The sequence below is a fragment of the Thioclava electrotropha genome (assembly GCF_002085925.2).
GTDB lineage: Bacteria > Pseudomonadota > Alphaproteobacteria > Rhodobacterales > Rhodobacteraceae > Thioclava > Thioclava electrotropha.
The window spans coordinates 56908-112486 of the sequence record NZ_CP053562.1 but is presented as its reverse complement, the minus strand read 5'-3'; the positions used below and the strand labels follow the sequence as shown (position 1 = coordinate 112486).

General features: G+C 62.9%; 58 protein-coding genes and 1 tRNA gene (2 of these 59 running past the window's edge). 34 read left to right on the top strand and 25 right to left on the bottom strand.

Annotation, left to right across the window (positions count from 1 at the left end):
- A protein-coding gene (gene secA / locus AKL02_RS00555) for a preprotein translocase subunit SecA (RefSeq protein ID WP_083076540.1) crosses the window boundary here: on the bottom strand, positions 1-712 show its start. It extends 1997 nt beyond the left edge of the window; only the first 712 of its 2709 coding nucleotides appear in the window; it begins with the start codon at positions 710-712; the stop codon falls past the left edge of the window.
- Between the two features lie 181 nt (positions 713-893).
- Here secA and AKL02_RS00550 point away from each other — a divergent pair, with 181 nt between their 5' ends.
- The 4 genes from AKL02_RS00550 (at position 894) to AKL02_RS21200 (ending at position 3881) form a co-directional block, all read left to right on the top strand.
- Positions 894-1808 carry a peptidylprolyl isomerase gene (locus AKL02_RS00550; RefSeq protein ID WP_083076544.1) on the top strand — a complete coding sequence of 305 codons (915 nt, stop codon included), beginning with the start codon at positions 894-896 and terminating at the stop codon, positions 1806-1808.
- 20 nt (positions 1809-1828) lie between these two features.
- Entirely contained in the window at positions 1829-3208 is a 1380-nt protein-coding gene (gene argJ, locus AKL02_RS00545; RefSeq protein ID WP_083076547.1) for a bifunctional glutamate N-acetyltransferase/amino-acid acetyltransferase ArgJ, read from the top strand.
- The gene (locus AKL02_RS00540) at positions 3205-3603 is read left to right on the top strand and encodes a (deoxy)nucleoside triphosphate pyrophosphohydrolase (protein ID WP_083076551.1); all 399 of its coding nucleotides are present in this window, start codon (positions 3205-3207) and stop codon (positions 3601-3603) included. The genes argJ and AKL02_RS00540 overlap by 4 nt, the downstream gene beginning before the upstream one ends.
- A 149-nt stretch (positions 3604-3752) precedes the next feature.
- Positions 3753-3881, top strand: coding sequence for a hypothetical protein (locus AKL02_RS21200; RefSeq protein ID WP_093477229.1), 129 nt, complete (start codon positions 3753-3755; stop codon positions 3879-3881).
- A gap of 80 nt (positions 3882-3961) precedes the next feature.
- Here AKL02_RS21200 and infB read toward each other — a convergent pair whose 3' ends face one another.
- The 6 genes from infB to pip all read right to left on the bottom strand — a co-directional run bounded on the left by infB (position 3962) and on the right by pip (position 10944).
- Positions 3962-6478, bottom strand: a complete 2517-nt coding sequence (gene infB, locus AKL02_RS00535) for a translation initiation factor IF-2 (protein ID WP_078570702.1) — start codon at positions 6476-6478, stop codon at positions 3962-3964.
- A complete protein-coding gene (locus AKL02_RS00530) occupies positions 6475-7104 on the bottom strand; it encodes an RNA-binding protein (RefSeq protein ID WP_078522236.1) in 630 nt (209 codons plus the stop codon). Before AKL02_RS00530 ends, infB begins: the two co-directional genes overlap by 4 nt.
- A 29-nt stretch (positions 7105-7133) precedes the next feature.
- Entirely contained in the window at positions 7134-8753 is a 1620-nt protein-coding gene (nusA, locus tag AKL02_RS00525; protein ID WP_078522235.1) for a transcription termination factor NusA, read from the bottom strand.
- A 1-nt stretch (position 8754) separates the two neighbouring features.
- A complete protein-coding gene (rimP, locus tag AKL02_RS00520; protein ID WP_078541597.1) occupies positions 8755-9336 on the bottom strand; it encodes a ribosome maturation factor RimP in 582 nt (193 codons plus the stop codon).
- A gap of 139 nt (positions 9337-9475) precedes the next feature.
- Complete coding sequence (gene tspO / locus AKL02_RS00515; RefSeq protein WP_083076554.1) at positions 9476-9943, bottom strand: tryptophan-rich sensory protein TspO; 468 nt, start codon at positions 9941-9943, stop codon at positions 9476-9478.
- A 29-nt stretch (positions 9944-9972) separates the two neighbouring features.
- Positions 9973-10944, bottom strand: a complete 972-nt coding sequence (pip, locus tag AKL02_RS00510; RefSeq protein WP_083076557.1) for a prolyl aminopeptidase — start codon at positions 10942-10944, stop codon at positions 9973-9975.
- A 67-nt stretch (positions 10945-11011) separates the two neighbouring features.
- Here pip and ubiG point away from each other — a divergent pair, with 67 nt between their 5' ends.
- Positions 11012-11755, top strand: coding sequence for a bifunctional 2-polyprenyl-6-hydroxyphenol methylase/3-demethylubiquinol 3-O-methyltransferase UbiG (ubiG, locus tag AKL02_RS00505; RefSeq protein ID WP_083076560.1), 744 nt, complete (start codon positions 11012-11014; stop codon positions 11753-11755).
- Between the two features lie 177 nt (positions 11756-11932).
- On the opposite strand, the gene mog is transcribed toward ubiG, so the two are convergent.
- The 3 genes from mog to AKL02_RS00490 all read right to left on the bottom strand — a co-directional run bounded on the left by mog (position 11933) and on the right by AKL02_RS00490 (position 14904).
- Positions 11933-12469, bottom strand: coding sequence for a molybdopterin adenylyltransferase (mog, locus tag AKL02_RS00500; protein WP_083076564.1), 537 nt, complete (start codon positions 12467-12469; stop codon positions 11933-11935).
- Positions 12466-13695, bottom strand: a complete 1230-nt coding sequence (locus tag AKL02_RS00495; RefSeq protein ID WP_078541592.1) for an argininosuccinate synthase — start codon at positions 13693-13695, stop codon at positions 12466-12468. The genes mog and AKL02_RS00495 overlap by 4 nt, the downstream gene beginning before the upstream one ends.
- 105 nt (positions 13696-13800) lie before the next feature.
- Positions 13801-14904 carry a hypothetical protein gene (locus AKL02_RS00490; protein WP_108722334.1) on the bottom strand — a complete coding sequence of 368 codons (1104 nt, stop codon included), beginning with the start codon at positions 14902-14904 and terminating at the stop codon, positions 13801-13803.
- A 224-nt stretch (positions 14905-15128) separates the two neighbouring features.
- Here AKL02_RS00490 and AKL02_RS00485 point away from each other — a divergent pair, with 224 nt between their 5' ends.
- A complete protein-coding gene (locus AKL02_RS00485; RefSeq protein WP_083076570.1) occupies positions 15129-15932 on the top strand; it encodes a hypothetical protein in 804 nt (267 codons plus the stop codon).
- Between the two features lie 38 nt (positions 15933-15970).
- A complete protein-coding gene (gene ilvA / locus AKL02_RS00480) occupies positions 15971-17218 on the top strand; it encodes a threonine ammonia-lyase IlvA (protein ID WP_083076573.1) in 1248 nt (415 codons plus the stop codon).
- Positions 17219-17429: 211 nt separating this feature from the next.
- Here the strand turns inward: ilvA and AKL02_RS00475 are convergent, their stop codons facing one another.
- Complete coding sequence (locus tag AKL02_RS00475; RefSeq protein WP_078570693.1) at positions 17430-17759, bottom strand: Hpt domain-containing protein; 330 nt, start codon at positions 17757-17759, stop codon at positions 17430-17432.
- A gap of 150 nt (positions 17760-17909) precedes the next feature.
- Here AKL02_RS00475 and AKL02_RS00470 point away from each other — a divergent pair, with 150 nt between their 5' ends.
- A complete protein-coding gene (locus tag AKL02_RS00470) occupies positions 17910-19220 on the top strand; it encodes a PP2C family protein-serine/threonine phosphatase (RefSeq protein ID WP_083076781.1) in 1311 nt (436 codons plus the stop codon).
- Between the two features lie 55 nt (positions 19221-19275).
- Here the strand turns inward: AKL02_RS00470 and AKL02_RS00465 are convergent, their stop codons facing one another.
- A complete protein-coding gene (locus AKL02_RS00465; protein WP_078550942.1) occupies positions 19276-19716 on the bottom strand; it encodes an NUDIX domain-containing protein in 441 nt (146 codons plus the stop codon).
- Positions 19717-19813: 97 nt separating this feature from the next.
- Between AKL02_RS00465 and hslO the strand changes: the two genes are divergently transcribed.
- The 6 genes from hslO to AKL02_RS00435 all read left to right on the top strand — a co-directional run bounded on the left by hslO (position 19814) and on the right by AKL02_RS00435 (position 26257).
- The gene (gene hslO, locus AKL02_RS00460; protein ID WP_083076577.1) at positions 19814-20842 is read left to right on the top strand and encodes an Hsp33 family molecular chaperone HslO; all 1029 of its coding nucleotides are present in this window, start codon (positions 19814-19816) and stop codon (positions 20840-20842) included.
- Positions 20835-21428 carry a CoA pyrophosphatase gene (locus tag AKL02_RS00455; RefSeq protein WP_078541584.1) on the top strand — a complete coding sequence of 198 codons (594 nt, stop codon included), beginning with the start codon at positions 20835-20837 and terminating at the stop codon, positions 21426-21428. The genes hslO and AKL02_RS00455 overlap by 8 nt, the downstream gene beginning before the upstream one ends.
- Entirely contained in the window at positions 21425-22564 is a 1140-nt protein-coding gene (locus tag AKL02_RS00450) for a CCA tRNA nucleotidyltransferase (protein WP_083076581.1), read from the top strand. The genes AKL02_RS00455 and AKL02_RS00450 overlap by 4 nt, the downstream gene beginning before the upstream one ends.
- A gap of 43 nt (positions 22565-22607) precedes the next feature.
- Positions 22608-24434, top strand: coding sequence for an ABC transporter ATP-binding protein (locus AKL02_RS00445; RefSeq protein ID WP_083076585.1), 1827 nt, complete (start codon positions 22608-22610; stop codon positions 24432-24434).
- 39 nt (positions 24435-24473) lie between these two features.
- A complete protein-coding gene (locus AKL02_RS00440) occupies positions 24474-25694 on the top strand; it encodes a class I SAM-dependent RNA methyltransferase (protein ID WP_083076588.1) in 1221 nt (406 codons plus the stop codon).
- A gap of 62 nt (positions 25695-25756) precedes the next feature.
- Positions 25757-26257, top strand: coding sequence for a L,D-transpeptidase family protein (locus tag AKL02_RS00435; RefSeq protein ID WP_078541580.1), 501 nt, complete (start codon positions 25757-25759; stop codon positions 26255-26257).
- 70 nt (positions 26258-26327) lie between these two features.
- On the opposite strand, the gene dalA is transcribed toward AKL02_RS00435, so the two are convergent.
- A complete protein-coding gene (dalA, locus tag AKL02_RS00430; protein WP_078522216.1) occupies positions 26328-26843 on the bottom strand; it encodes a divisome-associated lipoprotein DalA in 516 nt (171 codons plus the stop codon).
- Between the two features lie 168 nt (positions 26844-27011).
- Here dalA and AKL02_RS00425 point away from each other — a divergent pair, with 168 nt between their 5' ends.
- Positions 27012-27617, top strand: coding sequence for a L,D-transpeptidase (locus tag AKL02_RS00425; protein ID WP_078522215.1), 606 nt, complete (start codon positions 27012-27014; stop codon positions 27615-27617).
- Between the two features lie 76 nt (positions 27618-27693).
- Here AKL02_RS00425 and AKL02_RS00420 read toward each other — a convergent pair whose 3' ends face one another.
- Complete coding sequence (locus AKL02_RS00420; RefSeq protein ID WP_078522214.1) at positions 27694-28026, bottom strand: hypothetical protein; 333 nt, start codon at positions 28024-28026, stop codon at positions 27694-27696.
- A gap of 147 nt (positions 28027-28173) precedes the next feature.
- Positions 28174-29229, bottom strand: coding sequence for a ferrochelatase (gene hemH, locus AKL02_RS00415; protein ID WP_083076591.1), 1056 nt, complete (start codon positions 29227-29229; stop codon positions 28174-28176).
- 206 nt (positions 29230-29435) lie between these two features.
- On the opposite strand from hemH, the gene otsB reads away from it, so the two are divergent.
- Both otsB and AKL02_RS00405 read left to right on the top strand, forming a co-directional pair.
- On the top strand, positions 29436-30089 hold the full coding sequence (gene otsB / locus AKL02_RS00410) for a trehalose-phosphatase (RefSeq protein WP_165756943.1): 654 nt from the start codon (positions 29436-29438) through the stop codon (positions 30087-30089).
- Between the two features lie 14 nt (positions 30090-30103).
- Entirely contained in the window at positions 30104-31450 is a 1347-nt protein-coding gene (locus AKL02_RS00405) for an alpha,alpha-trehalose-phosphate synthase (UDP-forming) (protein ID WP_083076595.1), read from the top strand.
- Here AKL02_RS00405 and AKL02_RS00400 read toward each other — a convergent pair.
- Positions 31442-32278: a methyltransferase domain-containing protein gene (locus AKL02_RS00400; protein ID WP_078541574.1), complete on the bottom strand. Its 837-nt coding sequence runs from the start codon at positions 32276-32278 to the stop codon at positions 31442-31444. The genes AKL02_RS00405 and AKL02_RS00400 overlap by 9 nt on opposite strands.
- Between AKL02_RS00400 and AKL02_RS00395 the strand changes: the two genes are divergently transcribed.
- Genes AKL02_RS00395 through AKL02_RS00380 form a run of 4 tightly spaced genes read left to right on the top strand, consistent with a single transcriptional unit; the run spans position 32277 to position 34603 of the window.
- Positions 32277-33035, top strand: a complete 759-nt coding sequence (locus AKL02_RS00395; RefSeq protein ID WP_232621684.1) for a ComF family protein — start codon at positions 32277-32279, stop codon at positions 33033-33035. The two genes, AKL02_RS00400 and AKL02_RS00395, sit on opposite strands and share 2 nt — an antisense overlap.
- Positions 33036-33070: 35 nt before the next feature.
- A complete protein-coding gene (gene grxC, locus AKL02_RS00390; RefSeq protein WP_078522208.1) occupies positions 33071-33328 on the top strand; it encodes a glutaredoxin 3 in 258 nt (85 codons plus the stop codon).
- Positions 33329-33332: 4 nt separating this feature from the next.
- Positions 33333-34160 carry a carbon-nitrogen hydrolase family protein gene (locus tag AKL02_RS00385; RefSeq protein ID WP_078541572.1) on the top strand — a complete coding sequence of 276 codons (828 nt, stop codon included), beginning with the start codon at positions 33333-33335 and terminating at the stop codon, positions 34158-34160.
- A 53-nt stretch (positions 34161-34213) separates the two neighbouring features.
- Positions 34214-34603, top strand: a complete 390-nt coding sequence (locus AKL02_RS00380) for a MarR family winged helix-turn-helix transcriptional regulator (RefSeq protein WP_078541755.1) — start codon at positions 34214-34216, stop codon at positions 34601-34603.
- Positions 34604-34845: 242 nt separating this feature from the next.
- Here AKL02_RS00380 and AKL02_RS00375 read toward each other — a convergent pair whose 3' ends face one another.
- The 3 genes from AKL02_RS00375 to AKL02_RS00365 form a co-directional block, all read right to left on the bottom strand.
- Positions 34846-35949: a site-specific DNA-methyltransferase gene (locus tag AKL02_RS00375; protein WP_078541571.1), complete on the bottom strand. Its 1104-nt coding sequence runs from the start codon at positions 35947-35949 to the stop codon at positions 34846-34848.
- Between the two features lie 113 nt (positions 35950-36062).
- Positions 36063-36698 carry a ribonuclease HII gene (locus AKL02_RS00370; protein ID WP_083076602.1) on the bottom strand — a complete coding sequence of 212 codons (636 nt, stop codon included), beginning with the start codon at positions 36696-36698 and terminating at the stop codon, positions 36063-36065.
- Positions 36699-36801: 103 nt separating this feature from the next.
- The gene (locus tag AKL02_RS00365; protein WP_083076605.1) at positions 36802-37353 is read right to left on the bottom strand and encodes a hypothetical protein; all 552 of its coding nucleotides are present in this window, start codon (positions 37351-37353) and stop codon (positions 36802-36804) included.
- Positions 37354-37522: 169 nt separating this feature from the next.
- Between AKL02_RS00365 and AKL02_RS00360 the strand changes: the two genes are divergently transcribed.
- The 4 genes from AKL02_RS00360 (at position 37523) to AKL02_RS00345 (ending at position 40936) form a co-directional block, all read left to right on the top strand.
- The gene (locus AKL02_RS00360) at positions 37523-37804 is read left to right on the top strand and encodes a hypothetical protein (RefSeq protein ID WP_083076784.1); all 282 of its coding nucleotides are present in this window, start codon (positions 37523-37525) and stop codon (positions 37802-37804) included.
- Positions 37776-38480, top strand: a complete 705-nt coding sequence (locus AKL02_RS00355) for a winged helix-turn-helix domain-containing protein (RefSeq protein ID WP_098409595.1) — start codon at positions 37776-37778, stop codon at positions 38478-38480. Before AKL02_RS00360 ends, AKL02_RS00355 begins: the two co-directional genes overlap by 29 nt.
- A gap of 62 nt (positions 38481-38542) precedes the next feature.
- Positions 38543-39637, top strand: coding sequence for a carboxynorspermidine decarboxylase (gene nspC, locus AKL02_RS00350; RefSeq protein WP_078550959.1), 1095 nt, complete (start codon positions 38543-38545; stop codon positions 39635-39637).
- A gap of 51 nt (positions 39638-39688) precedes the next feature.
- A complete protein-coding gene (locus tag AKL02_RS00345) occupies positions 39689-40936 on the top strand; it encodes a saccharopine dehydrogenase family protein (RefSeq protein WP_083076616.1) in 1248 nt (415 codons plus the stop codon).
- A 339-nt stretch (positions 40937-41275) separates the two neighbouring features.
- Here AKL02_RS00345 and AKL02_RS00340 read toward each other — a convergent pair whose 3' ends face one another.
- Positions 41276-42082, bottom strand: coding sequence for a glycosyltransferase family 25 protein (locus AKL02_RS00340; RefSeq protein WP_083076620.1), 807 nt, complete (start codon positions 42080-42082; stop codon positions 41276-41278).
- Between the two features lie 144 nt (positions 42083-42226).
- A tRNA-Arg gene (locus AKL02_RS00335) sits at positions 42227-42303 on the bottom strand.
- A gap of 400 nt (positions 42304-42703) precedes the next feature.
- Here AKL02_RS00335 and AKL02_RS00330 point away from each other — a divergent pair.
- On the top strand, positions 42704-43660 hold the full coding sequence (locus AKL02_RS00330) for a LacI family DNA-binding transcriptional regulator (RefSeq protein ID WP_232621683.1): 957 nt from the start codon (positions 42704-42706) through the stop codon (positions 43658-43660).
- A gap of 33 nt (positions 43661-43693) precedes the next feature.
- Here AKL02_RS00330 and AKL02_RS00325 read toward each other — a convergent pair whose 3' ends face one another.
- The gene (locus AKL02_RS00325) at positions 43694-44515 is read right to left on the bottom strand and encodes an ABC transporter permease (RefSeq protein ID WP_078522201.1); all 822 of its coding nucleotides are present in this window, start codon (positions 44513-44515) and stop codon (positions 43694-43696) included.
- Between the two features lie 131 nt (positions 44516-44646).
- Between AKL02_RS00325 and cysQ the strand changes: the two genes are divergently transcribed.
- The 8 genes from cysQ to AKL02_RS00285 all read left to right on the top strand — a co-directional run bounded on the left by cysQ (position 44647) and on the right by AKL02_RS00285 (position 53699).
- Positions 44647-45441: a 3'(2'),5'-bisphosphate nucleotidase CysQ gene (gene cysQ / locus AKL02_RS00320; RefSeq protein ID WP_078522200.1), complete on the top strand. Its 795-nt coding sequence runs from the start codon at positions 44647-44649 to the stop codon at positions 45439-45441.
- Entirely contained in the window at positions 45441-46241 is an 801-nt protein-coding gene (gene kdsB / locus AKL02_RS00315; RefSeq protein ID WP_083076623.1) for a 3-deoxy-manno-octulosonate cytidylyltransferase, read from the top strand. The genes cysQ and kdsB overlap by 1 nt, the downstream gene beginning before the upstream one ends.
- Positions 46242-46435: 194 nt before the next feature.
- Entirely contained in the window at positions 46436-47329 is an 894-nt protein-coding gene (galU, locus tag AKL02_RS00310) for a UTP--glucose-1-phosphate uridylyltransferase GalU (protein ID WP_078522198.1), read from the top strand.
- 3 nt (positions 47330-47332) lie between these two features.
- Positions 47333-48319 (top strand): UDP-glucose 4-epimerase GalE, encoded by a 987-nt coding sequence (galE, locus tag AKL02_RS00305; RefSeq protein ID WP_083076627.1) that lies wholly within the window; start codon positions 47333-47335, stop codon positions 48317-48319.
- A gap of 25 nt (positions 48320-48344) precedes the next feature.
- A complete protein-coding gene (locus tag AKL02_RS00300) occupies positions 48345-49367 on the top strand; it encodes a glycosyltransferase family 2 protein (protein ID WP_083076630.1) in 1023 nt (340 codons plus the stop codon).
- A 212-nt stretch (positions 49368-49579) separates the two neighbouring features.
- Positions 49580-50590, top strand: a complete 1011-nt coding sequence (locus tag AKL02_RS00295; protein WP_083076634.1) for a glycosyltransferase family 2 protein — start codon at positions 49580-49582, stop codon at positions 50588-50590.
- 13 nt (positions 50591-50603) lie between these two features.
- On the top strand, positions 50604-52304 hold the full coding sequence (locus tag AKL02_RS00290) for a DUF5927 domain-containing protein (RefSeq protein WP_083076637.1): 1701 nt from the start codon (positions 50604-50606) through the stop codon (positions 52302-52304).
- A 3-nt stretch (positions 52305-52307) separates the two neighbouring features.
- Complete coding sequence (locus tag AKL02_RS00285; RefSeq protein WP_083076641.1) at positions 52308-53699, top strand: nodulation protein NodH; 1392 nt, start codon at positions 52308-52310, stop codon at positions 53697-53699.
- A 67-nt stretch (positions 53700-53766) separates the two neighbouring features.
- Here the strand turns inward: AKL02_RS00285 and AKL02_RS00280 are convergent, their stop codons facing one another.
- The 3 genes from AKL02_RS00280 to lptB form a co-directional block, all read right to left on the bottom strand.
- Positions 53767-54231, bottom strand: coding sequence for a PTS sugar transporter subunit IIA (locus AKL02_RS00280; RefSeq protein ID WP_078522192.1), 465 nt, complete (start codon positions 54229-54231; stop codon positions 53767-53769).
- 33 nt (positions 54232-54264) lie between these two features.
- Positions 54265-54840, bottom strand: coding sequence for a ribosome hibernation-promoting factor, HPF/YfiA family (hpf, locus tag AKL02_RS00275; RefSeq protein WP_083076646.1), 576 nt, complete (start codon positions 54838-54840; stop codon positions 54265-54267).
- Between the two features lie 297 nt (positions 54841-55137).
- Positions 55138-55579 carry the 3' portion of an LPS export ABC transporter ATP-binding protein gene (gene lptB, locus AKL02_RS00270; RefSeq protein ID WP_083076650.1) on the bottom strand. 335 nt of this gene lie beyond the right edge of the window, so the window shows 442 of its 777 coding nt (coding positions 336-777); the start codon falls outside the window, past its right edge; the stop codon is at positions 55138-55140.

The following is a 55579-nucleotide window of genomic DNA, read 5'->3' as shown; positions in this document are numbered from 1 at the left end:
GCTCCGAGCGGTCGTCGGACGGACCCGAAATGATCAGCGGCGTGCGCGCCTCGTCGATCAGGATCGAGTCGACCTCGTCGATGATCGCGTAGAAATGGCCGCGCTGCATCATCTGGTCGACCGAGGTCTTCATGTTGTCGCGCAGATAATCGAAGCCAAGTTCGTTATTCGTCGAATAGGTGATGTCGGCGGCGTAGGCCTGTTTCTTCTCGGGCTCGGCCTGGAAGGGCACGACGACGCCGGTGGTCAGACCCAGCGCGCCATAGACCTTGCTCATCCACTCCGCGTCACGCCGCGCGAGATAGTCGTTCACGGTGACGACATGCACGCCCTTGCCCGCAAGCGCGTTCAGATAGGCCGGGAAAGTCGCGACGAGGGTTTTCCCTTCGCCCGTCTTCATCTCGGCGATATTGCCCTGATGCAGGAAGATGCCGCCGACGAGCTGCACGTCGAAGGCCCGAAGGCCGAGTGCACGCTTCGCGGCTTCGCGACAGTTGGCGAAGGCTTCGGGCAGGATCTTGTCGAGGCTCTCGCCTTCTTCCTGCACGCGGCGCTGGAAGTCGCGCGTCTTTTCGATGATCTGTTCGTCGGAGAGGGCTGCGAACTCCTCCTCCAGCGCGTTGATCTTGGCCACCAGCGGGCGCACCGATTTCACCTTACGATCATTCGACGTGCCGAAGACCTTCTTCGCGAGTGTTCCGATGCCGAGCATGTAATCTCCGAGGGTAGCTGACCAGATCGTTATTCCCTGTGCCTTGTCGCATAGGGTTTGCTTGCCTAGAAGAGCTAGCGAAACAAGGCCGAAATGGCTCTTACAGGCCCTAGGCGATGTAAGGGGCGGCTGCCAGACTGTCAACGCCGCCTAGAGACGCGGCAGAAAGGAAGTGGCAAGGATGCCGAATCTGACGAAACTGTTCGCGAGCGTCGCGATCTGCGCAATGACTGCCGGGATCGCACAGGCCGATGACGCGAAAGCGCCTGCCGCCGCTGCGGATGCCGCGAAATCGGAAACCGCCGCCAAGCCGCGCACCGACCTGAGCGCCGACACCGTGGTCGCCACCGTGAACGGTCAGGATATCACGCTGGGCATGATGCAAACGGTACGCGACGGCCTGCCCGCGCAATACCAGCAGCTGCCCGATGACAAGCTGTTCCAAGGCGTCCTGGAGCAGCTGATTCAGCAGACCGCGCTCGCCCAGCTCGAAGAGAAGCGCATCACCCAGCGCGACAAGATCGCTCTCGAAGTGCAGAAGCGCGCTTACCTCTCCGGTGCGATGCTGAACTACACCGCTGACAAGGCCGTGACCGACGAGGCCGTGCAGAAAGCCTATGACGCGAAATACGCCAAGGCCGAGCCGACCAAGGAATATCACGCGGCCCATATCATCGTGAAAACCAAGGAAGAGGCCGAAAAGATCAAGAAAGAGATCGACAACGGCGGCGACTTCGCGGAACTGGCGAAGAAGAACTCGACCGATGGTGCGGCGGCCAATGGCGGCGATCTGGGCTGGTTCAAGCTCGACGCGATGGTCAAGCCCTTCGCGGATGAGGTTGCAGGCATGAAGGACGGCGAAGTCGCCGGCCCGATCCAGACCCAGTACGGCTGGCATGTCGTGAAACTGCTCGGCACGAAGATGGTCGACGCGCCGAAACTGGCCGATGTGCGCAAGAAGCTCGAAGGCGATATTCGCCAAGAGGCTGTCCAAAAACGCGTAAAGGCTGTTGTGGGCGAAGCCAAAATCGACAAGATGACCGACGGGATTGATCCGAGCGTTCTGAAAGATCAGTCCATCTTGGGTAGCAACTGATCGATCAAAAGGCGGGCGCGATGGCGAAGAAAAAGTCTAAGGACACCAAGGAGTTGAAGACCAAGGTCAAGAAGCTCCGCGCCAAGGTTAAGGCGTTGAAGTCCGACCTTTCCGCCGCGCCCGCCCCTGCCGCTTCTGCGGCGCAAACAGAGGCGAAGTCCGTGACGATTTCGCCGCTCGCCCCCGCGAAATTTCCCGATCTTCCGGAAATCGCGGGGGTCGAATTCGCCTCCGCCGCGGCCGGGGTCAAATATGCCGGCCGCACCGATGTGATGCTGGCGCGGATCGCGCCGGGCGCGTCGATCGCGGGCGTCTTCACCACTTCTTCCACCCGCGCGGCTTGCGTTCTCGACTGTCAGGAAAAGCTCGCGATGCGCTCGCCTTCCGAGACTGGCGCCGCGATCATCGTCAACTCCGGTAATGCCAACGCCTTCACCGGGAAAAGCGGTCAGGAGAGCGTCGACAAGGTGACCGGTGCGGTGGCCGACGCGCTCGACATGCCGATCAGCCGGGTGTTCTCGTCCTCCACCGGCGTCATTGGCGAGCCGCTTCCGCATGACAAGATCGTCGCGGTGATCGACAGCCTGACGCAGCGCCTCTCCCCTGCCGGGATCGAGGATGCCGCGCGCGCGATCATGACGACCGACACCTATCCCAAAGGCGCCTTTGCCGAAGTTCAGGGCGAAGGCGGCAAGATCAAGATCGCCGGGATCGCAAAAGGCTCGGGGATGATCGCGCCGAATATGGCGACGATGCTGGTCTATATCTTCACCGACGCGAAAATCACGCCTTCGCGGCTGCAGAAAATGCTGTCGCGGCAGGTCGACGACACGTTCAACGCGATTACCGTGGACAGCGACACCTCGACCTCGGATGCGCTGATCGTCGCGGCGACGGGCAAATCCGACGCCGCCGAAATCGCCGATCTGCGCTCGGAGCCTGCGAAGGCGTTTGAGGCCGGGCTGCGCGAAGTGATGATGGATCTCGCCCATCAGGTCGTCAAAGACGGCGAAGGGGCCACGAAATTCGTCGAGATCCGCGTGACGCGGGCACGCTCGAACGAGGACGCCCATAAGATCGCGATGTCGATTGCGAATTCGCCGCTGGTGAAGACTGCGATTGCGGGCGAGGACGCGAATTGGGGGCGCGTGGTCGCGGCTGTCGGCAAGTCCGGGGCCGAGGCCGATCGCGACAAGCTCAAGATTTCCTTCGGGGACATGGTGGTGGCCGAGAAAGGCTGGCGCGTGCCGGATTACTCCGAAGAGGCCGCGAGCGCCTATATGAAGAACGACGAGCTGGTAATCGGCGTCGATCTCGGCCTTGGCCGCGCCTCGAAATCGGTCTGGACCTGCGATCTGACCCACCGCTACATCGACATTAACGCGGATTATCGTTCGTGAAGATGGTTCTGGTTTCCGCCGTCGCCCTGATCGACGCCGACGGGCGCGTGCTTCTGGCACAGCGCCCCGAGGGCAAGTCGATGACAGGCCTGTGGGAGTTTCCCGGCGGCAAGGTCGAGGCTGGCGAGACGCCCGAGGCCGCGCTGATCCGCGAACTGGACGAGGAGCTGGGCATTCAGACGCACCAAAGCTGCCTCGCGCCTCTGACCTTCGCCAGCCACGCCTATGACGACTTCCACCTGCTGATGCCGCTGTTCGCCTGCCGTAAGTGGGAGGGGATCGTCAGCCCGCAAGAGGGGCAGACCCTCGCCTGGGCGCGGGCGCGTGATCTGCGCGACTACGAGATGCCGCCCGCGGATATACCCCTGATCCCGATCCTGCGAGACTGGCTCTGACCGGGGTTAATCTGTGAACGGGGTTACCGGGCGATTAACCTTTGTGATCTTTTTTCCCACCTCTCGCGTCTAACGCGAAGGGCAGACTGTTTCCATTTGTCGTTCCTTAAGACCTTGCGCTTCTAATGAGCGCTCAAGGGAGGAACCTCATGCTCAGAACCATTCAGATCGGCAGCAGCGTCTTCGTTCAGGGAGTTTACGAACGGACGCTGGATTGCGGGCGCATCCTCGTGCGTGTCGGCGATGCGCTCTTTGCCGGGCATCCCGTCAATCGCTGACTCAGCCGGACGACAGCCACAGATGCAAAACGGGGGCCCGAAGGCCCCCGTTTTTATATTCGTAAATCGGTCCCGAAGGATCAGAGCGTCCGCTCGACCTCTTCGCGCTCGAAGATCTCGATGACATCGCCGGGGCGGATATCGTCGTATCTCTCGAAGGCCATGCCGCATTCCTGACCGGAGGGCACTTCCTTGACCTCGTCCTTGAAGCGCTTGAGCGTCTTCAGCGTGCCTTCGTGGATCACCACGTTGTCGCGCAGAAGGCGGACACCAGCCGAACGACGGGCCACGCCCTCGGTGACGATACAACCCGCGACCTTGCCGACGCCGGTGACCTTGAACACTTCCTTGATCTCGGCGTAGCCGATGAAGTGCTCGCGGATCTCGGCCGACAGGAGGCCCGAAGCGGCGGCTTTGATGTCGTCCACCAGATCGTAGATGATCGAGTAGTAGCGGATCTCGACGCCCTTCTGGTTCGCGGCGTTGCGCGCAGGCGCATTGGCACGAACGTTGAAGCCGATGACCGGCGCGTTGGACGCCTCGGCCAGCGTGATGTCGGATTCGGTGATTGCACCGACGCCCGAATGCAGCACGCGCACGCGCACCTCTTCGTTGCCGACCTTCTCGAGCGCCTGAACGATCGCTTCCGCCGAGCCCTGCACGTCGGCCTTCACCAGCACGGGCAGTTCGGTGACGCTTTCGTCGGCCTTGGCTTTCGCCATCAGCTGTTCCAGCGTCGTCGCGGCACCGGCAGCGGCGCGTTTGTCCTTGGCGGCCTGCTCGCGGTATTCGGCGATCTCGCGGGCCTGCGCCTCGGTCTCGACGACGTTGAGAACGTCGCCAGCCTCGGGCGTGCCGTTGATGCCAAGCACCTCGACCGGAACCGACGGACCGGCCTCATCGACGCGGTCGCCCTTGTCGTTGATCAGCGCGCGGACCTTACCCCACTGCTCGCCGACGACGAAGATGTCGCCTTTGCGCAGCGTGCCGTTCTGCACCAGAACCGTCGCGACCGGGCCACGGCCCACGTCGAGCTTGGCCTCGATCACCGCACCTTGCGCGGCGCGATCGGGGTTCGCCTTGAGTTCGAGCAGTTCGGCCTGAAGCGCGATGGCTTCGAGCAGCTGATCGAGACCCTTGCCGGTCTTGGCCGAAACTTCCACGTCCTGCACGTCACCCGACATCTCTTCGACGACGACTTCGTGCTGCAGAAGCTGGGTGCGGACCTTCTGGGCATCCGCATCGGGCTTGTCGCATTTGTTGATCGCAACGATCATCGGAACGCCAGCGGCCTTCGAGTGATTGATCGCTTCGATCGTCTGCGGCATCACCGAGTCATCGGCTGCCACCACGAGCACCACGATATCGGTGACATTGGCACCGCGTGCACGCATCGAGGTAAAGGCCGCGTGGCCGGGCGTGTCCAGGAAGGACAGGGTCGCGCCGCTCTCGGTCTGCACCTGATAGGCGCCGATATGCTGCGTGATCCCGCCAGCCTCGCCGGAGACGACGTTCGCCTTGCGGATCGCGTCGAGCAGCGAGGTCTTGCCGTGATCGACGTGGCCCATGATCGTGACGATCGGCGGACGCGGCTGAAGATCTTCTTCCTTGTCGTCGACCTGATCGATGACCTGTTCGACATCCGCATCGGAGACGCGCACGGACCGGTGACCGAATTCCTCGATCACGAGTTCCGCAGTATCGGCGTCGAGCGTCTGGTTCGCGGTGACCATCATGCCCATCTTCATGAGCGTTTTGACCACGTCGGCTGCGCGCTCTGCCATACGGTTGGCGAGTTCCGACACGATGATCGTCTCGGGAAGCTGCACTTCGCGCGACTGCTTTTCAGCACGCTGCGAGCCGCCCATCGCCTTCTGACGGGCCTTCTCCTGCTTGCGCTTCATCGCAGCAAGCGAACGCTGGCGGCCTTCGCCACCCGAGAGCGCGTCGCTCAGCGAGAGCTTGCCCGAACGGCGGTTGCCGCGGTCGTTGCCCTTGTTGTTGCGATCGTTGCGCGTGTCACGCTCACGATCCGTCTTGCGCGGACCCGAAGCGGACACACCCTTGGTCTCGGCGCGGGCGGCAGCAACCTCCACGGCAGCCTGATCGACCGGAGTGTCTTTCTTCGGTCCGCCCTTGCGGATCTCTTCTTTCTTCTTGTCGCGAAGTTCGGCCTCGCGCTTCTTGCGCTCGTCCTCTTCAGCCTTGGCTTTCAGGGCCGCTTCGCGTTCACGCTCCTCGCGCTCCTTGGCCTCAGCCTCGGCGCGACGACGCTCACGTTCTTCTTCGCGGGCTTTTTCCTCGGCCTCGCGGGCGGCGGCCTCTTCGACCTCACGCGCCTTCGCGGCCTGAAGCGCCTTCAGGCGACGCTCCATCTCGGCGTCGGAAATCCCGGCGGGGCGCTTCGACGGATCGCCAAGGGAAGTTTTGTTACCCCCTCCCTTACCAGCGCCTGCCGCCGGTTTGTTCAGCACCCGCTTCTTGCCTTTCGTCTCGACCACGACGTTCTTGGTGCGCCCGTGCGAGAAGCTTTGCTTCACCTGCCCGGGGCGCCCGCCGCCCAGTCCGAGAGTCTTTTTGCCGTCCGTATCGCTCATGCCGTCTTCGTATCCTTCATGGCGGTCTTGCCGCCGTCCTGCTTGCGTACGCCCGCAAGCCTCGATGCGTCTTCAATTACGCGCCGGGTGAGGCCACCGGCTGCAAGCGCGCCGTGTATCGCACGATCGCGGCCGAATGCCAAACCCAATTCCTGAGAGGTGAGGCAGCCGAACCAGCGCCCGCCTTCGGGCGTCCACAGCTTGCCCTTGCCCCTGTCCGAGCCGTCGCTTGCCTGTAGCAGCACTTTCGCGCGCCCCTCGGCCAGCCAGCCCTTGACCTTTTCGAAGCCGACAACCGCTTTGCCGGCCTTCCGCTCCAGAGAAATAAGCTCCACAACGCGAGAGGCAAGGGCCAGTTCCACCAATTCCACCAGATTTTCTGGGGTTTTGGCCGCCTGCTTCGCTGCGCGAGCAAACAATCCCTTTTTCATCGCCGTCTCGATGACGCTGCGTTCGGAGGTGACCCAGATGCCGCGGCCGGGCAGTTTGCCTGCCACGTCCGGGTAGATCATCCCATCGGGTCCGAGCACGAAGCGGACAAGCCCCGCCTTCGGCTGAACATCGCCGGTGACGATGCAGCGCCGTTCGGGGTCGTCGTTGGTTTTCGGCTTTCCGCCGCGACTCATCTAAGCTCCTCTCCGGTCGGGACCGAGGCTTACGCCTCGGCCTCCTCCTCGGTTTCCTCTTCGCCTTCGTCTTCCGCGTCGCTTTCCAGCTCGGACGGGTCGACCCAGCCCAGCTGAATACGCGCGGTCATGATCAGGTTCTGCGCCTCTTCGAGGCTCACGTCGAATTTCTCGAGCAGACCGTCGTCCTTCACGCGCTGACCGTCGACCGTGGTCCAGCCACCGGCCAGTTCCCAGTCGGCGCAGGTCGCGAAATCTTCCAGCGTCTTGACGTCGTCTTTCGCGAGCGCCTCGATCATCTGCGGGGTCAGGCCTTCGAAGTCGAACAGCGACTGCTCGACGCCCATTTCCTTCGCCGCTTCGAGCGCCTTGCGGTTCTGCTCTTCGATCACGTCGCGGGCACGGGCCTGCAGTTCGCCTGCGGTGTCCTCGTCCACGCCTTCGATCGACAGCAGCTCGTCCATGTCGACATAGGCCACTTCCTCGAGCGAGGTAAAGCCCTCGGCCACGAGCAGCTGCGCGAAGAACTCGTCGAGGTCCAGCGCGTCGACGAACAGCTTGGTGCGCTCGGCGAACTCGGCCTGACGGCGCGCCGATTCCTCGGCTTCGGTCAGGATGTCGATGTCGAGACCGGTCAGCTGCGAGGCCAGACGCACGTTCTGACCGCGACGGCCGATGGCGAGCGACAGTTGCTCGTCCGGGACCACGACTTCGATCTTCTGCGCTTCCTCGTCGATCACCACTTTCGACACTTCGGCCGGCTGCAGCGCGTTCACGAGGAAGGTCGCCTGATCTTCGTTCCACGGGATGATGTCGATCTTCTCGCCCTGAAGCTCGCCGACGACGGCCTGCACGCGCGAACCGCGCATACCGACACAGGCGCCGACCGGGTCGATCGAGTTGTCATAGGAGATGACGCCGATCTTCGCGCGCGAACCGGGATCGCGGGCCACGGCCTTGATCTCGATGATGCCGTCGTAGATTTCCGGCACTTCCATCTTGAACAGCTCGGCCATGAATTCCGGCGCGGTGCGGCTGAGGAAGATCTGCGGGCCGCGGGTCTCGCGGCGCACGTCTTTCACATAGGCGCGGATGCGGTCGTTCGGGCGATAGCTCTCGCGGCCGATCTTCTCGTTGCGGCGCAGGATCGCTTCGCCACGGCCCACATCGACGATGATGTTGCCGTATTCCTCGCGCTTGACGATGCCATTGATGATCGTGCCCACGCGGTCTTTGAACTCTTCGTACTGGCGATCACGCTCGGCTTCGCGGACCTTCTGCAGGATGACCTGCTTGGCCGATTGCGCGGCGATGCGGCCCAGATCGACCGGCGGCACCTCGTCGACGATCTGATCGCCGACCGAGGGGTTGTCGAGATACTGCTTCGCCTGCTCGACGGTCAGCTCGGCCTGATAGTTCTCCAGCTCTTCGTCTTCGACGACGGTGCGGACACGGGTGAAGGTCGCCTTGCCGGTCTTGCGATCGATCGAGACACGGATGTCCATCTCCGCGCCGTAACGCGACTTCGCCGCACGCGCGAGGCTTTCTTCCATCGCCTGGATCACCAGATCCGGGTCGATCATCTTTTCGCGCGCCACCGCCTCGGCGGTCTGCAGAAGCTCAAGCTGGTTGGCTGCCGTGATGGCCATCTCAGTTCTCCTCCTCGGGGGAATCGTCAATCTCGTCAAATTCAGCTTCGTCGACGCCTTCGGTCGCCTTCTTCTGGCGCAGCATCTCGTCGATCAGCTCATCGGTCAGCACCAGCTTCGCATCCGCGAGCCAGTCGAACTGGAGGCCGATCACGACGTCTTCGCCGTTCTCGTCCAGCTCGATCAGAATTTCCGAGCCTTCGGTGCCGCGCAGGATACCCTTGAAGCGCTTGCGCCCGTCGATCTGCTCGGAGGTCTCGATCTTCGCCTCGTAGCCTTCCCAGATGTCGAAATCCTTGAAGCGCGTCAGCGGCCGGTCGATCCCGGGCGACGACACTTCCAGCGTATATTTGTCCTCGATCGGGTCTTCCACATCGAGAGCCGCAGACACGGCGGTCGAGATCGCGGCGCAATCGTCCACGATGATCCCGCCATTGGGGCGGTCTGCCATGATCTGAAGCGTGGCCGTCTTGCCGCCCTGCAGCCGCAGCCGCACGAGCTCGAAGCCAAGCCCCTCGATCACGGGGGTCACGATCTCGGCCAGACGCCGGTCGATGGCGGTCTTGGCGATCAGGTCGGTCATGTCTCTCTTTCCGATCCTACAAAAACAAAAAACGGGCCGTTGCGGCCCGTCACACGTTTCCGGTGGGCGTCAGGTTTGGACCCCGGCGCGCCGCTGTTGATGGCGATATAGTCCTGTATCGCAGATTCCGCAAGGGGAATCAGCCGCCCGCGCCCGCTCCGGGGTTGTCGCGCCAAACGCGGAAGTTCAGCGCGCCCGCCAATGTCAGCCAAACGAGATAGGGAAAGACCAGCAATCCGGCCAACATATCGAGCTGCAGGAAGGCCAGCATCATCGCCGCGACGGCGACCCACAGACAGATCAGGACAAGCAGCCCGAGCCACAGCCGGTGCGCCCCGAAGAAGACCGGCGTCCAGAGCGTGTTCAGCGCGATCTGCACGGCAAACAGCGCCAGCGCGATCTGGCTGCCCGCCTCAGGGGCGATGCGCGCCGCCGCATAGGCGACCGAGACATAGAGATAGGTCCAGGCGACCGGGAAGACCCAGTTGGGCGGCGTGAAGCCGGGCTTTTTCAACCCGACATACCATTCGCCCGGCTTGAAGATGATGCCCGTCGCAGCGGCGGCCGCGGAGGCCACGAGAAACAGCAGGAAATAGGTAAGCGTCATGGCGGCCTCGATCGAAATCTTTCGCTAGATCAGGATCTAAGCTCATCCATCGCGCGGACAAGCCCGGCGGTGATCCCCGGCTCGGAAAGCGCATGCCCCGCCATCGGCACCAGCTGCAGTTTCGCCATCGCCCAGCCCTGCGCCAGCCGATAGGCCGAGGTCGGCGGGCAGATCATGTCGAGCCGCCCCTGCACGATGGTCGTCGGGATATGCTCGATCCTGTGACGGTCGCGCAGGATCTGACCGTCCACTTCGAGGAAGGCCGCATTCTGGAAATAGTGGTTCTCGAGCCGCGCGAAGGCACGCGCGTAATCGGGCGAGGCTTCTCCCGGCGGGCCATCATAGCGCACCGAAGCCAGCGCATTTTCCCACATCGCCCAGTGCCGCGCATAGCGCGCCTCCGCCATGTAGTCGCCCGAGAAGAGCCGCTTGTGATAGGCGCCGATCAGATCGTGCTGCTCGTCTTCCGGAATCGGACGCCTGAAATTCGCCCAGAGATCGGGATAGAAATTCCCCGCGCCACCGCCGTAGAACCACTCGAGCTCGGCCTGCGTCGCAAGAAAGACACCGCGAAGAATCAGGTTCGACGCCCGGTCAGGATGGCTCTGCGCATAAAGCAGCGCCAGCGTCGCCCCCCAGCTGCCGCCGAAGACCATCCAGCTATCGATACCGAGCGTCCGGCGGATCTGCTCCATATCCGCGATCAGGTGCCACGTCGTGTTATCCGCGACGCTGGCATGCGGGCGCGACAGACCGCAGCCGCGCTGATCGAACAGGATGACCCGGTAATGCTGCGGATCGAAGAATCGCCGCATCGTCGGCGAACAGCCGCCTCCCGGCCCGCCATGACAAACGACGACCGGCTGCCCCTCGGGATGACCCGATTGCTCGACGTAAAGAACATGGCCATCGCCCACGTCGATCCGGCGCTGATCGAAGGGCTCGATCGGCGGATAAAGATGGGCGCCCGATGCGCGCTTTTGCCCTGCAGTTCTGTCCATGTCTGGACTATATAGAGCAAAAGGCGCGCCCGCCATGGGCTGCCCTAAAATCAATGCGAGGAGAGCAATGGCAGATCCGGCAAACAGCATCGACCCGTCCGAAGTCGCCAAATTCGAGGCGATGGCCGCCGAATGGTGGGACCCGAACGGCAAGTTCAAACCGCTGCATATGCTCAACCCGTGCCGGCTCGACTACATCACTACCCAGATCGCCACGCAGTTCGGCCGCGACCTGAAGGCGCCGCGCCCGTTTGAAGGCCTGCGCCTGCTGGATATCGGCTGCGGCGGCGGGCTTCTGTCCGAGCCGATGGCGCGGCTTGGCGCCACGGTCGTGGGCGCGGATGCGGCGGAAGGGAATATCCCCGTGGCGCGACTGCATGCCGAACAGTCGGGGCTCGAAATCGATTACCGCCATTGCGCGGCGGAAGATCTGGCCGCGAAGGGTGAGCAATTCGATGTCGTCCTCGCGCTGGAGATCATCGAACATGTCTCCGACCCGCAGGGCTTCGTGAACACGATCCAGAGCCTGATGAAACCGGGCGGGCTGATGATCTGCTCGACGCTGAACCGCAATCCGAAAAGCTACATGGTCGCGATCATCGGCGCCGAGCGGGTGATGCGCTGGCTGCCCGTGGGCACGCATGAATGGTCGAAATTCGTCACGCCCGACGAGCTTTACGAGCTGTCGCGCAACGCGGGGCTCGACCCGGTCGACCGCCGCGGCATGGTGTTCAATCCGCTGAGCTGGACCTGGTCGCTCTCGGAGCGCGATCTTTCGGTGAATTATGCCATCGCAGCGGTGAAGCGGTAAGGGGCGCTGCCCCTCTTCGCATGCGCGAATTCACCCCGGGATATTTCAGCCAAGAGGAAGAGAGGCGATTTTCGCCTTGGGTCAAATATCCCGGGGGAGTCTCTGAAAGAGACGGGGGCGGCGCCCCCTCTTTCTCTGTTGATTGTCGCCCTCCGGCGACCGGGGCAGCGCCCCCTCTTACTTTTTCTTCGGACGGAAGGCTTTGATCCGGGCGGGATCGGTCTCGATATAGCCCGCGCCGATCAGATCGAGGCAATAGGGCACGGCCGCGAAGACCGCATTGAGACAGGTCGCGATGGCCGAGGGTTTGCCCGGCACCATGATGATCAGCGATTTGCCCGCGATCCCCGCCGACTGGCGCGACAGGATGGCGGTCGGCACTTCGAGCAGGCTCGCACGGCGCATTTCTTCGCCGAAGCCCGCCAGTTCCTTCTCGATCACGTCGAAGCAGCCTTCGGGCGTCTCGTCGCGGGGCGCGGGGCCGGTGCCGCCGGTGATCAGGATCAGATCGGCTTCGGCATCGACCAGTTCGCGGAGTTTCGCGGCGACCGACTCGCGCCCATCGGGGATGATGTGACGCTCGATCTCCAGCGGCGAGGTGACCACACCGCGCAGATAGTCCTCGCAGCCCGGACCGCCCTTGTCCTCGTATTCGCCGCGCGACGCGCGGTCGGAGACGGTGACGATGGCGGCCTTGGGCTGCGAAAAGCTCATTTCTTCACTCGCGCGTTGCGGGTGGCGATCAGTTTCAGGCGCAGCGCGTTGAGCTGGATGAAGCCCGCCGCATCCTTCTGATCGTAGGCACCTGCGTCTTCCTCGAAGGTCACATGGGCCTCGGAATAGAGCGAATACTCCGACCAGCGCGCCACGGTGCGGGCCGCGCCCTTGAAGAGCATCAGCTTCACCGTGCCGGTGACGTATTCCTGCGTCTTGTCGATCAGCGCCTGCAGCGCCTCGCGCTCAGGGCTGAACCAGAAGCCGTTATAGATCAGCTCCGCGTAGCGCGGCATGATCGAGTCCTTCAGGTGGCCCGCGCCGCTATCGAGCGTGATCTGCTCGATGCCACGGTGCGCTTCCAGCAGGATGGTGCCGCCGGGGGTCTCGTAGACGCCGCGCGACTTCATGCCCACGAAGCGGTTCTCGACGAAATCGAGACGGCCGATGCCGTGGGTCTTGCCGTATTCGTTGAGCTTGGTGAGGATCGTCGCAGGGCTCATCGCCTCGCCATTGATCGACACTGCGTCGCCCTTCTCGAACCCGATCTCGATGAATTCCGGCTCGTTCGGGGCCTGCGTGATCGGATCGTCGGTGCGCTGGTAGACGTAATCGGGCGCCATGTCGGCCGGATCTTCCAGAACCTTGCCCTCCGACGAGGTGTGCAGCAGGTTCGCATCGACAGAGAACGGCGCTTCGCCGCGCTTGTCCTTGGCGATCGGGATCTGGTTCGCCTCGGCAAACTCCAGCAGCTTCGTGCGCGAGGACAGGTCCCATTCCCGCCACGGCGCGATCACCTTGATCGACGGGTCGAGCGCATAGGCCGACAATTCGAAGCGGACCTGATCGTTGCCCTTGCCGGTCGCACCATGCGCCACTGCATCGGCGCCATGCTTATGCGCGATCTCGACGAGGTGCTTCGAGATCAGCGGACGCGCGATCGAGGTGCCCAGAAGATAGAGCCCTTCATAGACCGCATTGGCGCGGAACATCGGGAAGACGAAATCGCGGACGAATTCCTCGCGCGCGTCGAGAATATGGATGTTCTCCGGCTTGATGCCGAGCATCTCGGCCTTCTTGCGCGCCGGCTCGAGCTCCTCGCCTTGGCCGAGATCGGCGGTGTAGGTGATGACCTCGCAACCGTATTCGGTCTGCAGCCATTTCAGGATGATCGAGGTATCGAGGCCGCCCGAATAGGCAAGCACGACTTTCTTGGGCGCGGACATGCGGCATCTCCCGGTTTTCTTGTTCCGCGACGGAATAGAAGCTTTTTTTCCAATGAACAAGGGCCGCCCCGAAGGACGGCCCTTTCGCATGTGCTCTGCGCGAGATCAGCTCTCGGTGGACGGGTCCACGAGCGGATCGGTCGTGGTGTCCCCGCTCGAGGCGAGATCGCCATCGACCGTGGTCCCGTCGCCCGTCGTGCCGTCGCCGGTCGCCACATCGCCATCCGCAGGAGGCTCTTCCGTTGCCGTTTCCGGCGGCGGCAGGTCGAGCAGTTCGTGCAGATAGGCTTTGGCCTCGGGCGAAAGATCGCGCCCGTTGGATGCGGCAAGAAGCGCGTCCGCCTGCATCTGATCGGCTTCCGCGACCTGTTTCTCAAGCTCGGTGACCTGATCCTGAGCCGTCGCGAGATCCGTCTGATAGGTCTCCGCCGCCTGCTTTTCAGCTTCGAGCGTGTCGAGCTGGCTTTGGTAGTCCTCTGCCTCGGGATCGAGATTGTCGATGTCAGACTGTATCGCTTCGGGCGTGCGAACATCCTGCGCCTCGAGATCCGAGAGGGTCTGCTGCGCGGTCGCGAGATCTTCTTCTGCTTGCGCCGCCCCGACGACAGAGTCGCGATAGGTCGCGATCCGGCCCACCTGACTGTTCGGCGAGGCGTTGGCGAGCGCGGTCGCGCTTGCATGGGCCGCGTTCAGACCCTTCAGCTCGGAGGCCAGTGCGCCGTGATTGCGCAGCTCATCCTCGCTCAGGCTCGGCTTGCCGTTCGGGCGCGGCGACTCGTTGACCGCATATTTGGTTGGAGTGGTCGAGCGCGTCTTCGTCGCCGTGGTGCCGCGCGACGCCGTTTTCACAGTGGAGCGGGTCGTATGCTGCGATTTCGCCTGCCGCTTACCCGAGAACAGATCGTCGAGGAATTTCGCGGGGCCGCCGCCATGCGCAGCAGCCTTGCCGGAATTTCCGGGGCTCGTTGCACGCCCGGCCGATGCGGATTTGCCCGCCGAGCCGGAATTGCCGCCTGCGTTGCTTTTGCCTCCGCCATTGCCGCCACTATTTCCGCCGCCGTTGCCGCCACCGTTTCCACCGCCATTACCGCCACCGTTGCCGTTCTTGGCAAATGCGGCATCCGCGCCGGTGAAATGGCTGGTCGCCACCGGGGCGACGACGAAGCTCGCCGCGACAAGGGCGACAATCGAAGTTTTTCTCAGGCGCATGCGGCCCTCCTCTTTTGTTGCTCGCAACACAGTTTCAGCACGATTAGCGTCGAAAGTGGGCAAAAAAGCGGCAGCCTTTGCAAAATGCGCAAGGCTTCGCTCAAAGCGAAGGTGAGCCGGCGGTGACTCGCTCTTTTCCACCTCGATCACACGGAGAATTCAACCAAGGCGCGCCGAACGTGCTTTGACTGCGGTGAGATCGAGCCCCAACGGTGAATTGTTAAATGACATTCTTTGGGGGCAAAGTGATGAATGTATTGGGGGTTTTCGGACACTCGTTCCGGCAGGTCTTTGGAAATTGGCGTCAGACCCTTCGGATCTCGGCGCTTCTTCTCTTGATCATGATCATCGGGCAGCAATGGCTTATCGAGAGCGTGATGCAGGCCGGAGCATCGCAACACCCGAGTTTCGAAAAATCATTGTTCATTTTGGTTTTCAACACGTTCATCCTGCCGATCCCGATGATCATCGCGGCAGTGAACTGGCACAGGTTCATCCTGCTCGGCGAGCGCGTCGGCTGGCTGCCGCGGATTCATCTGCGCCGCGACGTGAGCTATTTCTGGCGTGGCATAGTGATCACGCTCTGTGCCATGGCAATCATGGTTCTGGGAGCCGCGATTGTCTTTCTTTTCGCCCTCGCGGCGCAGGAAATCATTCCGAACCAGACCGCTGAAGCCGTTCTACTTGCCGTGGTGGGGCTGGCATTCTTCATTGCCGTGTATGCCTTCATGCTCCGTCTCGGAGTATCCCTGCCCGGGGCCGCGATCGGCGGCGCCACGATCCGCGACAGTTGGCGCGCGACTCGCGGCCACTGGCGTGGCTTCGCTTTGCTCACTCTGCTGGCATTTCTCGTGGTACTCCCTTTCGTTGCGGTAAGCATGCTTTCGATACAGGCGCCACATGATCTCGCGGATGATATGGTCGTGGTCGCGCTCAAGTTGCTTTTCGCCGTGCCCACCGTGATGCTGCTGCTGTCGATCCTAACGACGCTCTACGGTCATTTTGTCGAGCAACGCGCCCTCGTCTGAGCTTGCCAAAGCGGGCGGCGCGCGTCACATCTGGCGGTATGAGTGAGTTCGCCCTTTCCGCCCAAGCCGCCACCCGCGCGCTGCGTGCGCTCTTCGAGCCCACGCCGCTGCAACTCAATGCCCACCTGTCGAAACGCTTCGACGCCGAGGTCTGGCTCAAGCGCGAGGATCTGACACCGGTGCGCTCCTACAAGATCCGGGGCGCCTTCACCGCGATGCGCAAATTGCGCGAGCGCGATCCGTCAGCCGCGCATTTCGTCTGCGCGAGCGCCGGGAACCACGCGCAGGGCGTGGCCTTCGCCTGTCGGCATTTCGGGGTGAAAGGCACGATCTTCATGCCGGTGACGACGCCGCAGCAGAAGATCGACAAGACCAAGACCTTTGGCGGAGATGCGGTCGAGATCGTTCTCACGGGCGATTATTTCGACGACACGCTGGCTTCGGCGCAGGAGTTTTGCCGCGAGGCCGGGGCGCATTTCCTCGCGCCTTTCGACGATGCGGATGTGATCGAGGGGCAGGCCTCGGTCGGGGTGGAGATCCTCGACCAGTTGGGCGGCGCGCCGGATATGGTCATCCTTCCGGTCGGCGGCGGCGGTTTGGCTGCGGGCGTCACCGGTTATCTGCGCGCGACCGCCCCCGCTACGGAATTTCGCTTCGTCGAGCCTTTGGGCGGCGCGAGCCTCACCGCTGCGGTCAAGGCGCATGAGCCCGTGACGATCTCGCAGGTGAACAGTTTCGTCGACGGCGCAGCTGTGGCCCGGATCGGCGCGCGCCCCTTCGCGGAGTTGGGCTGGGTCACGCCCGAGCAAGTTCATCTCGCACCGGAAGATCGCATCTGCATCACGATGCTTGAGATGCTGAACGTCGAAGGTGTCGTGCTTGAGCCCGCCGGCGCTATGTCCGTCGACATCCTGCCCGAACTGGCCGAGACGATCCGCGGCAAGCGCGTGGTCTGCGTGACTTCGGGCGGTAATTTCGATTTCGAACGGCTGCCAGAGGTACGCGAACGCGCCCAGCGCTATTCGGGTCTGAAGAAGTATTTCATCCTCCGCCTGCCGCAGCGCCCCGGCGCCCTGAAGGATTTCCTGCAGATGCTTGGCCCTGACGACGATATCGCGCGCTTCGAGTATCTGAAGAAATCGGCGCGGAATTTCGGCTCGGTCCTGATCGGGATCGAAACGAAACGCGCCGAGAACTTCACAGAGCTCTTCGCGAAGCTCGACGCCGAGGGCTTCGTCTGGCGCGACATCACCGAAGACGAAACTTTGGCTGAGTTTCTTATCTGAGGCCTTCAGTTCGATAGGGGCCTCCCGACGGGCGAAACACACCGGTCTTCGTCGGCCTTACACCGTGGAGCCTTTTCTACATCCTCAACTCCTGCGCTCACGGCCTGCGATAGGCACGCCAGTTAACCAAAGTTTGGCCGCACCCGCGCCCAACGGGTGCAACTTAGTGCAATATGTGCTCGGCGCAGCTCAGTCTGCTCAGCACCTCGCCCTATGCCGCCGGAGTGAACTCCGATAGCCGCCCCATGAACTGCGTCTTGGACAGGCTATAAGTCTCGCGGATCGCGCCCAGATCGACCTCCACGGCGCGTCCGGCAGCGGCCATTCGTTCTCCCTGCTGACAGGCGCCGCCGAAATCGCGGAACCCGAGATTCCAGGCAGACCCTTTCAAGAAGTGCAAATCCTCTTCGACCCGGTCGGGACGTCCGCCAAGCCCCATCACCACGGCCTCGACCTCGTCGAGAAAAAGGTCCACCACCTCGGCAAAGCCATCGGCGCCAATTTCCGAGCGCAGTTCCTGCACCCGTTCCCAATCAATCATCACGCCCTCCAGGCCACTCGATCCGACTCCACCCGAGACTGACCGTAGCGCCGCACCCTTTCGATTTTCTTAACGTCTGATCCGGGCCAGTTTTCACCGAATCTTAGGGAGTTTGCGGTTTCGTGAGGGCAGAGGTTTCGGATGATGCAGATGGTGCAAAGACAAGAGGCCCCCGCAGATGCGGGCCGACGACCATTGGCGGGCGCTGCACGGCACGTTCTTGTCGTGGACGACAGCCGCATGCAGCGCCGTATCCTCTCGGCGCAGTTGTCCCGCTCCGGCTACCAGGTGAGCGAGGCTGAAAGCGCAGAAGAGGCGATCGCGATCTGCGCCCAATGCGAGCCCGATATCGTGATCTCGGATTGGATGATGGCGGGGATGAGCGGCCCTGAATTCTGCCGCGTCTTCCGGGGCTTACCGCGGCGAAGTTACGGCTATTTCATCCTTCTGACCTCCAAGGCCGAGAAGACGGATGTCACGCGCGGATTGGAAAGCGGCGCCGATGATTTCCTGTCGAAACCGGTCAACGGAGCGGAGCTTCGGGCGCGGCTCAGCGCGGGTGCCCGCATCCTGACTATGCAAGAGGAGTTGAGCGAAAAGAACCGCCTCTTGCGCGAGGCACAGGAGGTGATCGACCGCGACCTGCAAGAGGCACGCAAACTGCAACAAAGCCTCGTGCGGACACGACACGCGCGGTTCGAGGCGGCGGATGTCTCGCTGCTCTTGCGGCCCGCAGGCCATGTCGGCGGAGACCTCGTCGGGTTCTTTCCGATCAATGAGCGCCGGGTGGGCCTGTACGGCATCGACGTGTCGGGGCACGGCATCACCTCGGCACTGATGATGGCGCGGATCGCGGGCTACTTCTCCGGCACCACCCCCAGCCAGAACCTCGCGATTTACCGCAACGCACTGGGCGAATTGCGCGGACGACGCCCGGCGGAGCTCGCGCAGCGCCTCAACGATCTCGTGCTGAGTGAAATGAGCACCGAGAGCTACTTCACCCTTATCTACGCCGATGTCGACCTGCGCACCGGCAAGGCGGAATTGGTTCAGGCCGGCCACCCCTACCCGGTCCTGCAACGGCGGAACGGCACGGTCGAGTTTTTCGGCGAGGGCGGTCTGCCGATCGGCCTGATCGAAGGTGCCGAATACGAGACGCTTACGGTTCAACTGACCCCGGGCGACCGGCTGGTGCTGGTCTCGGACGGGATTACCGAAGCCAGCGACCGCAGCGGCGAGATGATCGATCAGACTCGGCTGGCCCGGATGCTTCGCAAGTTTTCCCAGATGCCGGGCCCCGGGCTTCTGGATGCGCTCTATTGGGCGACCGAGGCATTCGCGGAGGGCGAGATCGGGGACGATGTCTCGGCTGGCGTATTGGAATTTCACGGCCCCGGCAGCACCGAGCGACGTTCGGAGCTTGGGTCAGACTGCAGAGACCATCCCCCCGGGGAGACTTAAGAGGAGAACGCACCAGCTCAGCTACATCTGCGACGAACGAAACGCCCAAGACTATTCAGCGACGGACGAACCGTTGGAAAAACGCGCGCTCGCCTTCATTCGCGAGCAGTTCGAGCGCTTCCTCGGGATCGGCCCAATGCGCCGTGTGATGCGGCTCTGGCGGCAGACCGCGCTTCAACACCGGGCGCGCGAGCCAGACGGAGCAGAGCTTTTCCGCCCAGAACTCGTACTCGGGCATATAGGTGAAACGCCGATAGGCCCCGAGACGGCGCAGCCCCGTAATCGCCCAGCCGGTCTCCTCGAAGACCTCGCGATGCAGCGCCTCGATCGGCCCCTCGCCCGGATCGATCCCGCCGCCGGGCAATTGAAACTCCGGTATGGGGTGCGCCTGATGGGTCAGCAGCACCCGCCCGTCGCGGATCAGGATCGCGTAGGCACCGGGGCGCAAACGATACTGCTGACCGGATTTCACCCGCTCTCCGAACCTCGCGATCATGTGCTCTCCCTTGGGTCTGCGGTTGCCGCGCCTATATTGGGGCTGTATGGCAGGCTCCGCGCTGCCCGAAAACCCCTCTGAGCCCCTCAGGAGCACCATGTCCAAGCTATCCCAAATCGCATGGGACGATACAGTTCTGCCGTTTCAGCTCGACCGCTCTGACATCCGCGGCCGGGTTGCCCGCCTCGACGGCGTGCTCGACACCGTCCTGTCGCAACATGATTACCCCCGCGCGGTCGAAATGCTGGTGGCCGAAGCCGCTCTTCTGACCGCGCTGATCGGCCAGACCGTCAAGCTGCGCTGGAAGCTGTCGCTGCAAATCCGCGGCAACGGCCCGATCCGCATCATCGCCACCGATTACTACGCCCCCGAGAAGGACGGCGCGCCGGCCCGCATCCGGGCATGGGCGAGCTTCGATGAAGAGAAGCTCGATCCCAAGGCCGACCCGTTCGAACAGATCGGGCAGGGTTACTTTGCGATCCTGATCGACCAGGGCAAAGGCACGACCCCCTATCAGGGCATCACGCCACTGTCCGAAGGCTCGCTGCGCGCCTGCGCCGAGGCCTATTTCGCACAGTCCGAACAGCTGCCCACGCGGTTCTCGCTGTCCTTCGGGCGCTCGATCCTGCCGGGTCAGGGCGAAAGCTGGCGCGCAGGCGGCGTGATGCTGCAGCATATGCCGCCGGCCTCGCCCTTCGCCGCCCAGGAAGGCTCGGGCGATCAGGGGCTGCTGACCGCCGATGACATTCTCGACGGCGAGGAAGGCGAGAACTGGGCGCGCGCCAATATCCTGCTCGACACGGTCGAGGATATGGAACTGATCGGCCCGACTGTGCAGCCGACCGAGCTGCTGGTGCGCCTCTTCCACGAAGAGCGGCCGCGCGTCTTCGATCCGCAGCGGATGGAGTTCGGCTGCACCTGCTCGGCCGATCGCGTGCGTCAGTCGCTCTCGATCTACTCGGCGCGCGACATCGCGCATATGACCACCGATGAGGGCACGGTCACCGCGGACTGCCAGTTCTGCGGCGCGCATTACGTTTTCGATCCGCTGACGCTCGGCTTCGAGGCGCAGAAGAACCCCGACGGATCGCTGCGCGAAGCGGGAGACGAGGGAACGAATGAGTGATCCGCTCGCCCCGGTTCTCGACGCCTTGGCGCGACCGGGGCGGCCCTCTTCGGATTACGATCTGAACCCGGAAGTGATCCTGCCCGAGGACCGCAAACTGCGGCCCGCGGGCGTTCTCGTCGCCTTCGATACGTTCGGGCCGGAGCCGCGCCTGCATCTGACGAAGCGCAGCTCGCATCTGCGCCATCACCCCGGCCAGATCGCCTTTCCCGGCGGCAAGGTCGATCCCGATGACGAAGGCCCGGTCGGCGCGGCGCTGCGCGAGGCGCAGGAAGAGATCGGCCTTCCTCATGCCCATGTCGAGGTGCTGGGCACGCTCGATCCGCATGAGACCGTGACGTCCTTTCTGGTGACGCCGGTGCTGGCGCGCATCCACACGCCCTTCGAGGTGATCCCCGAAGCGGGCGAGGTGGCCGAGGCTTTCACCGTGCCGCTCTCGCATATCACGCCCGGGAATTTCCGCGTCGAATCGCGCCGCTGGCGCGGCTCCCGGCGCAGCTATTTCGTGGCGCCTTACGGGCCCTATTACATCTGGGGCGCCACCGCGCGTATATTGCGCTCATTGGCGGACCGGATGGCAGGATGAGACTGACCGGAGACTGGATCGAGGCAGAGCCGACCCAACGCGTGCTGAAGATGCTCGAGGAGGGGGGGCATCAGGCGCTTCTGGTGGGCGGCTGCGTGCGCAACAGCGCCCTCGGCGCGCCGGTCAACGATATCGACATCGCCAGCGATGCGCGCCCCGAGCGGGTGATCGAACTTGCGAAGGCGGCCGGGCTGAAGCCGGTGCCGACCGGCGTCGATCATGGCACGGTCACGGTGGTTGCGGAGGGGCACCCGCATGAGGTCACCACCTTCCGCCGCGATGTGGAGACGCATGGGCGGCACGCCACGGTCGCGTTTTCCGACGACATCGCCGAGGACGCGGCGCGGCGTGATTTCACGATGAACGCGCTCTATGCCCGGGCGGATGGCACGGTTCTCGACCCGCTGGGAACGGGACTGGAAGATCTGGCGGCGCACCACGTGCGCTTCGTCGGCGAGGCGGAGGAGCGCATTCGCGAGGACTACCTGCGCATACTGCGCTTCTTCCGCTTTACCGCGTGGTATGGGCACGATCTCGACCCTGACGGGTTGGCGGCGTGTGCCGAGAATATCGCCGGAATAGAGACGCTTTCGCGCGAACGCCTCGGCGGCGAGATGCGCAAATTGCTGGCCGCGCCCGATCCCGTGCACGCGGTGGCGGCGATGGCTCAATGCGGGGTTCTCACGGCCGTGCTGCCCGGCACGGATGCGACAGCGCTCGGGCCGCTCGTCCATCTCGAGGATCGCCCCGCCGATCCGATCCGCAGGCTGGCGGCGATTGGCGGCGAAGGGGTCGCCGAGCGGCTGCGCCTGTCGAAAAAGGACACAAGGCAGCTCGAGGCTCTGCGCGCCTCGCTGTCCGACAGTGATGACGCGGCGGTCCTTGGCTATCGGCTCGGGGCAGAGACCGGGGCCGATGCGTTTTTGCTGCGCCATGCGCTGATGGGGCAGGAGATGCCGGACGGCTGGCAAAACAGGGTCTATTTCGGCGCAAAACAGCGATTTCCGCTGCAAGCGCGAGACCTGATGCCCCGCTATGAAGGCAAGGCGCTGGGAGATATGCTGAAGACGCTAGAGGCGCGCTGGATCGCCTCCGGATTTACGCTGACGCGCGAGGATCTGCTCGCCGCGCTTTGAACCGAGCCGCAATCGACTATATCGGGAGGGGAAAGAGAGACTCATGTTCGATCCCTTCTCCCCCGCCGAAGGCGCCCCGCCGCGCCAGCTTGGCGCCTTCTTCCGCTGGTGCCTAAAGGGCAGCTGGGGCGCGATTGCCGTGGCCAGCTTTGGGACGACCATCGCCGGCGTGATGGAGGTCGTCTCCGCCTGGCTTCTGGGTCAGGTGATCGACGCGGCGCTCAACAGCGACCGCGCCGCTGTGATCGGGGCCAATGTCGGCCTGCTGGTCCTGTTCGTCGCGTTCTTCCTGCTGATCCGCCCCCTGACCTTCGGGATCAGCTCCGCCACCAACAACCTGCTGATCAGCCCCAATGTGATGCCGCTGGTGCTGTCGCGCCTGCATCGCTGGACGATGGGCCAATCGGTCACCTTCTTCGACAACGACTTCGCCGGGCGCATCGCGCAGAAACAGATGCAGACCGCGCGCGCCGTCACCGATACCGTCACGGAGATCATCAATACCGGGCTCTTCGCGCTGGCCTCGATCGTCGGCTCGCTGATCGTTCTGGCGCAGATCGACCGCTGGGGCGCCGTGGGTCTCGTGTTCTGGACCTTCGGACTCTACCTGATCATCCGCCTCTTCTTGCCGCATATCCGCGGACGCTCGCGCGAGCGGGCTTCGGCGCGGGCGATGGTGACGGGGCAGGTCGTCGACACGGTCACCAATATCAAGACGGTGAAGCTGTTTGCCCATGCCGAGCACGAGGATCGCGCGGCGCTGGAGGCGATGCAGAAGTTTCGCCAGAAGACCTATTCCTTCGGCATGGTCCAAAGCCTCTATCGCGTGGTGCAGATGGCCTATGCCGGGATCGTTCCGGTGATGCTGGTGGGCGGCGCGATCTGGCTATGGTCGCAGGGCGAGGCCACCGCCGGGGCCATCGCGACCTCCGGAGCCATCGCGATCCGGCTGTCGCAGATGTCGGGCTGGGTGAGCCAGGCGCTGATGTCCGTCTGGACCCATATCGGCGAGGCCGAGGACGGGATGCGGACGCTTGCGCATATGCACGACCTGACCGATGCGCCCGATGCCCGCACGCTGCGCCATGTGGAAGGTGAGATCCAGTTCGACAATGTCGATTTCGCCTATGGACGCCGCAGCGGCGGGATCGCGGATATCAATCTGACGATCGCGGATGGCGAGCGGATCGGGATCGTCGGGGCTTCGGGTGCGGGGAAATCGACGCTCGTGGCGCTGCTTCTTAGGCTCTATGACCCCGAAAAAGGGTCTATTCTGATCGACGGGCAGAAAATTCGCGAGGTCACGCAGGAGAGCCTGCGCCGCAATATCGCGATGGTCACGCAGGAAACGGCGATGTTCAATCGCTCGGCGCGGGAGAACATCCTTTACGGCAAGCCCGACGCCACCGAGGAGGAGATGATCGCCGCCGCGAAGCAGGCCGAGGCGGACCACTTCATTCGCGGCCTCGCCGATCACGAAGGCAATCGCGGCTACGACGCCAAGCTGGGCGAGCGTGGGGTGAAGCTGTCGGGCGGCCAGCGCCAGCGGATCGCCCTTGCCCGCGCCTTTCTGAAGAACGCGCCGATCCTCGTGCTGGACGAGGCGACCTCGGCGCTCGATTCCGAGGTGGAGGCTCAGATTCAAAGCGCGCTGCACCGGGTGATGGCGGGCAAGACCGTGCTGGCGATTGCCCACCGCCTCAGCACCATTGCCGAGATGGACCGGATCGTGGTGCTGGAGGAAGGCCGGATCGTCGAGCAGGGCAGCCATGACGAGCTGCTGGCGATGAACGGGCTCTACGCGCGCTACTGGGCACGTCAGTCCGGCGGCTTCCTGACCTGCGATGACGCGGAGGATGCGGCGGAATAGGGTCTTTTCTGACCCGCGCCGCGCAGCTAGAGAAGGCGCATGACCTACGAAATCGAGCGACTGTCCCTGCATGCCGACGGCGTGACCCATGGCCCCGAGGGGACCGTGCATGTCGCCATGGCGCTTCCCGGTGAGGTGGTCGAGGGCGAGGTGGTCGATGGCCGCATCGCGCAGCCGAAAATCGTGACGCCCTCGCCCGAGCGCGTCAAAGCGCCCTGCCCGCATTACCGTTCCTGCGGGGCCTGTTCGATGCAGCATGCATCCGAGGCGTTCACCGCCGAATGGAAGATGGACGTGGTACGTCAGGCGCTGGCCGCGCGGAACCTGCCCGTGCCGGAGATGACCATCGCGACCTCCCCGCTGAATTCCCGCAGGCGGGCGACGCTTTCGGGACGGCGCACGAAGAAGGGCACCTTGGTCGGGTTTCACGCCCGCGCCTCGGACACGGTCGTCGAGATACCGAACTGTCTGATCCTGCGGCCCGAACTGCTGGCCGCGATCCCGATGCTGCATGAGGCGACCGCGATTGCAGGCTCGCGCAAAGGCGAAATCGCCTTCACCCTGACACTGTCGGGAGCCGGGCTGGAACTCGCGGCACAGGGCGGAAAAGACCCTGATACGGCCCAATTCGAGGCTTTGTCGGGTCTGGCGCGCAGCCACGATCTCGCCCGGCTCAGCTGGAACGGACAGGTCGTCGCGGGGCGGCGACCGGCGATCCAGCAATTCGGCAAGGCCAAGGTCGTGCCGCCGCCGGGCGCGTTTCTGCAAGCGACCCATCACGGCGAAGCGGTGCTGACCGCCTTCGCGAAAGCGGCGATTGGCAACGCGAAAAAGGTGGCCGATCTGTTCGCGGGCTGCGGCACCTTCTCGCTGCCGCTGGCCGAACTGGCCGAGGTCCACGCGGTCGAAGGGGTCGCGGCGATGACCGAGGCGCTCGATCAGGGCTGGCGTCAGTCGCAGGGCCTGCACCGGGTCTCCACCGAGGCGCGCGATCTGTTCCGCCGTCCGCTTCTGCCCGACGAGCTGGCGAAGTTCGACGCGGTGGTGATCGACCCGCCGCGGGCTGGCGCGCAGGCGCAGATCGCCGAGATCGCGGCGTCGAAGCTCAAGCGCCTCGTCCATGTCTCCTGCAACCCGGTCACCTTCGCACGCGACGCAGAGACGCTGATCGCGGCGGGCTTCACGCTCGACAAGCTGCTGGTCGTGGATCAATTCCGGTTTTCCGCTCATGTGGAGCTTGCGGCCCTTTTCACCCGCTAGATGCGACGGCGAAAATCGGGTAGAAAGACTGCAAAACAGCAGTCTCCGAATACAGGCCGAACATGAACCGTCGAACCCTCCTCTTGGGCGGATGCGCCCTTGCCACGCTGGCCGCCTGTGGCGATTCCAGCAAATTCAAATCCTATAACGGCCCCGCCGTGACTCAGATCCAGCTCTTCAAGTCGCAGCGGATGATGTATCTGCTGCATGGCGACGAGGTGCTGGAGAAGTACAAGGTGGGCCTTGGCGGCGATCCGGTCGGGCCGAAGCGGTTCGAGGGCGACGGCAAGACCCCGGAAGGGCTCTATTACATCAACCGTCGCAATCCGAACTCGGCCTATTACCTGTCGATCGGCATCAGCTACCCGAATCCGCAGCAGGTGGCCTTCGCGGAATCGCAGGGCAAGAAGGCGGGCGGCGATATCTTCATCCATGGCCGCGACGGGAAGAACAAAGGCAAGGGTCGCGACTGGACCGCGGGCTGCATCGCGGTGAAGGACAAGGAAATCCGCGACATCTACGCGATGGTCCGCGACGGCACGCCGATCTTCATCTTCCCCTGATCGCAGCGTCCCCCCGGAAATGACAAAGGGCCCCACGTGGGGCCCTTTTTGCTTGCGGCGGGTCTTCGGCTCAGTTGCCGGTGACCATCGTCCACCAGATCTTGCCGGACGGCTCCTGATACCACGAGAAGCCCATCTGCGTCGCCGCAGGGTTCAGGATCACGTCGCGCGTATCGGCGACCTTCATCCAGGCCGAGAGGGTTTCCATCTCGGTCTCGTAGGTCTCGGAGATATTCTCGCCCAGAACCTGCCCCGGATAGCCGGCGCGCTGCGCCCGGCTCAGCGGCGAGGAGCCGTCGGAGCCCCAGTGCCACGGACGGTTCTGCACGGCCATGTCCTTGGAATGGGCCAGCGCCGCCGTGGTGAGCGCGTCGTTCAGCACCAGCGGTGCGGCACCGCGCGCCGAACGCAGGCTGTTCACGGATTCCAGCACGCGCTGCGGGATCACGGAGCGATCGCTCGCGGTGATGTTGTAGACTTTCGGCAGCGGCAGGCCATCGGGCCCGAGCTTGGGCTGCGTGTCGGTCGGCTGGCAAGCCGCCAGAGCCACAATCGCGGAGACCGCAAATACAGAAGCGCGCAACATCTTTGGTCCGTCCCTCGTTAAAACGTCAATCTGCATTACACGCTTGTCCCCAGCCGCGCAAACCCCTCTGTCGCTTTGCGGGCACATCCCCGCCAGTTTGATTTGCCGCCGCCGCGCGATCACATTATATTTATCGTAATTGACCCCGTCGCGAACCCGGAGCCTGAGATGTCCCATACGCGCAAGCCCTTCGATCGCCGCGCCTTCCTTGGCGCCGCCGCCTGCCTTGGTGCGGGGCTCGCGCTGCCCGCCCGCGCGCAAACGCCCGATTACGGTCAGGAGCAGTTCGAAACGAATGCCTTTACCAACCAGCGCCGCAATATTTCGAGCTTCCAGAACCGCGACTGGCAACCCTACTTCTCGAACCTCCGCGGTGGGGCGATCCTCGTGGATACCCATTCGCGGGCTTTGCATTACTGGTCGGCGGATCAGTCGATCTACCGTCTCTATCCGACTTCGGTGCCGGTCTCGGAAGAGCTGACGCGGCGCGGCCGGACCTCGGTGATCCGCAAGGTCGAAGGGCCGAGCTGGGCGCCGACCCCCTCGATGAAGAAGCGCAATCCGGAATGGCCCGATTACGTGCCGCCGGGCCCCGATAACCCGCTGGGGACCCATGCGCTCTATCTGTCGTGGCGCTATTACCGGATCCACGGCACGCATGACACGCGCAAGATCGGCCGCAAAAGCTCGAACGGCTGCATTGGTCTTTACAACGAACATATCCAGGAGCTGTTCGGCTTCGCGAAGATCGGCACGCAGGTGCTGCTGATCTGAGCCACGCCACCCATCGGACAAAGTAAAACCCCCGGGACTACGCAGTCCCGGGGGTTTTCAATTCATGGGACAGCGATCAGTGGTTACCACCTTTGCCGCCGCCATGGCCGGACCCGCCGCCCTTGCCGCCGCCCGAACCACCAGCGCCGCTGCCCGAACCCGAACCGCCGCCAGTGCCGCCGCCCGAACCCGAACCGCCCGCCAAGCCGTCGAGCTTGCCATGGGCGCTTCGTACCATGACGCCGAGCATCTCATCCTCGCCGGGCGTATCGATGGATTTCACGAGGTTATCCTCGTGCTCTTGGTTGTAAATCACGTCATCCTCGGTCGCCCACGGGTTTGCGTGCCCGGCCCAGGAAGCGCCAGCATAGAGAGCCGCCAAGGCGACCAGTCCCATAGTCTTGAGCATTCTCTTTCCTTTCTGCTCTGAGCGTCCCGGTCGTTGCCGGTCCGCAGGGTACGCCTTCACGGCGATCCCTTGCCCCCGCGTCAGAACTTATAAGAAAAGACACTCACGAATCTGTGAGGCAGGACGTCGCAGATCGCGACAGTTTTATCAGTCGATCCAACCGGCGAGGTTTTCTCCGACCACCTCCATCAGCGCCTTGATGTGCAGATCGTCATCGTTGAGGCAGGGGACATAGGTGAATTTCTCACCGCCCGCGTGCTCGAACGCCTCGCGGATTTCGCCGTTGATCTCTTCGAGCGTCTCGATGCAATCCGCGCTGAAGGCGGGCGAGATCACTGCGATGTTCTTCTTGCCCTGCTTCGCCAGCTCCGCGACATGCTCGACCGTGTAGGGCTTGAGCCATTCCTCGGTGCCGAAGACCGACTGGAAAGTCGTGTCGATCCCGTCCTTGTCCCAGCCGAGCCGTTCACGCAGCAGGCGCGAGGTCTTCTGGCACTGGCAATGGTAGGGGTCGCCTTCCATCAGATAGCGCTTGGGCATCCCGTGATAGGAGGCGACCAGCACGTCGGGCTTCTCGTCGAGCGTGGCATAGACCCGCTCCACCGATTGCGCGAGCGCGTCGATATAGGAGGGCTTGTCGAAATATTCCGGCGCGACGCGCGCGGCGGGCTGGCGCTTTTGCTTCATCAGCGCGCGGAAGAACTGATCGTTCGCGGTGGCCGAGGTGGCGCCTGCGTATTGCGGGTAAAGCGGCAGGAACAGGATCTTCTCGCAGCCCTGCGCGACCATCCGGTCGACGACGGACTGGGTCGAGGGATTGCCGTAGCGCATGCAGTAATCGACGACGACGTCCTGACCGTAGCGCGCCGAGACCGCGTCGCGCAGCTTCGCGACCTGCTGCTTGGTGATCGTCATCAGGGGGCTCTCGCCCGCCTCGTTGTTCCAGATCGTTTTGTAGTTCGCGCCCGAGCTGAAGGGCCGCTTCGACAGGATGATGAGTTGCAGCAGCGGCTGCCATTTCCACGCCGGGTAATCGATCACGCGCCGGTCCGAGAGGAACTCGTTCAGATAGCGGCGCATCGACCAGTAATCGGTGTTGTCCGGGGTTCCGAGATTGGCGACGAGCAGACCGATCTTCGCTTCCTTGACGGGCGGGTGATCGGCGGGGGCATGGGCAAGGCGCGGATTTGCGGCGTTGGTCATCGTGTCACTGTCCTGTCGTCATTTATCGCGGAACTTCCACCCGACTTAACGGGTTTCCCGATCTGTGCCAATGCGGCCTATTCAACCGGGACAGGATCACTTACGGTCTTCACATGGCAATGGATGACATGACCGGGAAAAAACCGGCCCCGCCCGCTCTCGACCCGTCGCGAGACGCGTTGTTCCTAGATTTCGACGGATGTCTGGTGGACATAGCGCCCCGCCCGGATGCGGTGATCGTGCCGCAAAATCTGCCGCGTTTGCTCGAACAACTCTCGGAGGCGCTCAATGGGGCGCTGGCGGTTGTCTCGGGGCGATCCCTGCACGAGCTGGAACGTTTTCTCGACGGGTTCGACGGGTTGATGGTCGGCTCCCACGGCTCGGAAGCGCGCGGAATGGAGCCGCCGATGGCCGAGACCCCACAACATCTGGGCGCGGTCAAAGAGGATCTGGCCGGGTTCGCTCAGGACCACGATCTCATTTTTGAAGACAAGAGCCACGGCGCCGCGATCCACTTCCGCTCCAACCCCGCCAAGCAAGGCAAAGTGGAAGCCTTCACCGAAGAGCTGACCGCGCGCTATGACGGCTTCACGATCCAGCCCGCGAAAATGGCGGTCGAAATTCGCCCCGAGGGGTTCTCGAAGGATGGCGCCTTGGCGATCCTGTCAGACCTCGTGCAGTTCGGCGGCCGCAATCCGGTCTATGCGGGCGACGACACGACCGACGAGCCCGCATTGGCTTGGGCAGAGGCGCATGGCGGCTTCGGCATCAAGGTCGGTGACGGAGAGAGCGTCGCGCGCTATCACCTTGACGAACCGATGGATGTGCGCGCCTGGCTCGCCGCTGCCGTGGCACGCTGAATGAGGAACGACGAATGGGCCGCCTGATCTGCATCTCCAACCGCATTCCCACCGGGGCCAATCCCTCGGGCGGGCTGGTCGTGGCGCTTGGCGATGTGCTGGAGGAGACCGGCGGCATCTGGATCGGCACCTCGGGCGAGATCGCCGACACGCCTGCCGCAGAGTTGCGCGAGATCGAGGGTGGGCCGTTCAGACGCTACTGCTTCGATCTGACTCAGGAAGAGCAGGACAACTATTACGCGGGCTATTCGAATTCGGTGCTCTGGCCGCTATTCCACGGCCGCGCCGACCTGATGGATATCCATCAGGAATATCTGGGCGTCTACAAGCAGGTGAACCGGCGGATCGCGAAGCTCGTGGCGCCGTTCCTGAAACCCGACGACCGGATCTGGGTGCAGGATTACCATCTGCTGCCGCTGGCCTACGAGCTGCGCCTGATGGGCGTGACCAATCCCATCGGCTTCTTCCTGCACACGCCTTTCCCCGGCCCGACCGCGATGCAGGCCCTGCCCAACGGGCGCGAGGTCTGCCAGTGGATCGCGAATTACGACCTCGTGGGCCTTCAGGCAGAGCGCGACGTGCGCGCCTGCCTCCACTCGATGATCGAGATCGCCGACGCCTCCAATCTGGGCGCGGGCTACGTGCACCTCTCGCCTCGCCAATGCCGGATCGCCGCCTTCCCGATTTCTATCGATGCGCGCGAGTTTCAGGAACTGGCGGAGACCGAGTTCGATAAGCTGCCCGCCGGGATCGTGAAGGATCATCGCCGGCTGATGATCGGCGTCGACCGGCTGGATTATTCCAAAGGTGTGCCGCATCGCTTCCGCGCCTTCGGCGAGTTTCTAGAGCGGCACGAGGACTGGCATCGTTACGTCTCGCTCTTGCAGATCTCGCCGCCGACCCGCGAGGGCGTGCAGGCCTATGACGATATCCGCGAAGAGACCGAGCATCTTTCGGGCCGCATCAACGGCCAGTTCGCCGACATTCAGTGGGTCCCGATCCGCTTCATCAACCGGGCGGTGCCGCGCGAAGTGCTGGCGGGGCTTTACCGCGCCTCGCATGTGGCCCTCGTGACGCCGCTGATGGACGGGATGAACCTCGTCGCGAAGGAATTCATCGCGGCCCAGAACCCCGACGATCCCGGCGTTCTGATGCTGTCGCAATTCGCGGGCGCGGCTGAACAGATGGATGCGGCGCTGATGGTCAATCCGCACGATCCCGAGCAGGTCGCCACCTCGATGCTGACCGCGCTGATGATGTCGCGCGGAGAGCGGCGGGAACGCTATCGGTCCCTGATGGAGGGGCTGACCACCTATGACGTGCATTGGTGGTCGAAGTCCTTCCTCGACGCGCTAGGCTGAGCCGGGCTTGTCGCCGCTCGGGTGCTCGGTGGTGCCCAGCGCATCGGCGAGCCGCTGTGCCGCGGACCCCGGACGCAACGGTTTCTGCTGATCGGGATGCGGCTTCCAGCCGGTGAGCCAGACCATGTCGAAGGTCGCGCGCACCCGGCCATCGGGCTCCTGATAGGTCTCGATATACAGCCGCAGCGCCTCGGTCAGCACATCGCGGCGCAGGAAGCGACGATCGCGGGCGGCAAGCGCATTGGTCTCGCCCATCGCGCGCAGGTCCGACAGCAGCCGCAGCGGCGTCTCGTAGGTCACCTTGCGCGTCACCGCATCGGCCACCGGCAGCGCCAGCCCCGCCCGCTGGATCAGCGCGCCGAGATCGCGAATTTCACCCATCGGCACGATCCGCGGGCTCAGGCCTCCGGTGATCGCGGCCTCGGCCTGCGCCAGCGCCGCGCGCAGCTCATTGAGTGTCTGACCGCCGAACATCACGCCGATGAACAGCCCGTCGGGTTTCAACGCGCGCGACGCCTGCACCATCTGCCCGACCGGATCATTCGCCCAATGCAGACAGAGCGCGTGGACCACCAGATCATGCGCGCCTTCCTCCAGATCGAGCACATCCGTATCGGCCACGATCTTCGCCTCGGGAAGAATTTCGCGCCACGGCTCGGGAAAAGCGGCGATCAGGGCTGGCTCCGTAAAGGTTCTGTTAACCTCTTGCAGCCTTTCCTCAAGTTCAGCCGCCGCGTCCTCGTGCAGAAACAGTTCGGGCGCACGGGCGGCGCGAAATCTATGGCGCTCGAGCGCCTCGCGGTCGGTCAGAAGGGGCGGCGTATCCATGGCAGAAACCCTTAACGAGGTTCGGAGCCGGATGCTAGCGGCGGGACGTCTGGGATTGCGCGCGCTCTTCCCGACGCGCTGCATCGCCTGCGGCGACGCGGTCGGCACGGATTTCGGGCTCTGCGGTGCGTGCTGGTCCGAGGCCACTTTCGCGCGCGGCACGGTCTGCGACGCCTGCGGCACGCCCCTTCCGGGCGAAAGCGACACGGCCATCCTTTGCGATGATTGCCTCACCCATCCGCGGCCATGGGCTCAGGGGCGTACGGTGATGCATTACGCGGGCACCGGGCGCGATCTGGTGCTGGCGCTGAAACATGGCGACCGGCTCGATCTGGTGCCGCCGCTGGCCGACTGGATGGCGCGTGCTGCCGCGCCGCTGCTGACGCCCGACACGCTGATCGCGCCGATCCCTCTGCATCGGCTGCGGCTGCTGCGACGACGCTACAATCAGGCGGCGGAACTGGCGCGCGCGCTGGCCCGGCGCACCGGCCACGACTACTGCGCCGATCTCTTCACCCGCGCCCGCCCGACGTCGAGCCAGAAGGGCAAAACTCGCGATGAGCGGCACGCCAATCTCGACGGCGCGATCACCGTCACGCCGCGCCACGCCGCGCTACTGCAGCGGCGTCCGCTCCTGATCGTCGATGATGTTATGACCTCGGGGGCCACGCTTTCCGCCGCGACGGAGGCGGCGTTGAGCGCAGGTGCAGAGCCGATCTGCACTGTGACACTGGCACGCGTTGCGAAGGCACCCTAAATCCCTATAGTCTCGCAGACCAAAGGGAATTGAGAATGAAACGCGTCGAAATCTACGTCACCAGCACCTGCCCCTTCTGCATCATGGCCAAGCGCCTGTTGGACAAGAAGGGCATCTCCTACGAGGAAACCGATGTCGGCCGCGAGCCGCAACTGCGCGCCGCGATGACCCAGCGCGCCAATGGCCGCCGGACCGTCCCGCAGATCTTCATCGGCGACGAGCCGATCGGCGGCTGCGACGAGCTGCATGCGCTCGAACATTCGGGCAAGCTCGATCAGATGCTGGCGAGCTGACGCGATGAAGGCGGCGCTCGTTCAGCTTTCGGTCACGGATGATCCGGCACAGAACCTGCCGGTCACGCTCGACTTCATCCGCGATGCCGCGTCGAAAGGTGCGCAGCTGATCGCGACGCCGGAATGCACCAATCTGATCTCGTCGGATCGCGCCCATCAGAACGCAGTCCTGCATCACGAGCATCACGACCCGACGCTGGAGGCGCTTTGCAACGAGGCAGAGCGCCTTGGCGTCTATATCCTGATCGGCTCGCTCTGCCTGAAATCCGGAGACGATGCGCGCTTCGCCAATCGCTCCTTCCTGATCGGGCGCAAGGGCAATATCAAAGCCCGCTACGACAAGATCCACATGTTCGACGTGGACGTATCCGAGACCGAACGCTACCGCGAATCCGAGGCTTACCGCCCCGGGCGCGAGGCGGTGCTGGGCGCTACGAAATACGCCCAGCTGGGCCTGTCGGTCTGCTACGACCTGCGCTTCCCGCATCTCTACCGGACGCTGGCGCAGGCCGGGGCGCAGGTGCTGACGATCCCGGCGGCGTTCAACGACACGACCGGGGCCGCCCATTGGGAGGTTCTGGTGCGTGCCCGCGCAATCGAGAATACCTGCTTCGTGCTGGCGCCCGCGCAATGCGGCACCCATGCCGCGCATGGCGGTCGGCCGCGCAAGACCTGGGGCCATTCGCTGGCGGTCGATCCGTGGGGCAAGGTGCTGGCCGATGGCGGTACCGAGCCCGGCGTGACGCTCGTCGATCTCGATCTCGATCAGGTGGACGCGGTGCGCTCGCGCCTGCGTTCCCTTTTCCATGACCGGAGCTTCGAAGCGCCGTGAGCACCCCGCCCGAGAACGATCCGCTTGCCGCGACGCTGTTCGCCGAGGTCTTCATGGCAGATCAGCTGGCGCGCAACGTGGTGAGCCGTGCCCTCCCGAAGGGCATGGAAATCTCGCATTTCTCGGTGCTCAACCTGCTGGCCCATATCAACGAGGAACGCACGCCCGCCCAACTGGCCGAGGCGCTGCATGTGACCCGCGGTGCGATGACCAACACGCTCGCCAAGCTGGAATGGGCGGGACATGTGCATATCCGGCCCGACTGGGACGATGCGCGGCGCAAATGGGTGTCGCTCTCGCCCTCCGGCAGGCGGGCGCGCGATGCGGCGCTGGCCTCGCTGATGCCGATCATCGGGGGGATCGTGCGCGATCTCGGCCCCGATAAGGTCCGCGCCACCCTGCCGGTTCTGCGCGAATTGCGCGCCCGCCTCGGCCAGGCCTGAACGCGGCAGGGGCGCTGCCCCTCTGGCCTGCGGCCATTCACCCCGGGATATTTCCGCCAAGCCGAAATCCGGCTCTTCGCTCTTGTTCAAATGTCCCCGGGGGGCGCGGTGGGGCAGCGCCCCTTTTCATCATCGGCACAAACGAAAAGACCCCGCCGTTTCGCACGGCGGGGCAAGGCGCGTGCCGAGGAGCGGCCCTCGGCACCGGCGGTAACTTCTAATTCTTGAGAGAGGGCTGAGCCTCAGTTCATCTCGGCGCGGATCTGCTGGCGCAGCAGGTCGATCGGGACCTGTTTGCCATCGCGCTTGAACGTCCAGTAGGTCCAGCCATTGCAGCTCGGCGCACCTTCGAGATGGGCGCCGACCTGATGGATCGAGCCTTTCACGTCGTCGCCGATCAGCGTGCCATCGGCGCGGACCTTGGCCTTGTGCCGACCGTTGAGCGAGTAGAGCTCTTCGCCCGGGCGCAGCATCCCACGTTCGACTAGCTGGCCGAAGGGCACACGCGGTTCGGCGCGTTTCGACGTGGAAACTTCGAGGGCTTCCTTGTCGAATTTGCGGATCTTGGCGAGGCGCTTGAGCGCGACTTCGCGATACGCTTCTTCGCGCTCGATACCGATGAAATCGCGGCCGAGCATCTTCGCCACGGCGCCGGTCGTGCCGGTGCCGAAGAACGGGTCGAGGATCACGTCGCCGGGATTGGTGGTGCCGACGAGGACACGATGCAGCAGCGCCTCGGGCTTTTGGGTCGGGTGGGCTTTCTCGCCGTTCGCATCCTTCAGACGCTCGCCGCCATTGCAGATCGGGATCACCCAGTCGGAGCGCATCTGCACGCCTTCGTTGAGCGATTTCAGCGCCTCGTAATTGAAGGTGTATTTCGCGCCTTCGGATTTCGACGCCCAGATCAGCGTTTCATGCGCGTTGGTCAGGCGCTTGCCGCGGAAGTTCGGCATCGGGTTCGACTTGCGCCACACGACGTCGTTGAGAATCCAGAAGCCCTGGTTCTGCAGCTCTGCGCCCATGCGGAACACGTTGTGATAGGAGCCGATCACCCACATCGCGCCATTCGGCTTGAGGATGCGGCGCGCGGCCTTCAGCCAGTCTCGGGTGAAATTGTCGTAATGCGCGAAGGAGCCGAACTGGTCCCACGCGTCATCGACCGCGTCGACCTTGGAATTATCGGGGCGGTGCAGATCACCGCGCAACTGTAGATTGTAGGGCGGATCGGCGAAGATCAGGTCCACACTGTCCTCGGGCAGCGAGTTCATCATCTCGATGCAATCGCCATCCAGAATTTCGTTCAGGGGCAGCGCATTGCGCACCACCGGAGTCTTGGTCTTTGCCATTTTTAGCCTCTTAACTGCCCGCCTCAGGGCCCAATATCTGGGAGCCGGCTTTGTGCCGATCTATGGCTACAAAAATGAGTCAAAGGCGATTCATCGTCAATTTCTTTTTTGAATCAAGGGGTTATATAATTAGCTTGGCACAAGATATTGTGGACCGGCTTGAAGCTTCGTCTATGAACGGGGGTGACCCCTAAATCTAGAAGCGCCTGCAGATGGTCCTTGGTCGGGTAGCCCGCATTCCGCTCCCAGCCGTAGCCCGGATACTGTTGCGCCAAATCCACCATGAGCAAATCGCGGGCCTCTTTCGCGAGGATCGAGGCCGCCGCGATCGACAAAGATCTGGCATCGCCCTTCACGATCGGTTCGCTGGACAACTTAAGGTCGCGCGGCACGCGGTTACCGTCGACGAGGACATGATCGGCGGTGCGGGCCAGCCCTTCGACCGCGCGGCACATCGCGAGATGCGAGGCTTGGTAGATATTGAGTTCGTCGATTTCCTCGACGCTGGCATGGGCCACGCAGCACTCGGCGCAGTCCATGATCTGCGCGGCCAGATCGGCGCGGCGCTTTGCGGTGAGCTTCTTCGAGTCGTTGAGCCCTTCGGGAATATGGGCGGGATCGAGAATAACCGCCGCTGCCGTCACCGGACCGCAAAGCGGGCCGCGGCCCACCTCGTCCACGCCTGCAACGATTGTCAGGCCGCGCGCGAAGGCGGCTTCTTCGAAAGAGAAATCGGGGTTCTGTGCCATGAGTTCGGAATGCCCCGGAACGGCAGGTCTGTTCAATGAAAAAGCGGGGACCCGAAGGCCCCCGCGCTGCTCGACGACGCTCTTATGGCGTCTGCCGCATGGCTTAACGCCGGCTGAGACGGATGCCGCGATCTTCCAGACAGTTGCTGCCGTAGACTTTCTCGACGCCGTGACGGCCGGTCTTCATCGTGAAGGCGCAGTTGGCGGGCAGGCGGCGTTCGGTGCGGCGATCAAGGCAGGAGGCGGAAACCACCTCGCCCCAGCCGCGGCGGGTCTTCACGCGCTGCACGCATTGCGCGGGCAGACGGATGCGGTCGCGGTCATGGCTATAGCGGCGGTGGTCGCGGTCGTAACGCTCCTGCGCGCGCTGGCGGCGGGCCTCGGCTTCGCGGCGCTCGCGCTCGCGGCGTTCGCGCTCCAGACGGCGCTGGCGGTCCTGCCAGCTCTCGTAGCGCGGCTGCGCCTTCTTCGCCTTGTGATCCTGCTTGTTCATCCCGTCGAGGAGCAGCGCGGCAGCCCCGACCCCAAGCAGGATGCTCAGCGCCTGACGGTCCTTCTTGCCCAGCGCGGCGGCGGGCGTAGCACTGATCGCGACGGAGCCCAGCGCGAGGGCGAGGGCGGTGATGGCGGCGGTGGCCTTGGTCTTGAGGCTCATGGCTTCGGTCCTTTCACTCGGCAGCCCGGAAGGCCGCATGACGTCGATGAACCGAGATTGGGCCGAGGGGCGAAAGTCAGGCAATAACGGCCCCCTGCTATCGGATAACAGACCGCCCAACCCCCTTTGGCTATTGAATAACACGGGTATTGCGCGCAGCGTGTTCCACATGAAACACGCAGTCCTCATATTGGCGTTTCTCGCCTCTGCCTCGGCCGCGCAGGCCGAGTGCTATGCCGATTACAAGGCCAAGCGCGACAACCCGTTGCAGCTGCAATACGGGGTGGCGCAGGTCTCGGACTCGGCCTGTTCGAAACAGGCGGCGGCGCGCGAATTGGCGCCGAAGCTGAAAGCCGATGGGTGGACCTTGCTGACGGTTCTCTCCACATTCGGCCCCGATGGCTTGGAGCAAAGGAAGGCCAGTGCCGGACAATATTTCCTCCGTTACTGATAGTTTACGACTCGGCTCGCGCGCGGTTGTGGGCGGGATCGTGGCCGTGGTCGCGATTCTTGCCGTGGCCGCGGTGCTGTTGTTCGCGAACCTGCCGAATGCGGATGCGTTCAACGCGCGGGTCGAGCAGATCTTCGTGCAGAACGACAATCTGACCTCACAAGCCGAGATCAAGCTGCTGGAGGTGCTGGCGCAGTCGGGCACCGCGTTCTCGGACGTGCTGGCGAATTACCGGGTGATCATCTTCATCCTGCTGATCTTCGCCGCCGCCCTTCTGATCGCGACGATCGTCTTCCTTCTGCTCCTGATCGCGCTGAACAAGCGGATGACCGAGATTCGCCGCGCCGGGATCGAAGTGCAGTCCTTACGCATCCTGCGGGGCGAAAATGCGGTCATGCTTAACGATATGGGCTTTACGCTGACCCCGGCCGCGATCGAGACGCTGTCGGTGCTGGCGGAAGCGCGGATGGATGACGACATCCTCACCGGCGCGCAGATCGAGGCGATGATCTCGGGCCGGGACGAGGCCGATTGCGACGAGGCGGCCGGTGCCACAAGGATAAAACGGCTGCGCGACAGCCTCGGGAATCAGCTCGTCAGCGAGCTTCTCGTGCGCAACATTTCCCGCAAAGGCTATGCACTTAGCGTGGCCAAGGATGCGATCCGGGTCGACTGATCCGGTTGCGCCACTGTCACATGCGCCCTATATCGCAGGGTCTGTTGACCCGAGGGAGAGCCATGTCCGACACGCCCTTCTACCTGATCGACGAGGCGCGCCTGCGCGAGAACATGCGCAAGATCGAGCGTCTGCGCGAACGCTCCGGCGCGAAAGCCCTGCTGGCGCTGAAATGTTTCGCGACCTGGTCGGCCTTCGACATCATGAAGCCCTATATGGATGGCACGACCTCCAGCTCGCTGTTCGAGCTGCATCTGGGGCGTGAGAAATTCGGCAAGGAAACCCATGCCTATTCGGTCGCCTGGGCCGATCACGAGATCGACGAGGCCATCGGTTACGCCGACAAGATCATCTTCAACTCGCTAAGCCAGCTGGATCGCTTCGGCGACAAGGCTGCGCATATCGAGCGTGGTCTGCGTCTGAACCCGCGGTTTTCGACCTCCGGTTTCGATCTGGCCGACCCGGCACGGCCGTTCTCGCGTCTGGGCGAATGGGATGCAGAGCGGCTGGAGGCGGCGATGGACCGCATCTCGGGCGTGATGATCCACTACAATTGCGAGAACGCCGATTTCGCGCTGTTCGATCATCAGCTTTCGCGGATCGAAGCCGAGTTCGGCGATATCCTGAAACGTCTGAAATGGGTCAGCCTCGGCGGCGGCATCCATTTCACCGGCGACGATTACCCGCTCGACGCGCTCGCCGACCGGCTCAAGAAATTCTCCGAGGATTTCGACGTGCAGGTCTATCTCGAGCCCGGCGAGGCGTCGATCACGCAGACCGCCTCGCTCGAGGTGACGGTGCTCGACATTCTCGACAACGGCAAGAAGATCGCCATCGTCGACAGCAGCATCGAGGCGCATATGCTCGACCTGCTGATCTATCGTGAGACCGCCAAGCTGCCGCAGCAGGGCGAGTTTGAGTATCAGATCGCGGGCAAGACCTGCCTCGCGGGCGACATCTTCGGCGAAGCGCGGTTCGACAAACCGCTCGAAATCGGCGACCGTATCTCGATTGCGGATGCCGCTGGTTACACGATGGTCAAGAAGAACTGGTTCAACGGCGTGGCGATGCCCGCCATCGCCATCCGCCGCGAAAATGGGAACATCGACCGGATTCGCGACTTCACCTATGAGGATTATCGCGCCTCATTGTCCTGAGGGCCCACAAGAGCCCCCTTCCCCTGTCCGCAGAAAAAGGAGACAGCCGAAGTGAAAAAGAACGTGCTCATCATCGGAGCGGGCGGCGTCGCCCAGGTCGTGGCGCATAAATGCGCGCAGAATAACGACATCCTTGGCGACCTGCATATCGCCTCGCGCACCAAATCGAAATGCGATGCCATCATCGACAGCGTGCGTGAAAAGGGCGCGATGAAGGTGGACGGCACGTTCGAGGCGCATGAGGTGGATGCAACCGATTCCGAGGCCGTTGCCGCCCTGATCCGCGAGACCGGGTCCCAGATCGTGATCAACGTGGGCACCGCCTTCGTGAATATGCACGTCCTCGACGGCTGCATCGCGACGGGTGCCGCCTATATCGACACCGCGATCCATGAAGAGCCCGACAAGATCTGCGAAACCCCGCCGTGGTATGCCAATTACGAGTGGAAAAAGCGCGATCTGTGCACCGAGCATGGCGTGACCGCGATCCTCGGCGCGGGCTTCGATCCTGGCGTGGTGAATGCCTATGCGCGCTTCGCGATCGACCAGATGGACGAAGTGAAGTCGATCGACATCGTCGACATCAACGCAGGCTCGCACGGCAAGTATTTCGCGACCAACTTCGATCCCGAGATCAACTTCCGCGAATTCACCGGCGTCGTCTATTACTGGGAAGACCAGCAGTGGAAAGAGACGAGCATGTTCGCCTCGGGCCACAAATGGGATCTGCCCGTCGTCGGCCCGTCGCAGGCCTATCAGTCGGGCCACGACGAGGTGCATTCGCTCGCGACCAACTATCCGCAGGCCGATGTGCGCTTCTGGATGGGCTTCGGCGATCACTACATCAATGTCTTCACCGTGCTGAAGAATCTCGGTTTGCTGTCCGAGCAGCCGGTGAAAACCGCTGAGGGTCTGGAAGTCGTGCCGCTGAAAGTGGTGAAGGCCGTGCTGCCCGATCCGTCGAGCCTCGCGCCGAACTACACCGGCAAGACCTGCATCGGCGATCTGGTGAAAGGCACGAAAGACGGCAAGGACGTGGAGTATTTCGTCTATAACGTCGCCGATCACAAAGAGGCCTATGAGGAAGTCGGCTCGCAGGGCATCTCCTACACCGCGGGTGTGCCGCCGGTCGCCGCCGCGATCCTGATCGCCCAAGGCGACTGGGATGCGAAGACGATGAAAAACGTCGAAGAGATGGACCCCAAGCCCTTCTTCACCCAGCTCGACCGCATCGGCCTTCCGACCCGCGTGATGGTCGGTGGCCTCAAGGGCGAGGACAAGGCCTGGACCGAGGTTTAAGCGGTCGCACCAGAAACACGAAAGGCCCGCATCGCGCGGGCCTTTTTCATGTCTGCTTGGCAATCCCGGCAGGCTCTCTGGTTTCGATGGGCATGAACCCGCTGCATCAAGAATGTCCAATGGGTGCGCTCATAGAGTCGCGATAACACTTGAAGTGCTTGTCCAAATCCGAAAAACATCATTTTTCGGAAGCGCGCGTGCGAAAAGTGATCGTGACATTTAGCGCCTTCGTACTGGGCCGCAGTGGTCCCCCGACTGATCTTAACGCTCGGCGTTCGCTGCAGTTTCTTGGCTCAGCTACGCCACCGCTGATCCATCAGGTGGCTTAGACGCCGAGGGTTAACTGCATTTATCACCACGATATTCGATGATCGTGCGCTGCATCCTAATTGGGCGGATTGGGTTAGCAGCGAGAACACGCGCCTGCTCATAGATTCTGCTTAGCTCGCGTATGATCTTCTTGCCAACACTTTTGGGCTTTTCGCGGTGGATTCCCACTCGGTCGGCGCTTGACGAAATTTGGCTTGGGAATAGAGCCTCCTTAGCGTTCAGTCGGTCATCTTGAATGCATATAGCTTCGCTTAGTTGCCATACTCGTAGGCCAAAGTTGTAGGCGGGATTGAAGACCAGATGGTCGGAAGGCATCTCAACGTGGGTCGAGTGTTTTAGTAGCTTCGCCGCTGCATCGCGGTTCAGTATGTAGCCAGCAGAACCGAAGTGGTTGGACTTAAGACGGTGGAGCGATCGCCCTCGCACGCGGATGCGGCGCTTATCTGTCCAGACCTTTTGCAGATATGTCTCAATCTTCACCACATCGAGGCCGGAAGGTATCCAAGCAGCGTCTGTAAGAAAGTCGGCAGCATCTGATGATAAGTGCACGTCGTCTTCGAAGATTGCACCGAACTCGTCAGCACCCTCAGCAATGCGTTTCCAGCATTCCCTGTGACTTAGAAGACATGCTTTTTCGGCGTCAAACCATTTACGGCCAATATCGCTACCGAAGGTGATACCTGACGCTTTTTCGCTGAGGTTTCCGGAGGTAACGGCACTTACTCTATGTGCTTTAATGCCGAGCTCGGAAAACTGATTTTCCATCCACGCACGGCGCGCAGCTGCGGCGTCAAGGTTTATGTATAGAATGTTCATTTTTCTCTCCGCATCAGAGCGGGAACCAGTGAGCTCTGGAATACCAAAGCGCCTCCTCGTTTTCTAGTCGGTTTGCGCTAAGCTGATTTCGGATGCAACACGTAGACGATGGGCTGGACTATTCAGTACATGAGTTTGGAAGCTTGGCGATCCCGGCAGGATTCGAACCTGCAACCTGCCCCTTAGGAGGGGGCTGCTCTATCCAGTTGAGCCACGGGACCGCGCTGCGCCTTTGATGCCGCCAAAGAGCTTGTGGTGCAAGTCCATCGCTGCGCTGCAACAGAAAACCGCGCGCATATTCCTATGCATGCGGGTCGTGCAGAAATTTCAGGATTTCAGGGGAAAGAAAGAAAAGGGAGCGCAAATTGGCCCACTGCGCCCCCTTTCGCATCCCTCGCCGTGACGAATCCGACACCGGCGCGGGTCGTTCCAGGTATCGGGCGGAGATTATCCGACCCTATAACCGTTAACGCTAACATACTTGGCATCATTCGCTTGCGCAAGGGAAATGTTTGGCGCTAACAAGAGGAGAACCTTGAGGAACCGCCCTTGTCTCGCCCTATCGAAACCCGCCGTCCTTTGACCCTGCGCGATGTCTCCGAAGCCTCTGGAGTCTCGGAGATGACCGTCAGCCGCGTGCTGCGCAATCGCGGCGATGTCTCTGATGCGACACGGGAAAAAGTCCTGCAAGCCGCGAAAGCGCTTGGCTATGTGCCCAACAAGATCGCGGGCGCGCTGGCCTCGCAGCGGGTGAACCTCGTGGCCGTGATCATCCCGTCGCTGTCGAACCTCGTCTTTCCGAAAGTGCTGTCGAGCGTGTCCGACGAGCTCGAAGATACCGGGCTGCAACCGGTCGTCGGGGTGACGAATTACTCGCCCGAGAAGGAAGAGCAGGTTCTGTATGAGATGCTCTCGTGGCGCCCCTCGGGGGTGATTATCGCGGGGGTCGAACACACGCCCGCCTCGCGCGCGATGCTGCAGAATGCGGGCATTCCGGTGGTCGAGATCATGGATGTCGATGGCGAGGGGATCGACTCGGTCGTGGGTATTTCGCATCGCCGCGCCGGGCTGCATATGGCCGAGGCGATCATCGCCGCAGGCTATCGCAAGATCGGGTTCCTCGGCACGAAAATGCCCGAGGATCATCGGGCGCGCAAACGGCTCGAAGGGTTCAAGGAAGGGCTCGCCAAGGCGGGGATCGAACTGGCGGACACCGAGTTCTACGCGGGCGGTTCTGCGCTCGCGAAAGGGCGCGAGATGACGGAGACGATGCTCAAGCGCTCGCCCGATCTCGATTTCCTCTATTACTCCAACGACATGATCGGCGCGGGCGGTCTGCTCTGGTGCCTCGATAACGGCATCGACGTGCCGAACAAGATGGGTCTGGCCGGGTTCAACGGGCTGGAACTGCTCGACGGGCTGTCGGTGCGACTCGCCACGATGAATGCCTGCCGGGCTGAAATCGGTCGCAAGGCGGCGCAGATCATTTCGGGGCGCTCGCAAAGCGGGATGATCGGCGGCGAAGTGATCGAGCTGGAGCCGACCCTCGATCCGGGCGACACGATCCGCAAACGTTGATCCGAAGGCGGCGGCGCAAGCACCGCCTGCCTTTTAGCGCCGCGCACCCCAGCTAAGCGACGCGTATTGCCGCGTGTAGAACTCGCCCAGAAGGCCGATCATCAGGATCGCAAGCCCGACATAGAGCGGGTATTCCCAGTTCGAGAAATGCGGATTGTAGTTGATGAAGGTGTAGCCCCGCGCCTGATCGATCGTGTGAAACAGCGGGTTCCAGTTGAACAGGATCAGCATCTTGTGCGGCAGATTGTTGGCGAGGAACATCTTGCCCGAGGCGATCATGTTGGCGCGGGTATAGACCTGCTGGATCACGCTTACTACTTCGGGCGCCCAGGGCTTCGCCGCAAGCAGCACGACACCGACCGCGAGCCCCGTAAACCAAGCCAGCAGCACCATCGCGAACGCGCCGACCCAGTCGTAGATCTCGATCGGTTTGAAGGCCGCGTGGTAGATGTAGAGCACCGTCACCATCGACAGCACCTGAATATAAAGCGCGCTCAGCGCCGCCGACGCGATCGATATCGCCGTGGTCATCGGCGCGTGTTTCATCATCGCCGAAGTGGGCCCTTCCGACCCGAAGACCGCGCCGAGGGTCTTGGTGTGGGTCATATAGAGAAAGATACCCGTCATGATGTAGAGCAGGAAATCGCCCCGCACCGAGCTCGACCGCATCCCGAGCACGCTGAACATGATGTAGAAAGAGATGACCAAAAGCATCGTCTGAAACATGTTCAGCAGCAGACCGATCAGCGCGTTCCCGTGGTTCTTGCGCAGATTGCGCACGGTGGCGTGATAGATCAGCTCCAGCAGGCTGAAGGTCGTGCCGAGCTTGGTCGATTTCGTCTCTGGTCTGAACATGTCCCTGCCGATTCGGGCGTCGTTGCGGCCCAAGCTAGGTCGGATTGCTTGCTCAACCCTTATCGCCGCATCATAAGGGGGGAGTTGGAGCATAGCAATTGGGCCTTAACAAGGCCGGGAGAGGCGTGACGATGGATTTCGAACATCTGATGCGAGTGATGCGGCGGCTGGCGCTCGAAGCAGGCGACAAGATCATGGAGATCTACGACTCGCCCGATTTCGAGGTGAAGTCGAAGTCGGATAACTCGCCGGTGACCGAGGCCGACGAGGCCGCCGACGCGCTGATTTCCGCGGGGCTGCGCGCCGAATTCCCCGATATGCCGCTCGTCACCGAAGAGCAGGCCGCGAGCCATTCGCAGGAGGTATCGACCTTCCTGATCGTCGATCCGCTCGATGGCACGAAGGAATTCGTCAAGCGCCGCGGCGATTTCACGGTGAACATCGCCTATGTCGAGAACGGCAAGCCCGTGCGCGGCGTGGTCTACGCCCCCGCCAAGGGACGTCTGTTCTACACGCTGGCCGAGGGCCGTGCGGTCGAAGAGGACGGCCCCTTCGACAAGGAACGCCCCGGCAAGCAGCATCCGATCACCGTTTCGATGCCCGACAATCGCGGCCTGATGGTGGTCGCGTCGAAATCGCACCGCGATCAGGCGACCGACGATTACATTGGCAAATACGCAGTGAAGGACATGGCCTCGGCCGGGTCGTCGCTGAAATTCTGCCTTGTCGCGACGGGCGAGGCCGATCTCTATCCGCGCCTCGGTCGCACGATGGAATGGGACACGGCGGCCGGTGACGCGGTTCTGCGTGGCGCGGGCGGCGAGATGATCCGCTTCGACGATCACGCGCCCTTCACCTATGGCAAGCCGGGCTTCGAGAACCCGTTCTTCATCGCCTATGCCCCCGGCGTTCTCTTGGTGAAGTAATGTCGGTCCTGATCGTCATCCCGGCGCGCTACGCGTCGAGCCGCTATCCCGGCAAACCGCTGGTCGAACTGACCGGCGCCACGGGCGAGAAAAAGACCCTGATCCAGCGTAGCTGGGAGGCGGCTTCGCAGGTCGGCGGCGTCGACCGGGTTGTGGTGGCCACAGATGACGACCGCATTCGCGAGGCCTGCGAAGCCTTCGGCGCCGAGGTGGTGATGACCTCCGAGAGCTGCCGCAACGGGACCGAGCGCTGCGCGGAAGCGGCGGCGACCCTTGGCGTCGGTTTCGACATCGTCGTGAACCTTCAGGGCGACGCGCCGCTTACGCCCGCGTGGTTCATCGAAGACCTCGTGGCGGGCCTGCGCGCTAATGACTGGGCCGAGCTTGCGACTCCGGTGCTGCGCTGCGAAGGCGCGACGCTCAACAGCCTGCTGGAAGATCGCCAGAACGGTCGCGTCGGCGGCACGACGGCGGTGTTCGGTGCCGGTAATCGCGGGCTCTATTTCTCGAAAGAGGTTATTCCCTTCACCTCCGAGACTTACGCGGACGAAGCCTCCACGCCGGTGTTCCACCATGTGGGCGTCTATGCCTACCGGCCTGACACGCTGGCGGCCTATGCGAGCTGGCCGATCGGGCCTCTGGAGACCCTCGAAGGTCTGGAGCAGCTGCGCTTTCTGGAGAACGGTCGCGCGGTGCTCTGCACAGAGGTCGAGTCGCGCGGACGGCAGTTCTGGGAACTCAACAATCCGTCAGATGTGGCCCGGATCGAATCCATGATGCTGCAGATGCAGCTTCCCTGAACGCACGCAATTTATCGCCTATCGCACTAAAAATGCGGTTTTTCACGGCATTGCACGAAACAATTTTCGCATTTGCAGCATTTCTTCCCACGGGAGTGCTCAACGCCAGAACCGGTCCCTTGTTGGATCACGGCTTTGGGGACACAATAAACCAACTCCTGACGATTTAATCGTAGCAACCCTATAGGTGACGAATGAAAAGCAAGGTGACGAAGGCGATCTTCCCGGTGGCCGGCCTCGGAACCCGCTTCCTCCCCGCGACGAAGTCGATCCCGAAAGAGATCCTCACGTTGGTGGACCGCCCGCTTATCCAATACGCCATTGACGAGGCGCGTGCGGCCGGTATCGAGGAGTTCATCTTCGTCACCTCGCGCGGCAAATCGGCACTTGAGGATTATTTCGACAACGCCCCCGAACTGGAAAGCGCATTGGCGCAGAAGGGCAAGACCGAAATCCTCGACGAGCTGCAGCAGACAAATATGGACAGCGGCGCGATCGCCTATGTCCGTCAGAACCAGCCGCTGGGTCTGGGCCACGCAGTCTGGTGTGCGCGTCGTCTGGTGCATGACGAGGCCTTCGCCGTGATCCTGACCGATGACGTCATCGCCGCCGACAAGCCCTGTCTGCAGCAGATGATGGAAGCCTATAACGAGACCGGCGGGAACTATGTCGCGGCGATGGAAGTGCCCGCCGACAAGACCGCGTCCTACGGGGTTCTGGATGTCGCCCCGGGCGACGGCCCGCGCCTGCAGGTCAACGGCATGGTCGAAAAGCCCAAGCCCGAGGATGCCCCCTCGAACCTCGCGGTGATCGGGCGCTACATCCTCACTCCGCGCATCATGTGGAACCTCGATGCGCGCAAGGCGGGTGCTGGCGGTGAGATTCAGCTGACCGACGCGATCGCGCAGGAAATCCATGGCGGCAACTCGGTCTATGGCTATCGCTTCGACGGTCAGCGTTACGATTGCGGCTCGAAAGCAGGCTTCCTGCAGGCGACGGTGGCTTTCGGCCTCCAGCGTCCCGATCTGAAGGACGAGTTCGGCGAGTATCTCTCCGATCTTTCCGCGATGCGGCAGGCGGCTGAGTAAGCGATGCAGCAACATGTGTTGGTAACAGGTGGTGCGGGCTATATCGGCTCGCACGCCTGCAAAGCGCTGGCCGCGGCGGGCTATGTCCCGGTCTGCTTCGACAATTTCTCCACCGGCTGGAAAGAGGCGGTGAAGTTCGGCCCGGCCGAGGAGGGCGATCTTGCCGATCGTGCCCGCCTCGACGAGGTCTTCGCGAAATATCAGCCCATCGCGGTGATGCATTTCGCGGCGCTGAGCCTTGTAGGCGAGTCGATGCAGAACCCGTCGAAATACTGGCGCACCAACGTGAATTGCGCGCTGAACCTGATTGAGGCGGCCGTCGAAGCAGGCTGCCGCAACTTCGTCTTCTCCTCGACCTGCGCGACCTATGGCGATCAGGACGGGGTGGTGCTGAACGAAGACACCGAACAGCGCCCGATCAATGCCTATGGCGGCTCGAAGCGGGCCATCGAAGACATGCTGCGCGATTTCGGCGCGAGCCACGGGCTGAACTCGGTGATCTTCCGCTATTTCAACGTGGCGGGCGCCGATCCCGATGCTGAGGTCGGCGAGCAGCACATCCCCGAGACGCACCTCATTCCGCTGATGCTGGATGCCATCGCGGGCAAACGCCCGGCGCTCACCGTGTTCGGTTCGGATTACGCGACGCGCGACGGCACCTGCATTCGCGATTACGTCCATGTCTCCGATCTGGTCGATGCGCATGTTCTGGGTCTGAAATGGCTCGAGGACGGCAAGCCGTCGCGGGTCTTCTGCCTTGGCTCGGGCAACGGGTTCTCGGTACGCGAAGTGATCGACGCCTCGCGCGCGGTGACCAATCAAGACGTCCCGATTGTCGAAGGCGACCGTCGTCCCGGTGATGCCGCCGCGCTGGTGTCGGGCTCGAAACGGGCGACCGAGGAGCTTGGCTGGCAGCCGAAACGGTCGGACCTTTCCACCATGATTTCCGATGCATGGCGTTGGCATCAGGCGGCAGAGTATGAATACTGACCCCGAGGTAGGGTCAGGAGAATGAATGCCGTCGCGCCGTGAGCTTTGGGAGGGCTACAGGCTGCGCCTCAAGCGCAAGCATTTCCTGTGGCGCGCCCTGCGCAAACGGCACCAGCTCGACCCCGTCACCAACCGCACGGGCAAGATAAAGCCCGGCGCGATCCTCGCCTTCGCGGTGATGCGCAACGAGGCGCGGCGGCTGCCGTTTTTCCTCAAGCATTACCGCAAGCTCGGCGTGGATCACTTCCTGATCGTCGACAATGGCAGCACGGATGACACCGCCGCGCTGTTGGCGGAGGCGCGCGACGTGTCACTTTGGCAGACGTCGGACAGCTACCGGGCGTCGCGCTTCGGGCTCGATTGGGTGACTTGGCTGATGCTGCGCTACGGCCACGATCACTGGTGCCTCACCGTCGATGCGGATGAGCTGCTGATCTACCCCTATCACGACAGCCGTCCCCTGCCCGCGCTGACCGACTGGCTCGACCGGTCGGAGCAATGCAGTTTCCCGGCCATGATGCTCGACCTCTACCCGAAAGGGCCGCTTGGCGCGCAGCGCTACGAGGCGGGGCAGGATCCGCGCAAGATCCTGAGCTGGTTCGACGCCGGGAATTACATGATCACCCAGCAGGCGCAGACCGACGCGCTGTGGATCCAAGGCGGGCCACGGGCGCGGGCGTTTTTCCCCGACAGTCCGCGCCAATCGCCGACCCTGTCGAAGATCCCGCTGGTGCGCTGGCACAGGCGGTGGGCTTATCTGAACTCGACCCATGCGCTGCTGCCGCGCCACCTGAACCAGACCTACGACTCGGACGGCGGCGAGGCGATTTCGGGGCTGCTGCTGCACACGAAGTTTCTCGACGAGATCGTGGACAAGTCGAAAGAGGAGAAATCGCGCGGCGAGCATTTCGGCCAGCCCGCGGAATTCGACCAGTATTACGACGCGCTGGCCGCCGATCCAGAGCTCTGGACGCCGCACTCGACGCGGCTCGGCGACTGGCGACAACTGGAGGCGCAGGGGCTGATGTCGCGCGGCGGCTGGATGTGAACTTGTTGACTTGGAGGCAACATTGCTGACGCAAGCGTTAGGCATGGCCTTCTCAGCTGCGCGCAAACCGGGTAAGTATCGGAAGATATTGATAAGCCGTTGAAAACTTGCCGATTTGAACAGGGCGACCTTTAACGATTTGAGAACTACGCTGCGAGTAGCAAGGGACCAGTGCGGCACGAAATGACCGCGACGTCGGAGAGGGACGGGTATTGGGACTGAGAGAGATCGCCAGGCTGCGCCGTAAACGCAGAATTCGGCAGATTCGGGCTTTCCGCAAAAGCCGCGAACTCTCTCTCTATTCCGATCGCACCGGCGACATCCGCCCCGAGGATATCCTCGTCTTCGTCACCGCCCGCAACGAACGCATCCGCCTGCCCTATTTCCTGCGCTACTACCGCGAGATGGGCGTCGGGCACTTCCTGTTTGTCGACAATGGCAGCGACGATGGCAGCGCCGAGTATCTCGCCCAGCAGGAGGACTGCTCGGTCTGGCACACGGACGCCTCCTACAAGGCGTCGAATTTCGGCATCGACTGGATGAACTGGCTGCTGCGCAAATACGGCACCGGGCATTGGACGCTGACGCTCGATCCGGACGAGTTCTTCGTCTACCCGTTCTGCGATACGCGGCCCATTCAGGCGCTGACCGACTGGCTCGACACCTATGGCATCCGGTCTTTTCCGGCGATGCTGCTGGATATGTATCCGAAAGGGCCGATCGACGCGCAGCCTTATCGCGAGGGGCAGAATCCGTTCGATCTGGCCTGCTGGTTCGATGCGGGCAATTACATGATCTCGCGGAATTCCGAGACCAACAATCTGTGGATTCAAGGCGGGCCCCGGGCGCGCATCTTCTTTCCCGACGCGCCGAAGAAGGCCCCCTCGCTCAACAAGATTCCGCTCGTCAAATGGGAGCGCGGGAACGTCTATATCTCGTCGACCCATGCGTTGCTGCCACGTGGCCTGAATCAGGTCTACGACACGATCGGCGGCGAGATGGTCTCGGGCTGCCTGCTGCATGCGAAGTTCCTCTCGCCCCTCGCCGACAAGGTCGATGAAGAGCTGGAACGCAAACAGCATTACGCGGGATCGCGCGAATATCACGCCTATGCCCGCACGATCTCAAAAGAGCCCGATTTGTGGTGCAAATGGTCTGAGAAATATATCAACTGGCGCCAGCTCGAGATCCTCGGGCTGATGTCGAAGGGCAATTGGGCGTGAGGGAACAAGGCGCGTGACAGTCGGATTCATCATGATGTGCCACACCGCGCTCGACCGGGCCGCGCAGGTCGCGCGGTTCTGGTCGGAGGGCGGATCGCCCGTGGTGATCCATGTCGATGCTCGCGTGACCGCGCATGACTATAACGGCTTCAAGAAGATGCTCTCCGATCTGGAGAATGTCTCCTTCTCGCGGCGCTACAAATGTGACTGGGGCACGTGGTCGCTGGTCGCCGCCAGCCAAGCCGCGGCCGAGCAGATGCTGGCGCTTCACGACGACGTGCGCCACGTCTATCTGGCGTCGGGCTCCTGCCTGCCGCTGCGCCCGCTGCACGAGCTGACCGACTATCTCGACGCGCGTCCCTATACCGATTTCATCGAGAGCGTGACCACCACCGAAGTCGGCTGGACCGTCGGCGGGATCGACATCGAACGCTTCACGCTGCGCTTCCCTTTCTCGTGGAAAAAGCAGCGGCGCATGTTCGACCGCTATGTCGAATTTCAGCGCCGAGTGGGCTTCAAACGGCGCATCCCCGACGGGCTGGTGCCGCATCTGGGCAGCCAATGGTGGTGCCTGACGCGGCAGACCCTGTCAGCCATTCTGGAAGACCCCGATCGCGCGCTCTATGACCGCTATTTCAAGCGCGTCTGGATCCCGGATGAGAGCTATTTCCAGACCCTCGCAAGGCTCTATTCCACCTCGATCGAGAGCCGGTCGCTGACGCTGACCAAGTTCGATTTTCAGGGCAAGCCGCATATCTTCTACGACGATCACCTGCAGCTTCTGCGGCGGTCGGACTGTTTCGTGGCGCGGAAAATCTGGCCCAAGGCGGATAAGCTCTACCGGACCTTCCTCGACAAAAGCCCCGGGCGCTCCGTCATGGCGGAGCCGAACCCGGCCAAGATCGACCGGCTGTTTTCCAAGTCGATCGAGCGGCGGACGCGCGGGCGGCCGGGCCTCTACATGCAGAGCCGTTTTCCCAAGAAGGACCACGAGAACGGCAAGACCTCGGCGCCCTATTCGATCTTCCACGGCTTCTCGGATCTCTTCGAGAATTTCGACGGCTGGCTCGCGAAATACGTGGGCGCGCGGGTGCATGGCCATCTCTACGCGCCCGAGCGCGCCGAATTCGCGGGCAATGAGCGGATGTTCAACGGCTGCCTGACCGACGACGCGGCGCTGCGCGACTACAACCCGCGTGCTTTTCTCACGAACCTGATCTGGAACTCGCGCGGCGAACGTCAGTGCTACATGTTCTCGCCGCGCGACAATCAGGCGAATAACTGGTTCACCGCGACCGACCCGAATGCGCAAATCTCGGTCATTACCGGCGCCTGGGCGCTGCCTCTGTCGCGCAAGAACGAGAATTTCGCGACGATCCGGCGCGAGGCCGCGATGCTGCAAAAACGCGAGTTGGAGCATCTGGAGATTCTGCGCTCGATGTATGTGAAGGCGCGCGTGCGAATCTGGACCGTCGCGGATTTCATCGAGAACCCGATGGAGCCCCTGCAGACCATCATCGACGAGATCAGCCCCCGCGCGACTCGCCGCCTGACCGAAGCGCCGCAGATGGTCGATCTGTCGGGGTTCAACCAATTCCTGCAAAATCTCAAGAACCAGGGGATGCAGCCGCTCGTGATGGGGGATTTCCCGCTCGAGCAAAGCGGGCAGCGCGATGCCGCCACCCGCCGCGGTCGCCCCTATCTGGTGAAATAACCTATGCCCAAGTTTGACAGTTTCGTCGTCTTTGCCGAGATGCGCACCGGCTCCAATCTGCTGGAAGCTGCGCTGAACGATCTGGACGGCGTGACCTGCCATGGCGAGGCGTTCAACCCGGCGCTGATCGGCTATCCGAACCGCAAGGAACTGGTGGGCGTCACCAAGGCGCAGCGCGATGACGACCCGCTGACGCTATGGGGCGCGATCAAATCGCGGGACGGGCTGAACGGCTGCCGCTATTTCCACGATCACGACCCCCGGATGCTGGCCGTCTTCGTGAACGATCCGAAATGCGCGAAGATCGTGCTGACCCGCAATCCGATCGAGAGCTATGTCAGCCTGATGATCGCGCGCGCCACCGGCCAGTGGAAGCTGGGCGATGCGAAGCACCGCAAGGCCACGAAGGCGCGCTTCGATGCCGAGGAGTTCGAGGCGCATCTGGAAGGGCTACAGAACTTTCAAGTGACGCTGCAAAACGCGCTGCAACGCTCGGGGCAGACGGCCTTCTACATCGATTACGAGGATGCGCAGTCGGTCGAGGTGCTCAACGGTCTCGCGAATTGGCTGGGCGTCGCGGGGCGGCTCAACAAGCTGCCCGAGACCCTGAAAGTGCAGAACCCCGAGCCGCTCGAGGCGAAGGTCGCGAATTTCCCGGGAATGGAGGCGTCGCTGGCGCGGCTCGACCGGTTCAACCTGTCGAAAACCCCGAATTTCGAGCCCCGGCGCGGTCCCGGCGTCCCCGGCTTCATCGCGAGCGAGGCGGGGCTGCTTTATATGCCGCTTCGACCCGCGATGGATGCACCGGTCCGCGACTGGCTGGCGGCGACCGGCGAACTGGTCGAAGGGTTCAGCCAGAAGACCCTGCGCCAGTGGAAACGTCGCCATACCGGCCATCGCAGCTTCACTGTGCTGCGCCACCCGCTGATGCGCGCGCATCTCGCGTTCAACGCGGTGCTCAACTGGGACACTATGGACGAGACCCGCGCCGTCCTGCGTCAAAGCTACAAGCTGCCGATCCCGGAGGAGGGGCAGAGCATCGCGCAAGGCGACTATGCCGAGGCGCTGATCGCTTTCTTGGGCTGGCTCAAATCCAATCTCGCGAACCAGACGAGCCTGCCGGTGAATACGCTCTGGGCAACGCAATCGGCGGCGCTTCAGGGGATCGGCCAGTTTGCCCTGCCCGACCTTCTGGTGCGCGAGGAGCGGATCGCGGAGGATTTCGCCTATCTCGCCAGCATGACCGGGGTGGAGGCCCCTGCCTTCGTACCCGGCGAGACCGACACCGCCGCGATCAAGCTCGCCGATATCTGGACGCCCGACCTCGAAGCCGCCGCGCGCGAGACCTATACGCGCGACATGATGCAGTTCGGCTTCGGCAACTGGCGCGACTGAGCCTGCCCCACGAAAAAAGCGCGCCGGGCGGACCGACGCGCTTTTTCGATTTTCATTCGAGACCGGTTCAGGCCGCCTGACGGCTCTGCGCCTCCGTCAGCACTGCGTGTAGCGTCGAAGGATCGGTATTCGCCCGCAGCTTCTCGCATGTTTCCGGATCGCGCATCGTGCGCGACACGAGGGCCAGCGCCTTGAGATGCTCGACCCCGGAATCCTTCGGCGCGAAGAGCGCGAAGACCAGATCGACCGGCAGCCGGTCCACCGCGTCGAAATCGAGCGGCTTTTCCAGACGCAGGAAGACACCCACGACTTCGCTCAGCCCGTCGAGCCGCGCATGCGGAAGCGCAACGCCGTGGCCGACACCGGTCGGCCCGAGGCTTTCACGCTCCTGCAGCGCATCGACAGTCTCTGCGGCGTCGATCTTGTAGCACGCCGCCGCGATGTCACCGAGATCTTGAAACAGGCGTTTCTTGCTCGTGACATTCGACAGCACTTTGACCGCGCCAGGCACGAGAAGTTTAGATAGGTCCATGAACTCGTCTACTCCGCGCCCGTTCCGGGCCGCTCATTTGCTGTTGCGCGGGTCGATCCAGCCGACATTGCCGTCTTCACGCCGATGAACGACGTTGACCCCGCCATGTTTCTCGTTGCGGAAGACGAGTAGCGACGCATCAGACAGCTCCATCTGCATGACCGCTTCACCGACCGAGAGAGTGGGAACCTTGGTTTCCATCTCGGCTACGATCATCGGAGCACCTTCGTGCGTCTCGCCGGTATCGTCATCCTCTTCCGAGGCGAGCACATATAGACCTGCAGCTTCGAATTCAACTGGTTCAGCACGGTCGCGGTGATGATCTTTCAATCTGCGCTTGTGACGCCGCAGTTGCTTGTCCATCTTTTCGCGCGCCGCATCGAAGGCCGCATAGATTTCCGTGGCATGACCCTTGGCCGAAGCGGTTAGCCCGGTCGACAGGTGCACCGTCGCTTCGCAGATATATTCATGCGCATCGCGCGAGAAGGTGATCTGCGCGTCGGTGGGACGCTGCATATATTTCTCGGCGACCTCGCCCAACTCCGACTTGACGTGAGATTGCAGGGCCTCTCCGACATCGATTTGTTTGCCGGTGATTTGGTAACGCATGGATTTCCTCCTTCACGCATTGGGCCAGTGACCCCAGCCTTTGGGCTGAGGTGTTTCGGGCCGGTTAATCTCTTGAAAAGTCGCGTTGAGTCTGAATTCGCCCGGGCCCTCTTTCGGGGACCTTCCGCGCGCCGGACCCCTCTCGGGGGCCGCAAGCGCGCCCGGGGAGTGGGGGCGAACATTACGCATCTCTTATGTATTTGGGGATGGATCGTGGGGGGTGTCAACGGGTCTCCCTCGCTGCAGTGCAAAACTGCCGGTAGGCGGAGGCGCCCGGCAGGGATCCGCGGATCACGATCAGAGGATGCGGAAGTGCTGGCCGAGATAGACGCGGCGGACGTTTTCGTCCTGCACAACCTCTTCCGCGGTGCCCGACATCAGCACCGTCCCGTCATGCAGAATGTAGGCACGATCCACGATCTCGAGCGTTTCGCGCACATTGTGATCGGTGATCAAAACCCCGATACCCCGATCTTTCAGCTGTGCGACGAGCGCGCGAATCTCCGACACGGCGATCGGATCGACGCCAGCGAAGGGTTCGTCCAGCAACAGATATTTCGGATCGGCGGCCAGACAGCGCGCGATTTCGCAGCGCCTACGCTCGCCCCCGGACAGCGCCAGCGCGGGCGCCTGGCGCAGATGGCCGATCGAGAAATCGCCCAGAAGTTCTTCCAGCCGCTCGCGACGGGTGTGCGGATCGGACTCCGCCACTTCCAGCACCGCCATGATGTTATCTTCG

Excerpts from the sequence above, each read along its gene's own strand:
- AKL02_RS00550 (WP_083076544.1), top strand. The coding sequence starts at position 894 with ATGCCGAATCTGACGAAACTGTTCGCGAGCGTCGCGATCTGCGCAATG.
- argJ (WP_083076547.1), top strand. The coding sequence starts at position 1,829 with ATGGCGAAGAAAAAGTCTAAGGACACCAAGGAGTTGAAGACCAAGGTC.
- AKL02_RS21200 (WP_093477229.1), top strand. The coding sequence starts at position 3,753 with ATGCTCAGAACCATTCAGATCGGCAGCAGCGTCTTCGTTCAGGGAGTT.
- infB (WP_078570702.1), bottom strand. The coding sequence starts at position 6,478 with ATGAGCGATACGGACGGCAAAAAGACTCTCGGACTGGGCGGCGGGCGC.
- AKL02_RS00530 (WP_078522236.1), bottom strand. The coding sequence starts at position 7,104 with ATGAGTCGCGGCGGAAAGCCGAAAACCAACGACGACCCCGAACGGCGC.
- nusA (WP_078522235.1), bottom strand. The coding sequence starts at position 8,753 with ATGGCCATCACGGCAGCCAACCAGCTTGAGCTTCTGCAGACCGCCGAG.
- rimP (WP_078541597.1), bottom strand. The coding sequence starts at position 9,336 with ATGACCGACCTGATCGCCAAGACCGCCATCGACCGGCGTCTGGCCGAG.
- tspO (WP_083076554.1), bottom strand. The coding sequence starts at position 9,943 with ATGACGCTTACCTATTTCCTGCTGTTTCTCGTGGCCTCCGCGGCCGCC.
- pip (WP_083076557.1), bottom strand. The coding sequence starts at position 10,944 with ATGGACAGAACTGCAGGGCAAAAGCGCGCATCGGGCGCCCATCTTTAT.
- ubiG (WP_083076560.1), top strand. The coding sequence starts at position 11,012 with ATGGCAGATCCGGCAAACAGCATCGACCCGTCCGAAGTCGCCAAATTC.
- mog (WP_083076564.1), bottom strand. The coding sequence starts at position 12,469 with ATGAGCTTTTCGCAGCCCAAGGCCGCCATCGTCACCGTCTCCGACCGC.
- AKL02_RS00495 (WP_078541592.1), bottom strand. The coding sequence starts at position 13,695 with ATGTCCGCGCCCAAGAAAGTCGTGCTTGCCTATTCGGGCGGCCTCGAT.
- AKL02_RS00490 (WP_108722334.1), bottom strand. The coding sequence starts at position 14,904 with ATGCGCCTGAGAAAAACTTCGATTGTCGCCCTTGTCGCGGCGAGCTTC.
- AKL02_RS00485 (WP_083076570.1), top strand. The coding sequence starts at position 15,129 with ATGACATTCTTTGGGGGCAAAGTGATGAATGTATTGGGGGTTTTCGGA.
- ilvA (WP_083076573.1), top strand. The coding sequence starts at position 15,971 with ATGAGTGAGTTCGCCCTTTCCGCCCAAGCCGCCACCCGCGCGCTGCGT.
- AKL02_RS00475 (WP_078570693.1), bottom strand. The coding sequence starts at position 17,759 with ATGATTGATTGGGAACGGGTGCAGGAACTGCGCTCGGAAATTGGCGCC.
- AKL02_RS00470 (WP_083076781.1), top strand. The coding sequence starts at position 17,910 with ATGGTGCAAAGACAAGAGGCCCCCGCAGATGCGGGCCGACGACCATTG.
- AKL02_RS00465 (WP_078550942.1), bottom strand. The coding sequence starts at position 19,716 with ATGATCGCGAGGTTCGGAGAGCGGGTGAAATCCGGTCAGCAGTATCGT.
- hslO (WP_083076577.1), top strand. The coding sequence starts at position 19,814 with ATGTCCAAGCTATCCCAAATCGCATGGGACGATACAGTTCTGCCGTTT.
- AKL02_RS00455 (WP_078541584.1), top strand. The coding sequence starts at position 20,835 with ATGAGTGATCCGCTCGCCCCGGTTCTCGACGCCTTGGCGCGACCGGGG.
- AKL02_RS00450 (WP_083076581.1), top strand. The coding sequence starts at position 21,425 with ATGAGACTGACCGGAGACTGGATCGAGGCAGAGCCGACCCAACGCGTG.
- AKL02_RS00445 (WP_083076585.1), top strand. The coding sequence starts at position 22,608 with ATGTTCGATCCCTTCTCCCCCGCCGAAGGCGCCCCGCCGCGCCAGCTT.
- AKL02_RS00440 (WP_083076588.1), top strand. The coding sequence starts at position 24,474 with ATGACCTACGAAATCGAGCGACTGTCCCTGCATGCCGACGGCGTGACC.
- AKL02_RS00435 (WP_078541580.1), top strand. The coding sequence starts at position 25,757 with ATGAACCGTCGAACCCTCCTCTTGGGCGGATGCGCCCTTGCCACGCTG.
- dalA (WP_078522216.1), bottom strand. The coding sequence starts at position 26,843 with ATGTTGCGCGCTTCTGTATTTGCGGTCTCCGCGATTGTGGCTCTGGCG.
- AKL02_RS00425 (WP_078522215.1), top strand. The coding sequence starts at position 27,012 with ATGTCCCATACGCGCAAGCCCTTCGATCGCCGCGCCTTCCTTGGCGCC.
- AKL02_RS00420 (WP_078522214.1), bottom strand. The coding sequence starts at position 28,026 with ATGCTCAAGACTATGGGACTGGTCGCCTTGGCGGCTCTCTATGCTGGC.
- hemH (WP_083076591.1), bottom strand. The coding sequence starts at position 29,229 with ATGACCAACGCCGCAAATCCGCGCCTTGCCCATGCCCCCGCCGATCAC.
- AKL02_RS00405 (WP_083076595.1), top strand. The coding sequence starts at position 30,104 with ATGGGCCGCCTGATCTGCATCTCCAACCGCATTCCCACCGGGGCCAAT.
- AKL02_RS00395 (WP_232621684.1), top strand. The coding sequence starts at position 32,277 with ATGGCAGAAACCCTTAACGAGGTTCGGAGCCGGATGCTAGCGGCGGGA.
- AKL02_RS00400 (WP_078541574.1), bottom strand. The coding sequence starts at position 32,278 with ATGGATACGCCGCCCCTTCTGACCGACCGCGAGGCGCTCGAGCGCCAT.
- grxC (WP_078522208.1), top strand. The coding sequence starts at position 33,071 with ATGAAACGCGTCGAAATCTACGTCACCAGCACCTGCCCCTTCTGCATC.
- AKL02_RS00385 (WP_078541572.1), top strand. The coding sequence starts at position 33,333 with ATGAAGGCGGCGCTCGTTCAGCTTTCGGTCACGGATGATCCGGCACAG.
- AKL02_RS00380 (WP_078541755.1), top strand. The coding sequence starts at position 34,214 with ATGGCAGATCAGCTGGCGCGCAACGTGGTGAGCCGTGCCCTCCCGAAG.
- AKL02_RS00375 (WP_078541571.1), bottom strand. The coding sequence starts at position 35,949 with ATGGCAAAGACCAAGACTCCGGTGGTGCGCAATGCGCTGCCCCTGAAC.
- AKL02_RS00370 (WP_083076602.1), bottom strand. The coding sequence starts at position 36,698 with ATGGCACAGAACCCCGATTTCTCTTTCGAAGAAGCCGCCTTCGCGCGC.
- AKL02_RS00365 (WP_083076605.1), bottom strand. The coding sequence starts at position 37,353 with ATGAGCCTCAAGACCAAGGCCACCGCCGCCATCACCGCCCTCGCCCTC.
- AKL02_RS00360 (WP_083076784.1), top strand. The coding sequence starts at position 37,523 with ATGAAACACGCAGTCCTCATATTGGCGTTTCTCGCCTCTGCCTCGGCC.
- nspC (WP_078550959.1), top strand. The coding sequence starts at position 38,543 with ATGTCCGACACGCCCTTCTACCTGATCGACGAGGCGCGCCTGCGCGAG.
- AKL02_RS00340 (WP_083076620.1), bottom strand. The coding sequence starts at position 42,082 with ATGAACATTCTATACATAAACCTTGACGCCGCAGCTGCGCGCCGTGCG.
- AKL02_RS00330 (WP_232621683.1), top strand. The coding sequence starts at position 42,704 with ATGACCGTCAGCCGCGTGCTGCGCAATCGCGGCGATGTCTCTGATGCG.
- AKL02_RS00325 (WP_078522201.1), bottom strand. The coding sequence starts at position 44,515 with ATGTTCAGACCAGAGACGAAATCGACCAAGCTCGGCACGACCTTCAGC.
- cysQ (WP_078522200.1), top strand. The coding sequence starts at position 44,647 with ATGGATTTCGAACATCTGATGCGAGTGATGCGGCGGCTGGCGCTCGAA.
- kdsB (WP_083076623.1), top strand. The coding sequence starts at position 45,441 with ATGTCGGTCCTGATCGTCATCCCGGCGCGCTACGCGTCGAGCCGCTAT.
- galU (WP_078522198.1), top strand. The coding sequence starts at position 46,436 with ATGAAAAGCAAGGTGACGAAGGCGATCTTCCCGGTGGCCGGCCTCGGA.
- galE (WP_083076627.1), top strand. The coding sequence starts at position 47,333 with ATGCAGCAACATGTGTTGGTAACAGGTGGTGCGGGCTATATCGGCTCG.
- AKL02_RS00300 (WP_083076630.1), top strand. The coding sequence starts at position 48,345 with ATGCCGTCGCGCCGTGAGCTTTGGGAGGGCTACAGGCTGCGCCTCAAG.
- AKL02_RS00285 (WP_083076641.1), top strand. The coding sequence starts at position 52,308 with ATGCCCAAGTTTGACAGTTTCGTCGTCTTTGCCGAGATGCGCACCGGC.
- AKL02_RS00280 (WP_078522192.1), bottom strand. The coding sequence starts at position 54,231 with ATGGACCTATCTAAACTTCTCGTGCCTGGCGCGGTCAAAGTGCTGTCG.
- hpf (WP_083076646.1), bottom strand. The coding sequence starts at position 54,840 with ATGCGTTACCAAATCACCGGCAAACAAATCGATGTCGGAGAGGCCCTG.